Annotated in this window: 54 protein-coding genes and 1 pseudogene (1 of these 55 running past the window's edge); 28 read left to right on the forward strand and 27 right to left on the reverse strand. The window is 71.4% G+C overall.

Annotated features, from left to right (window positions below):
- Positions 1–37: 37 nt before the first annotated feature.
- Positions 38–442 carry a CBS domain-containing protein gene (locus HUG12_RS20525; RefSeq protein WP_179270762.1) on the reverse strand — a complete coding sequence of 135 codons (405 nt, stop codon included), beginning with the start codon at positions 440–442 and terminating at the stop codon, positions 38–40.
- A gap of 305 nt (positions 443–747) precedes the next feature.
- Between HUG12_RS20525 and HUG12_RS20530 the strand changes: the two genes are divergently transcribed.
- The 5 genes from HUG12_RS20530 (at position 748) to mobA (ending at position 6,899) form a co-directional block, all read left to right on the forward strand.
- Positions 748–2,514 carry a nitrite/sulfite reductase gene (locus tag HUG12_RS20530; protein WP_179270763.1) on the forward strand — a complete coding sequence of 589 codons (1,767 nt, stop codon included), beginning with the start codon at positions 748–750 and terminating at the stop codon, positions 2,512–2,514.
- A gap of 153 nt (positions 2,515–2,667) precedes the next feature.
- Positions 2,668–4,794: an assimilatory nitrate reductase NasA gene (nasA, locus tag HUG12_RS20535; protein WP_179270764.1), complete on the forward strand. Its 2,127-nt coding sequence runs from the start codon at positions 2,668–2,670 to the stop codon at positions 4,792–4,794.
- Positions 4,787–6,115, forward strand: a complete 1,329-nt coding sequence (locus HUG12_RS20540) for an MFS transporter (protein ID WP_179270765.1) — start codon at positions 4,787–4,789, stop codon at positions 6,113–6,115. Before nasA ends, HUG12_RS20540 begins: the two co-directional genes overlap by 8 nt.
- On the forward strand, positions 6,115–6,285 hold the full coding sequence (locus tag HUG12_RS20545; RefSeq protein ID WP_179270766.1) for a hypothetical protein: 171 nt from the start codon (positions 6,115–6,117) through the stop codon (positions 6,283–6,285). Before HUG12_RS20540 ends, HUG12_RS20545 begins: the two co-directional genes overlap by 1 nt.
- A complete protein-coding gene (mobA, locus tag HUG12_RS20550; protein ID WP_179270767.1) occupies positions 6,282–6,899 on the forward strand; it encodes a molybdenum cofactor guanylyltransferase in 618 nt (205 codons plus the stop codon). Before HUG12_RS20545 ends, mobA begins: the two co-directional genes overlap by 4 nt.
- Before the next feature lie 79 nt (positions 6,900–6,978).
- Here the strand turns inward: mobA and HUG12_RS20555 are convergent, their stop codons facing one another.
- Positions 6,979–7,410, reverse strand: coding sequence for a Rieske (2Fe-2S) protein (locus HUG12_RS20555; protein ID WP_179270768.1), 432 nt, complete (start codon positions 7,408–7,410; stop codon positions 6,979–6,981).
- An 87-nt stretch (positions 7,411–7,497) separates the two neighbouring features.
- Here HUG12_RS20555 and HUG12_RS20560 point away from each other — a divergent pair, with 87 nt between their 5' ends.
- The 3 genes from HUG12_RS20560 (at position 7,498) to HUG12_RS20570 (ending at position 10,009) form a co-directional block, all read left to right on the forward strand.
- On the forward strand, positions 7,498–8,430 hold the full coding sequence (locus tag HUG12_RS20560; protein WP_179270769.1) for a substrate-binding domain-containing protein: 933 nt from the start codon (positions 7,498–7,500) through the stop codon (positions 8,428–8,430).
- Positions 8,431–8,525: 95 nt separating this feature from the next.
- Positions 8,526–9,245 (forward strand): ABC transporter permease, encoded by a 720-nt coding sequence (locus HUG12_RS20565; protein ID WP_179270917.1) that lies wholly within the window; start codon positions 8,526–8,528, stop codon positions 9,243–9,245.
- On the forward strand, positions 9,242–10,009 hold the full coding sequence (locus tag HUG12_RS20570; RefSeq protein WP_179270770.1) for an amino acid ABC transporter ATP-binding protein: 768 nt from the start codon (positions 9,242–9,244) through the stop codon (positions 10,007–10,009). The genes HUG12_RS20565 and HUG12_RS20570 overlap by 4 nt, the downstream gene beginning before the upstream one ends.
- A gap of 140 nt (positions 10,010–10,149) precedes the next feature.
- Here HUG12_RS20570 and HUG12_RS20575 read toward each other — a convergent pair whose 3' ends face one another.
- From HUG12_RS20575 to HUG12_RS20585, 3 genes are all read right to left on the reverse strand, one after another.
- On the reverse strand, positions 10,150–12,000 hold the full coding sequence (locus HUG12_RS20575; RefSeq protein WP_246308227.1) for a PQQ-dependent sugar dehydrogenase: 1,851 nt from the start codon (positions 11,998–12,000) through the stop codon (positions 10,150–10,152).
- Positions 11,990–12,484: a high-potential iron-sulfur protein gene (locus tag HUG12_RS20580; protein WP_179270771.1), complete on the reverse strand. Its 495-nt coding sequence runs from the start codon at positions 12,482–12,484 to the stop codon at positions 11,990–11,992. The genes HUG12_RS20575 and HUG12_RS20580 overlap by 11 nt, the downstream gene beginning before the upstream one ends.
- Before the next feature lie 125 nt (positions 12,485–12,609).
- Positions 12,610–12,939, reverse strand: a complete 330-nt coding sequence (locus tag HUG12_RS20585; RefSeq protein WP_179270772.1) for a DUF5789 family protein — start codon at positions 12,937–12,939, stop codon at positions 12,610–12,612.
- A 117-nt stretch (positions 12,940–13,056) separates the two neighbouring features.
- On the opposite strand from HUG12_RS20585, the gene HUG12_RS20590 reads away from it, so the two are divergent.
- Positions 13,057–14,265 (forward strand): AI-2E family transporter, encoded by a 1,209-nt coding sequence (locus HUG12_RS20590; protein WP_179270773.1) that lies wholly within the window; start codon positions 13,057–13,059, stop codon positions 14,263–14,265.
- 57 nt (positions 14,266–14,322) lie between these two features.
- Here HUG12_RS20590 and HUG12_RS20595 read toward each other — a convergent pair whose 3' ends face one another.
- Positions 14,323–16,164: a PQQ-dependent sugar dehydrogenase gene (locus HUG12_RS20595; RefSeq protein ID WP_179270774.1), complete on the reverse strand. Its 1,842-nt coding sequence runs from the start codon at positions 16,162–16,164 to the stop codon at positions 14,323–14,325.
- A 483-nt stretch (positions 16,165–16,647) separates the two neighbouring features.
- On the opposite strand from HUG12_RS20595, the gene HUG12_RS20600 reads away from it, so the two are divergent.
- Positions 16,648–17,274 carry a cupredoxin domain-containing protein gene (locus HUG12_RS20600; protein WP_179270775.1) on the forward strand — a complete coding sequence of 209 codons (627 nt, stop codon included), beginning with the start codon at positions 16,648–16,650 and terminating at the stop codon, positions 17,272–17,274.
- A gap of 165 nt (positions 17,275–17,439) precedes the next feature.
- Entirely contained in the window at positions 17,440–18,396 is a 957-nt protein-coding gene (locus HUG12_RS20605; RefSeq protein WP_179270776.1) for a TIGR03557 family F420-dependent LLM class oxidoreductase, read from the forward strand.
- 42 nt (positions 18,397–18,438) lie between these two features.
- Here HUG12_RS20605 and fdhF read toward each other — a convergent pair whose 3' ends face one another.
- Entirely contained in the window at positions 18,439–20,547 is a 2,109-nt protein-coding gene (fdhF, locus tag HUG12_RS20610) for a formate dehydrogenase subunit alpha (protein WP_179270777.1), read from the reverse strand.
- A gap of 169 nt (positions 20,548–20,716) precedes the next feature.
- Between fdhF and HUG12_RS20615 the strand changes: the two genes are divergently transcribed.
- Both HUG12_RS20615 and fmdA read left to right on the forward strand, forming a co-directional pair.
- Positions 20,717–21,277 carry a hypothetical protein gene (locus HUG12_RS20615; RefSeq protein WP_179270778.1) on the forward strand — a complete coding sequence of 187 codons (561 nt, stop codon included), beginning with the start codon at positions 20,717–20,719 and terminating at the stop codon, positions 21,275–21,277.
- A gap of 488 nt (positions 21,278–21,765) precedes the next feature.
- Positions 21,766–23,037 carry a formamidase gene (fmdA, locus tag HUG12_RS20620; RefSeq protein ID WP_179270779.1) on the forward strand — a complete coding sequence of 424 codons (1,272 nt, stop codon included), beginning with the start codon at positions 21,766–21,768 and terminating at the stop codon, positions 23,035–23,037.
- Between the two features lie 95 nt (positions 23,038–23,132).
- On the opposite strand, the gene HUG12_RS20625 is transcribed toward fmdA, so the two are convergent.
- The 10 genes from HUG12_RS20625 to HUG12_RS20670 form a co-directional block, all read right to left on the reverse strand.
- Positions 23,133–23,474, reverse strand: coding sequence for a hypothetical protein (locus HUG12_RS20625; protein ID WP_179270780.1), 342 nt, complete (start codon positions 23,472–23,474; stop codon positions 23,133–23,135).
- Positions 23,475–23,711: 237 nt separating this feature from the next.
- On the reverse strand, positions 23,712–23,981 hold the full coding sequence (locus tag HUG12_RS20630; protein ID WP_179270781.1) for a PRC-barrel domain containing protein: 270 nt from the start codon (positions 23,979–23,981) through the stop codon (positions 23,712–23,714).
- A gap of 124 nt (positions 23,982–24,105) precedes the next feature.
- Positions 24,106–24,495 carry a DUF7344 domain-containing protein gene (locus tag HUG12_RS20635; RefSeq protein WP_179270782.1) on the reverse strand — a complete coding sequence of 130 codons (390 nt, stop codon included), beginning with the start codon at positions 24,493–24,495 and terminating at the stop codon, positions 24,106–24,108.
- A gap of 105 nt (positions 24,496–24,600) precedes the next feature.
- A complete protein-coding gene (locus HUG12_RS20640; RefSeq protein ID WP_179270783.1) occupies positions 24,601–25,845 on the reverse strand; it encodes a bacterio-opsin activator domain-containing protein in 1,245 nt (414 codons plus the stop codon).
- Positions 25,846–25,978: 133 nt separating this feature from the next.
- Positions 25,979–26,851 (reverse strand): trehalose-phosphatase, encoded by an 873-nt coding sequence (otsB, locus tag HUG12_RS20645; RefSeq protein ID WP_179270784.1) that lies wholly within the window; start codon positions 26,849–26,851, stop codon positions 25,979–25,981.
- A gap of 1 nt (position 26,852) precedes the next feature.
- Positions 26,853–28,370 carry an alpha,alpha-trehalose-phosphate synthase (UDP-forming) gene (locus HUG12_RS20650; RefSeq protein WP_179270785.1) on the reverse strand — a complete coding sequence of 506 codons (1,518 nt, stop codon included), beginning with the start codon at positions 28,368–28,370 and terminating at the stop codon, positions 26,853–26,855.
- Between the two features lie 131 nt (positions 28,371–28,501).
- The gene (locus tag HUG12_RS20655) at positions 28,502–29,350 is read right to left on the reverse strand and encodes a sugar phosphate isomerase/epimerase family protein (protein ID WP_179270786.1); all 849 of its coding nucleotides are present in this window, start codon (positions 29,348–29,350) and stop codon (positions 28,502–28,504) included.
- Between the two features lie 88 nt (positions 29,351–29,438).
- Positions 29,439–30,410 carry a UbiA family prenyltransferase gene (locus tag HUG12_RS20660; protein ID WP_246308228.1) on the reverse strand — a complete coding sequence of 324 codons (972 nt, stop codon included), beginning with the start codon at positions 30,408–30,410 and terminating at the stop codon, positions 29,439–29,441.
- 2 nt (positions 30,411–30,412) lie between these two features.
- Positions 30,413–31,288 (reverse strand): sugar phosphate isomerase/epimerase family protein, encoded by an 876-nt coding sequence (locus tag HUG12_RS20665; RefSeq protein ID WP_179270920.1) that lies wholly within the window; start codon positions 31,286–31,288, stop codon positions 30,413–30,415.
- Between the two features lie 2 nt (positions 31,289–31,290).
- The gene (locus HUG12_RS20670; protein ID WP_179270787.1) at positions 31,291–32,091 is read right to left on the reverse strand and encodes a TatD family hydrolase; all 801 of its coding nucleotides are present in this window, start codon (positions 32,089–32,091) and stop codon (positions 31,291–31,293) included.
- Between the two features lie 299 nt (positions 32,092–32,390).
- Here HUG12_RS20670 and HUG12_RS20675 point away from each other — a divergent pair, with 299 nt between their 5' ends.
- From HUG12_RS20675 to HUG12_RS20685, 3 genes are all read left to right on the forward strand, one after another.
- Positions 32,391–33,590 carry an inositol-3-phosphate synthase gene (locus HUG12_RS20675; RefSeq protein WP_179270788.1) on the forward strand — a complete coding sequence of 400 codons (1,200 nt, stop codon included), beginning with the start codon at positions 32,391–32,393 and terminating at the stop codon, positions 33,588–33,590.
- A complete protein-coding gene (locus tag HUG12_RS20680; protein ID WP_179270789.1) occupies positions 33,583–35,052 on the forward strand; it encodes an alkaline phosphatase family protein in 1,470 nt (489 codons plus the stop codon). The genes HUG12_RS20675 and HUG12_RS20680 overlap by 8 nt, the downstream gene beginning before the upstream one ends.
- A 70-nt stretch (positions 35,053–35,122) precedes the next feature.
- Positions 35,123–36,448, forward strand: coding sequence for a DUF389 domain-containing protein (locus tag HUG12_RS20685; protein ID WP_179270790.1), 1,326 nt, complete (start codon positions 35,123–35,125; stop codon positions 36,446–36,448).
- 162 nt (positions 36,449–36,610) lie between these two features.
- Here HUG12_RS20685 and HUG12_RS20690 read toward each other — a convergent pair whose 3' ends face one another.
- Positions 36,611–37,039 (reverse strand): DUF2267 domain-containing protein, encoded by a 429-nt coding sequence (locus HUG12_RS20690; RefSeq protein ID WP_179270791.1) that lies wholly within the window; start codon positions 37,037–37,039, stop codon positions 36,611–36,613.
- Between the two features lie 113 nt (positions 37,040–37,152).
- Here HUG12_RS20690 and HUG12_RS20695 point away from each other — a divergent pair, with 113 nt between their 5' ends.
- Entirely contained in the window at positions 37,153–38,007 is an 855-nt protein-coding gene (locus HUG12_RS20695; RefSeq protein WP_179270792.1) for a GNAT family N-acetyltransferase, read from the forward strand.
- 69 nt (positions 38,008–38,076) lie between these two features.
- Positions 38,077–38,493 carry a hypothetical protein gene (locus HUG12_RS20700; RefSeq protein ID WP_179270793.1) on the forward strand — a complete coding sequence of 139 codons (417 nt, stop codon included), beginning with the start codon at positions 38,077–38,079 and terminating at the stop codon, positions 38,491–38,493.
- A 25-nt stretch (positions 38,494–38,518) separates the two neighbouring features.
- Here the strand turns inward: HUG12_RS20700 and HUG12_RS20705 are convergent, their stop codons facing one another.
- The 3 genes from HUG12_RS20705 to HUG12_RS20715 form a co-directional block, all read right to left on the reverse strand.
- Positions 38,519–39,346, reverse strand: coding sequence for a YihY/virulence factor BrkB family protein (locus HUG12_RS20705; RefSeq protein ID WP_179270794.1), 828 nt, complete (start codon positions 39,344–39,346; stop codon positions 38,519–38,521).
- A 95-nt stretch (positions 39,347–39,441) separates the two neighbouring features.
- On the reverse strand, positions 39,442–39,747 hold the full coding sequence (locus HUG12_RS20710; protein ID WP_179270795.1) for a DUF7553 family protein: 306 nt from the start codon (positions 39,745–39,747) through the stop codon (positions 39,442–39,444).
- 54 nt (positions 39,748–39,801) lie between these two features.
- A complete protein-coding gene (locus tag HUG12_RS20715; RefSeq protein WP_179270796.1) occupies positions 39,802–40,317 on the reverse strand; it encodes a hypothetical protein in 516 nt (171 codons plus the stop codon).
- 420 nt (positions 40,318–40,737) lie between these two features.
- Between HUG12_RS20715 and HUG12_RS20720 the strand changes: the two genes are divergently transcribed.
- The 5 genes from HUG12_RS20720 to HUG12_RS20740 all read left to right on the forward strand — a co-directional run bounded on the left by HUG12_RS20720 (position 40,738) and on the right by HUG12_RS20740 (position 46,196).
- The gene (locus HUG12_RS20720; RefSeq protein WP_246308229.1) at positions 40,738–41,691 is read left to right on the forward strand and encodes an endonuclease/exonuclease/phosphatase family protein; all 954 of its coding nucleotides are present in this window, start codon (positions 40,738–40,740) and stop codon (positions 41,689–41,691) included.
- Positions 41,692–41,921: 230 nt separating this feature from the next.
- Positions 41,922–42,908 (forward strand): CDP-glycerol glycerophosphotransferase family protein, encoded by a 987-nt coding sequence (locus tag HUG12_RS20725; protein WP_179270797.1) that lies wholly within the window; start codon positions 41,922–41,924, stop codon positions 42,906–42,908.
- A complete protein-coding gene (locus HUG12_RS20730; protein WP_179270798.1) occupies positions 42,896–43,558 on the forward strand; it encodes an NTP transferase domain-containing protein in 663 nt (220 codons plus the stop codon). The genes HUG12_RS20725 and HUG12_RS20730 overlap by 13 nt, the downstream gene beginning before the upstream one ends.
- A gap of 72 nt (positions 43,559–43,630) precedes the next feature.
- A complete protein-coding gene (locus HUG12_RS20735; RefSeq protein ID WP_179270799.1) occupies positions 43,631–44,860 on the forward strand; it encodes a CBS domain-containing protein in 1,230 nt (409 codons plus the stop codon).
- Positions 44,861–44,894: 34 nt separating this feature from the next.
- Positions 44,895–46,196 (forward strand): cation:proton antiporter, encoded by a 1,302-nt coding sequence (locus HUG12_RS20740; RefSeq protein ID WP_179270800.1) that lies wholly within the window; start codon positions 44,895–44,897, stop codon positions 46,194–46,196.
- A gap of 854 nt (positions 46,197–47,050) precedes the next feature.
- Here the strand turns inward: HUG12_RS20740 and HUG12_RS20745 are convergent.
- The gene (locus tag HUG12_RS20745; protein ID WP_218836501.1) at positions 47,051–48,058 is read right to left on the reverse strand and encodes a hypothetical protein; all 1,008 of its coding nucleotides are present in this window, start codon (positions 48,056–48,058) and stop codon (positions 47,051–47,053) included.
- A 241-nt stretch (positions 48,059–48,299) separates the two neighbouring features.
- On the opposite strand from HUG12_RS20745, the gene HUG12_RS20750 reads away from it, so the two are divergent.
- A complete protein-coding gene (locus HUG12_RS20750; RefSeq protein WP_246308230.1) occupies positions 48,300–48,584 on the forward strand; it encodes a hypothetical protein in 285 nt (94 codons plus the stop codon).
- 60 nt (positions 48,585–48,644) lie between these two features.
- Here the strand turns inward: HUG12_RS20750 and HUG12_RS21805 are convergent, their stop codons facing one another.
- A complete protein-coding gene (locus tag HUG12_RS21805) occupies positions 48,645–49,640 on the reverse strand; it encodes a CBS domain-containing protein (RefSeq protein WP_246308231.1) in 996 nt (331 codons plus the stop codon).
- 190 nt (positions 49,641–49,830) lie between these two features.
- Here HUG12_RS21805 and HUG12_RS20760 point away from each other — a divergent pair, with 190 nt between their 5' ends.
- Positions 49,831–50,190 carry a hypothetical protein gene (locus tag HUG12_RS20760; protein WP_179270802.1) on the forward strand — a complete coding sequence of 120 codons (360 nt, stop codon included), beginning with the start codon at positions 49,831–49,833 and terminating at the stop codon, positions 50,188–50,190.
- 1 nt (position 50,191) lies between these two features.
- On the opposite strand, the gene HUG12_RS20765 is transcribed toward HUG12_RS20760, so the two are convergent.
- The 4 genes and pseudogenes from HUG12_RS20765 to HUG12_RS20780 form a co-directional block, all read right to left on the reverse strand.
- A complete protein-coding gene (locus HUG12_RS20765) occupies positions 50,192–50,539 on the reverse strand; it encodes a HalOD1 output domain-containing protein (RefSeq protein WP_246308232.1) in 348 nt (115 codons plus the stop codon).
- Positions 50,540–50,654: 115 nt separating this feature from the next.
- A pseudogene (locus tag HUG12_RS20770) lies at positions 50,655–51,521 on the reverse strand (helix-turn-helix domain-containing protein); the annotation flags it as partial.
- Between the two features lie 131 nt (positions 51,522–51,652).
- Entirely contained in the window at positions 51,653–52,411 is a 759-nt protein-coding gene (locus HUG12_RS20775; RefSeq protein ID WP_179270804.1) for a mechanosensitive ion channel family protein, read from the reverse strand.
- Positions 52,412–52,625: 214 nt separating this feature from the next.
- Positions 52,626–53,051, reverse strand: coding sequence for a DUF5789 family protein (locus HUG12_RS20780; RefSeq protein ID WP_179270805.1), 426 nt, complete (start codon positions 53,049–53,051; stop codon positions 52,626–52,628).
- A gap of 198 nt (positions 53,052–53,249) precedes the next feature.
- On the opposite strand from HUG12_RS20780, the gene HUG12_RS20785 reads away from it, so the two are divergent.
- The 3 genes from HUG12_RS20785 to HUG12_RS20795 form a co-directional block, all read left to right on the forward strand.
- Positions 53,250–53,585, forward strand: coding sequence for a DUF7130 family rubredoxin-like protein (locus HUG12_RS20785; RefSeq protein WP_179270806.1), 336 nt, complete (start codon positions 53,250–53,252; stop codon positions 53,583–53,585).
- Positions 53,586–53,703: 118 nt separating this feature from the next.
- Positions 53,704–55,428, forward strand: a complete 1,725-nt coding sequence (locus HUG12_RS20790) for an NADH-quinone oxidoreductase subunit D (RefSeq protein WP_179270807.1) — start codon at positions 53,704–53,706, stop codon at positions 55,426–55,428.
- 390 nt (positions 55,429–55,818) lie between these two features.
- Positions 55,819–56,050: the beginning of a uracil-DNA glycosylase gene (locus HUG12_RS20795; RefSeq protein WP_179270808.1), read on the forward strand. It continues 314 nt past the right edge of the window; 232 of the gene's 546 nt are visible here — the first part of the coding sequence; it begins with the start codon at positions 55,819–55,821; its stop codon lies off the right edge, out of view.

Genomic DNA, 56,050 nt, shown 5'->3' on the forward strand with positions numbered 1-56,050 from the left:
CGGGACCGTCCGGGTCGCCGTGGGGTGCGGTCCGGATTCAGGTGGGACTCGGCGCCCGCGAGCGCGAGACGTACGCCGCGAGGTCGGTCGTCGTCACGATGCCGATGACGCCCTCGGTCTCGGAGACGACGGGGATGTGGTGGACGCCGTGTTCGAGCATCGCGTCGGCGACGTCGTGGACGGGGTCCTGGGCGCTCGCCGTCACGACGCCGGTGCTCATGTACGATGAGACGGGCGTCTCGTCCTTCGGCCGCCGCTCCGCGACGATCCGGACGAAGTCGGTCGTGGTGAGGATGCCGGCGAGGTCGCCGTCCCCGTCGGTGACGACGACCGAGCCGATGTCGTTCTCGAGCATCGTCGCGGCGGCGTCCTCGACGAGCGTGTCGGCGGTCACCGTGATCGGGTCGGGGGACATGATCCGTGCGACGAAGATGTCGTCCATGCGCCACAGTTCGGCGGTCGAGTGATAAGGGTTGTCGTACGTTCAGCGGTACCTCCCGGAACGTCGACGATCGTCACGAAACGCCCGTTCCCGGACGACGTAATTGACCGTTCATTGTTGATACACCATTTAGGAGTGAGAGATTTCCCCCTATACCCACAATTAGGGAAAATTCTTCCAGTAATTATCCCACTGTTAGGACGATTCAGGAACAGCCTTTTGCCCACGACCATGCACCGATTGGACCGAAACGGCTGGCATTTGGGCACGATTCGGCCCAGGAATCACCCGTTCACCCACGGACAATGGTACACGAAAAGGAGGAGTGGAAGGACGAGTCGTACGGCGACGAACTCAGGGAACGGATCGAGTCGTTCGCGGCGGAGGGGTGGGAGTCCATCCCCGAGGACGAGCGCGAGGAGTGGTTCTCCCGGTTCAAGTTCTGGGGCGTCTTCCACCAGCGGAGCGGCCAGGAGAGCTACTTCATGCTCCGGCTGACGAACTGCGGCGGCGTCCTCGAACCGGGACAGCTCCGGGCCATCGGCGAGGTGGCCCGGGAGTACGCCGGCGGGCCGGTGGAGAACCCCGAGTTCGGCGACGCCTGGATCGACCTCACGACCCGCCAGTCGGTGCAGCTCCACTGGCTCAAGCTCGAGGACGTCCCGGCGGTGTGGGAGAAACTGGAGGCCGTCGGCGTCTCATCGCGCTCGGCGGGCGGGGACGCGATGCGGAACGTCTCCGGCTGCCCGGTCGCGGGCAAGGACGAACACGAGCACGTCGAGACGCGCTCGCTCCTGGACCGCATCCAGCGCGAACTCCGCGGGGACGACGCGCTCTCGAACATGCCCCGAAAGTTCAACATCTCCGTCACCGGCTGCCGGGAGGGCTGCGCGCAGGACTCCATCAACGACGTCGCGCTCGAGCCCGCCCGGAAGCTCGCAGGGGGCGAGGAGGTCAGGGGGTTCAACGTCCGCGCCGGCGGCGGCCTCGGGGGACGCGAACCCCGCCGCGCCCGGTCGGTCGACGCGTTCGTGACGCCCGAGCACGCCTACGAGGTGGTGCGGGCGTTCGTCGAACTGTACCACGAGGAGGGCGACCGGACCAACCGGAGTAGGAACCGCGCGCGCTTCTTCGTCGACGACTGGGGGACGGGGGCGATCCGCGAGGAACTCGCCGACAGGGTCGACTTCGAACTCCAGCACGCCGGAACGAGCTTCCGGACGGAGTACACCTACAACGCCGGCCGAAAGCCCGAACGCGGGAAGCACGACCACGTCGGCGTCCACGAGCAGCCCGACGGGCGCCACTACGTGGGGCTTAGCGTCCCCGTCGGTCGAATGGGCGCCGAGGAGGCGATCGAACTGGCCGACCTCGCGGACGAGTACGGGGGCGGCGAGGTGCGGCTCACCCGCCGGCAGAACCCGATCCTGATGGACGTGCCCGAGGGGAACCTCGACGACCTGCTCGCGGAGCCGCTCCTGGAGACGCACACGCCGGAGCCGGGCGCGTTCGGCCGGGGCGCGATCGCCTGCACCGGGACGGAGTTCTGCTCGCTCGCGCTGACCGAGACGAAGGCCCGGACGGCCGCGATGCTGCGCTGGTTCCGGCGCAACGTCGAGGTGCCCGACGACGTCTCGCAGCTGAAGCTCCACTTCTCGGGCTGTACCGCCGACTGCGGGCAGGCGATGACCGCGGACATCGGGTTGCAGGGGATGCGCGCCCGCAAGGACGGCGAGATGGTCGAGGCGATGGACGTCGGCGTCGGCGGCGGCGTCGGCGCGGAGCCGTCGTTCATCGAGTGGACGCGCCAGCGCGTCCCGGCCGACGAGGTGCCGGGGATGATACGGAACCTCGTGGAGGCGTTCGCCGCGCTCCGCGAGGACGGACAGACGTTCCGCGAGTGGGTCGACGCGACGGGCCACGAGACGCTCATCGAACTGGCGGAGCCGGAGGAGACCTCCTACGAGGACCCCTGCCTCCACGACGCCAAGCAGTCGTGGTACCCCTTCGCCGACGGCGAGAGCCCGGCCCCGACCGACGCGACCGGCGAACCCCTCCCGAGCGATGACTGAAGGGGACCGCCCGCGGTCGGCCGGCGATCCGAACGCCCCGATGGACGCCGCGCCGGAGCTGTTCCCGGCAGATTCCGGGGTGGCTCCGGCCGGGGCGCTTCCGGCCACCGGATCCGACCCCGACCCGACGCCGTCACCGGAGGTGTGCGACCGGTGACCGACCCGGTCCCGACGACCTGCATGCGGTGTGCCGTCGGCTGTGGCCACCTCCAGGGTCGGGTCGACACCGGCTACGGCATCGCCTCGGTGCGCGGCGACGTCTCCCACCCGGTGAACCGGGGGCTCGCCTGCCAGCGCGGCATCCGGGAGACGGCCGACCCGGCGGGCGAGTGGCTCACCCGCCCGCTGATCCGCGAGGGGGACGAACTCCTCCCGACGACGTGGGACGTCGCGCTCGATCGGGTCGTCGAGGCGTTCTCGACGGCCGTCGACGGGAACCGCGACGGCGTGGCCGTGCTCGGCAGCGGCCAGCAGACCAACGAGGCCGCCTACGCGCTCGGGAAACTCGCCCGCGGCGGCTTCGGCACCCGGTACTACGACGCCAACACGACGCTGTGCATGGCCAGCGCGGTGACGGCCTACTACGACGCGTTCGGCAGCGACGCCCCGCCGTGCACGTACGACGACGTCGACGACGCGCGGACGCACGTCGTCTGGGGCGCGAACCCGGCCGTCGCCCATCCCGTGATGTTCCGCTGGATCGAGGAGAGCGCCCGCGGGGACGGGAGTCGGCTCGTCGTCGTCGACCCCGTCGAGACGAAGACCGCGAGCGTCGCCGACGATCACGTCGCCCTCGACCCGGGAACGGACCTCGCGCTCGCCCGCGCCGTGCTCGCGCGACTCGTCGAGCGCGACGACCTCGACCGGGAATTCGTCGCCGAGTCGACGACGGGGTTCGACGACCTGGAGGCCGCCCTCCCGGCGGTCGAGGCGGCCGCCGGGACCGCCGGCGTCGACCCGGAGACCGTCGACGCGCTCGCGGCGGCGTTCGCCGACCCCACCCTGGTCTACTGGGGGATGGGCGTGAACCAGAGCACGCAGGGGACGAACACCGCGGCGGCGCTGGTCGACCTCTGTCTCGCGACGGGGAACCTCGGCCCCGGAACCGGCCCGTTCTCGCTGACCGGCCAGGCGAACTCCATGGGAACGCGCGTCGTCTCCTCGAAGGGGTCCTGGCCGGGCCAGCGCCCGTTCGAGGATCCGGACGAGCGCCGGATCGTCGCCGAGGCGTGGTCGGTCCCCCTCGACCGCCTCCCCGACGACGCCGGCCCCGGCCCGGTCGGAACCGTGGAGGCCGTCGAGGACGGCCCCGTGGAGGCCGTGTGGGCCGTCGCGACGAACCCCGTCGCCGGCATGCCCGACGGGTCGACCGTCCGCGAGCGTCTCGAGGACGCGTTCCTCGTCGTGCAGGACGCCTTCCGGACCGAGACGGTCGAGGTCGCCGACGTGGTGCTCCCGGCGGCGACGTGGGGCGAGTCCGACGGCACGACGACGAACATGGAGCGCCGGGTGTCGCGCGTCCGGCCGGCGATGGACCTCCCGCCGGGGATCCGGACGGATCTGGACGTGATTACGACGATCGGGAACCGCGTCGCTCCTGGACTGTTCGACCGCACCGAGCCCGAACCCGTGTTCGAGGAACTCGCCGCGCTCACGGCCGGGACGCCCGCGGACCTCTCGGGGATCAGCTACGGCCGGCTCGACGCGGAGGGCGCGGTCCGCTGGCCCGCGCCCGACGCCGTCTCGGAGGGCGGCTACCGCTACCTCGCCGACGGCGAGTGGGCGTTCGAGACGCCCTCCGGTCGGGCGCGCTTTTCGACGGCCCGCCACGAGGGAGTGCCCGAACCGGTCGACGACGACTACCCGCTGACGCTGACGACCGGCCGCGAGGTCGACGGCTACAACACCGGGGTCCGCTCGCGCGACGCGGGGACGCCGGACGCGCCGCTCGCCCGCGTCCACCCGGCGACGATCGACGGGACGGATCTCGGGTTCGAGTCGGCCCCGGCGAAACTCGGGACGGATGAGGACGGTTCCGCCGACGCGGCGATCGAATCGCGCCGCGGGGCTGTCCCGGTCCGCGTCGAGGCCGACCCGGCGGTCCCCGAGGGGCTCGTCTGGCTCCCCATCCACCACCCGCGGACGAACGAGCTCACGCTGCCGGAGACCGACCCGCGCTCGGACGAGCCGAACTTCAAGCAGTGCGCGGTCCGGCTGTGCCCGGCGGACGCGAACCGGGCTGACCCCGTCGCCGACGCGGAGGTGATCCGCGGTGACTAACAAGGTCGAGCAGCTCTGTCTCGCGACGCTCGGGTTCTTCTGGGCGTTCCTGATGTGGTTCTCGACGGCCGCGTTCAGCCCGAGCATCGGCGCCGCGTTCGACCTCACGACGGGCGAACTCGCGCTGCTGGCGAGTTCGGCCATCTGGCTCGCCCCGCCGGGTCGCGTGCTGGCCGGCTGGGCCGCCGACCGCGTCGGCGCCCACACCACCTTCACGGTCATCCTCGCCGTGACGGGGCTGGTGAGCATCGCCTCCTCGTTCGCCTCGAGCTACGAGGTGCTGTTCCTCGAACGGCTGATCGTCGCCTCCGCCGGCATCAGTTTCGTCGTCGGCATCCAGCACGTCGCCCAGTGGTTCGACGAGCACGAGATGGGCACCGCCGAGGGGCTGTACGCCGGCACCGGCAACGTCGGCGCCGGCGTCGGCGCGCTGGTGCTGCCCCGGGTGTATGGCGTGAACTTCGGCGACGCGTTCCTCCACCTCGGCGTCGGGGCGGTGCTGGTCGCCGGCCTCTACTGGTGGCGCGGCGTCCCGGCGAAGGACGCCGCGTCGGCGGAGGTCGCCCGCTCGAACGCCTCGCTGAAGGACACCCTGTTCGTCTGGACGCGCTACTCGGCCATCGCGCTCATGCTGGCGTACGCGATGTCGTTCGGCCTCGAGATCGCGATGAACTCGTGGCTCCCGAGCTACTACGCGACGGGGTTCGCGGGCGACATCGAGGCGCTCGGCTTCGAGGGCGTCGCCGCCGTCCAGACGGCCGCCGGGACGTTCGCGGCCGTCCAGTCGTTCAACGCCTCGCTGTGGCGGCCGTTCTCGGGGTACATGTCCGACCTCTGGCAGCGCAAGGGGTGGACGCCGTACCCGATGCTCGCGGACGACCGGCCGTACTCGCCGCGGGTCCACTGGCTGCTGACTGCGCTCGTCTGCATCACGGTCCTGATGGTCGCGCTCACCGTCGTCGGGATGCTGGGGCTCCTGCCCGCCTCCGTCGTCGTCCTGGCGGCGTTCGGCGTCGCCGTCAGCTTCGGCACCGGCGGCGTGTTCGCCATCGTCCCCGTCCTGTTCCCCGACCGTCCGGGCACCGCCTCGGGGTTCGTCGGGGGGGTCTCCACGGCCGGCGGCATCGTCTACCCGGTCATCTACGGCGGCGTCCCGAACATCCACGCCGGCTACGCCGTCGTCGCGATCGGTTGCTTCGTTCCGATCATCGGCTTCTTCCTGTGGGTGATGGGGCGCGAGGACGGCGTCGCGGACCGCGGGGTCGGCAGCAGGGAACGCTGGCTCGGCGGAAACCGGACCGTCACGGGGGGTGACGACTGATGCCGGGGAGCGGGGCGACGCCGGACGTGGAGCGCGACGACGTCCCCGGACCCGGCGGCTGGTACCGCTGGGGACGGGCGGTCCTCTACGCCGAGATGGCGCTCGCGGTGCTCGTCACCGCGTTCTCGCTGTACATGGCGTTCACGGGCCGGGCGGGGTTCCTGACGTGACGCGCTCTCTGGTCGTCCTCGCCGGCGGTCGCTCGACGCGCTTCGGCGCGACCGACAAGGCGCTCGCGGACGTCGCCGGCCGCCCGATGCTCGCGTGGAGCCTCGATCGACTCGAACCCGTCGTCGACGACCTCGTGGTCAACTGTCGGGCGAACCAGCGGCGGTCGCTCGCGGCCGCGCTCGGCGATCGCCCCGTCCGGTTCGCCGTCGACCCGGTTCCGGACCGCGGACCCGTCGCCGGAACGTGTGCCGGCCTGGCCGTCGCGGACGACGGCCCGACCCTCGTCGTGGGCTGTGACATGCCGTTCTTCGACGCCGCCACCGCGGGACGGCTGTTTCGACGGGCGGCGGAGGAGGCGGACGCGGACGTGGCCCCCGACGCGGCGGTACCGGTCGCGGACGGGCGACGACAGCCGCTCGGCGCCGTGTACCGCGTCGAATCGGCGCGGGCGGCCTGCGAGCGGGTCGGGGCGAACGGGCGACTCGTCGACGTGCTCGACCGACTCGACGCACGCGAAGTCCGGGTTCCGGCGGCCGCGTGTCGGAGCCTCGACACCCCCGGGGCCGTGACGGGGGCCGAACCCGAACTCGCCGGGCGGGCGGCTACCCGCTAGGGGGCCGGATACCCGCTAGTCGGTCCCCCTCCACCGAGCACGTCGGCGTCGCGGCGCGTGGAGCGACCGCTGGACGGACTCAAAAGCCGATGTGCGAGGTCGAACTCGGCCCGCCGTCGCCCTCGTCGTCACCGTCGCCCGCGTCGAGACCGCCCTCCCGGCGGAAGGTGTACGAGCGGTCCGCGAGGTAGACGGTCCCGCCCTCGACGGCCACGTCCACCGGGACCAGCGTCGTGTCAGCTGCCTCGCCGTTGTCGCAGTAGCCCGAACAGGCGTCGAACATCGATCCGTGCTTCGGACAGATCACCTGCCCGTCGCGGATCGCGGCGCCGAACCCCCGGTCGAGCCGCTGTGCCTCGTGGGTGCAGCGGTTCACCCACGCCTCGACGCCGTCCGCACAGGGGACGAGGATTACCTCCTCGTCGTTCCCGTTCGCGTCCGTGGCGGTGAATAGCCACGACCCCTCGTCGTGGACCGTCCCGACCGTGGCGAGTTCCGTTCGGCCGGTCATACGCCGGGGTGGTCCGCCCCCACGTAATGGGTTTCGGTTCCGAACCTCGTCGAAACAGTTATGATGTAACGTTCGGTCGATGTTCCCATGGCGATACATCGGCGGGAACTGCTCGCGACGCTGGGCGCCGGGGCGGCGGCGGGCCTCGCCGGCTGTTCGGCCGCGGGTCAGTTCGGCGGCTCGGACGAGGCGCCGGGCGTCGTCGGCGAGACGCTCACGCTCACGACGACGACCAGCACGCACGACACCGGCCTGCTCGACGAACTGAACGCCCCCTTCGAGGACATGTACGGCGTCACCGTCGACGCGGTCGCGCAGGGGACCGGCCAGGCCCTGGAGACGGCGCGGAACGGCGACTCGGACGTCGTGATGGTCCACGCGCGCTCGCTCGAGGACGAGTTCATGACCGAGGGGTACGGCGTGAACCGGCGGGACCTCATGTTCAACGACTTCGTCGTCGTCGGCGCCGAGGACGACCCGGCCGGAATCGGCGGGTCGGGTTCGGCGACCGAGGCGTTCTCCGCCATCGCCGACCGGGGGGCGACGTTCGTCTCCCGGGGCGACAACTCCGGCACGCACACGAAGGAACTGGCCATCTGGGAGGAGGCGGGCGTCGAGCCGTCCGGCGACTGGTACATGGAGACCGGCCAGGGGATGGGCGAGGTGCTCAACGTCGCCAACGAGCAGGGCGGCTACACCCTCGCCGACCGGGGGACGTACCTCTCCCAGCGCTCCGTGGTCGACCTGGTCATCCACGTCCAGGGTCCCATCGAGGGCGGGCCGGAGCTGCTCGCGAACCCCTACGGCATCCTCGCGGTGAACCCCGCCGTCCACGGGGACGTCAACTACGACCTGGCGATGGCGTACATCGGCTACGTCACGAGCCCCGAGGGGCAGCGGCGCATCGAGGAGTACACGGCGAACGGGGAACAGCTGTTCTACCCGGAGGCGCTCTCGGAGGACCCCGACTTCCAGCAGTACGTACCGGAAGGCTGGAGTGGGAACTCCACGGAAGGCTGACCGTGACCCCCGTGGCACCCGACCCCGTCACGCCGTCCGCGGGCCCGTCGCTCGCCGGAGCCGTTCCGTCGCCCGCCGGAACCGTCTCGTCGCTGATCGAGGCCGTTCCGGCCCTCGCCGGGGCCGCCCCGCTGCTCGTCGAGTTCCCGTTCGAGCCGGTGTACGTGGAGAGCATCGTCGCCGTCTCGCTGTACGTGAGCGTGCTCGCCGTCCTCCTGAGCACGTTCGTCAGCGTGCCCGTCGCGCTCGCCGTCGGGTTCACCGACTTCCCCGGCAAGCGGCTCGTGACCTCGCTCATCAACACCGGGATGGGGTTCCCGAGCGTCGTCGTCGGGCTGGCGGTCCTCTTCCTCGTCTCGAACCAGGGTCCGCTGGGGAGCCTGAACCTCGTGTTCACCCGGGAGGCGATGATCGCGTCCCAGTTCGTGCTGGCGACCCCCGCCATCACGGGCATCAGCCTCGCGGCGGTGACGAGCGTCGACCGGAACGTCCGGGACGCCGCCTACTCGCTCGGGGGAACTCGCCTCGACGTGGCGCTCGTCACGGTGAAGGAGGCCCGCTACGGCATCGCGACGGCCGTGCTCGCGGGCTTCGGCCGGGCGATAAGCGAGGTCGGCTCGGTGCTCATCGTCGGCGGCAACATCGCCGGACCCGACGGGGTCTCGCGGACGAGGACGATGACGACGGCCATCCAGCTCGAGGCCCGGCAGGGCCGCTACGGGACCGCGATGGCGCTCGGGGCCGTCCTGCTCGCCATCGTGCTGCTCGTCAACGCGGTCGTCGTCCGCCTCGGCGACGGGGGGACCCTGCGGTGACGCTCCGGGCCGACGCCGTCGGGCACGCCTTCGACGGCGAGCCGGTGTTCTCGAACGTCTCGCTCGCGGTGGACCCCGGCGAGGTCGTCGCCGTCATCGGGCCGTCGGGCGCCGGCAAGACGACGCTGCTCCGCTTTCTCGCGCTGTTCGAGCGCCCGGACGAGGGGACGGTGTCGTTCGACGGGACGGACGTCTGGGACGCCCCCGAGTCCGACAGGCTGGGGCTCCGCCGGCGCGTCGGGATTGTGTTCCAGGAGGCGGGCCTGTTCGACGCGGACGTCGCCCGAAACGTCGAGTACGGCCTCCGCGTCCGCCGGCCCTGGAGCGAGCGACTCGGGGACGAACTCGCCGGCCTCCTGGGTCGGAACGGGACGAACGGGGCCGTGAGGGAGGCGCTCGACCTGGTCGGCCTCGCGGACGACGCGGACCGGTCCGCCGCCTCGCTGTCGGGCGGGGAGGCCCAGCGCGTCTCCTTCGCCCGCGCGGTCGCGTACGAGCCGGACGTGCTCCTGCTCGACGAACCCACCTCGGACCTCGACCCGCGCAACACCGCGGTCATCGAGGACGCGGTCGACCGGGCGTGCGACCGGGGCATCGGCGCCGTCCTCGCGACCCACGACATGAACCAGGCGCGCCGGGTCGCCGACCGCGTCGCCGTTCTGCTCGACGGCGGCGTCATCGAGGTCGGCCCCGCGGAGCGGGTGTTCGGCTCCCCGGACGACGAGCGCGCGCGGAAGTTCGTCGCCGGCGAACTGGTGTACTGATCCCCCGTCGGTCCCGCATCCGGGAGTACGGAGCCACACGGCACGTCATCTCGGACGAGTTATGCTTCCGTCGATTGGTAAGAACCTAGACCGTCGAATCGCGTGGGCCCGTTCCCGACCTGGCCGGGCGTCCGACGGGGTCACCCCCGCGGGACGACGCGGAGCACCTCGCCCGTCTCGCCCTTCGGCACGTGCGTCTCGCTGGTGCAGACGTATAGTTCGCCGTCCGGGGCGCGGCCGAACGAGAGGACGTTCCGGTTCGGGCGGCCGTTCCGCGTGTCCGAGACGACCAGTTCCTCGAGTTCCCACCCCTCGCCGGAGGGACGGGCCGCGAACAGCCGTCCGGAGGGCCGGTCCTGGGTCGTGGCCCAGTCGCCGAACACGTACGCGCCCTCGAGTTCCGGGAGCGCCGACCCCTCGTAGACGTGGCCGCCGACGACCGCGCTCCCGACGACGGCGTCGCCGCGGACGTGCGGGTACTCGACGATGGGGTCGAGCAGCGGTTCGCCGCGTGCGGACTCGTCGGGGCAGTCGTCCGGCGGGTCGGCGGGGCTGTCCGGGTCGAAGCAGTGGGACCCCTCCTTCAGGTTCCAGCCGTAGTTGCCGCCGTTCTCGACGACGTTCACCTCCTCGTACAGCGCCTGCCCGACGTCGGCGACGAACAGTCGGCCCTCCGAGTCGAACGACACCCGCCAGGGGTTGCGGAGCCCCCACGCGTAGTACTCGTCCAGCCCCTCCTCGCCGACGAGGGGGTTGTCGTCGGGGATCCCGTACCCCCGCTCGCCCTCGGAATCGACGTTGATCCGGAGGATCCCACCGAGCAGGTTCTCGGTCACGTCCTGCCCGTTCCCGCCCGCGACGTGCCCGGGGGCCCGGTCGCCCTCCCCGCCGCCGTCGCCCATCGCGACGTAGAGGTAGCCGTCCGGCCCGAACGCGAGGTCGCCCGCGTTGTGGTTGAACTGCGGGGAGGGGATCTCGAGCAGGGTCGACTCGGTCCCGGGGTCGACCGGCGAGCGGTCGCCGTCGACGGCGAACTCCGCGAGCACCTCGGTGTGGTCGTACGACTCGGGCGTCCCGTCGCGGCGGGTCGCGCTGTACCTGACGAACAGTCGCCCGTTGTCGGCGAACTCGGGGTGGAGCGCCAGTCCGAGCAGCCCGCGCTCGTCGTACTGCGTGCGCAGTTCGACCATGTGGTCGGTGACGTCGAGCAACGGCTCCTCGCGCAGGCCGCCGTCGTCGTGTACGTACACCTGGCCGCTCTGGTCGGCGACGAACCGCCGGGAGGGCTCCGCCGGGTCGTGACACACCGCCACGGGCGCCGACAGCCCCGTCGCCACGCGTTCGAGCCCGATCCGCGTCCCGGCGGGGACGTGCGCGTCGCCCACGTCGCGCTCGCTCGTGTACCGGCTGGCGCGCGTCCGTCGGCGTCCGCGCGCGGCCGTTCCGCCCCCGCCCGTCCCGGCCGCCGACCGCGACGGGTGGTACTCGCCGCGGACGAGGTCGGCGCCCGTCGGCGAGAGCTGTTCGGAGACCCATTCGAACGGCGGTTCCCCGGCCGGCGGCATGAAGAGCCCGCAGCCCGCCTCCTCGTGGATCGCCTTCCCGCCGAGGTAGTCGCCCTCGCGGCCGACGATCATGCACTCGCCGGGCTCGCCCGGGCCGTGGTCGACCCAGAAGCGGCAGTGTCCGCACTTGTGTCGCCAGTCCGCCGGGGGGAGCGGGACGAACGGGACGTACGCGGCCTGCCGCTTGCCGAACTTCCCGCCGGGCTGGGCGGCGGCTTTCACCCGGAGCGCCTCCTCGACGTCCGCGAGGCCGTCCTCGCCCCGGCGCGCGTAGGCGGCGAGCATCCGGGGGTAGTGGGTGAGCCACAGGCGGGGCGGGTCGGGGAGGTCGGCAGCCGAGACGCGCGACCCGTCGCCGGCCTCCGTCGGAACGCGCGGCGACGTCCTCCCCTCCGGGTCCGCCGCGTCGCCCGGGTCACCCGTCATCGTCGGGACCCGTGACGGGGATGGTGCGTTCGCGCCGGGGCGACGGCTCCCCGCCCGCCGACTCGTTCCGGACCGACGGGTGGTACTCGCCGCGGACGCTGGAGGCGCCGTCCGGGATGAGGCGCTCGCGGACCCAGGCGAACGCCGGTTCGTCGCTCGGCGGCGTGAACAGCGCGCACCATCCCCGGGGGTGGATGGCCTCGCCGCCGAACCCGTCGTCGGGTCGGCCGACGACGTGGCACCGTCCGGACTCCCCGGGCCCGCCCTCCTCCCAGAACTGACACCGTCCACACTGGGGGCGCCACAGCAGCGGCGGGAACGGCGACTGCGGCAGGTAGCGAGCGCTTCGCTTGTCGAACTTCCCGTTCGGCAGGTCGTGGGCCGCGTCGTGGACCCGCTCCGCGACGGCGTCCACGCCGCGGTCGCCGTAGCGGAGGTAGTTCCACAGGAGCGCCGACGCGTGCGAGAGGGTCGAAGGTTGCATCTCCGCTCCCCTGGACGGCGGCGCCGGCCAAGTACCTGCGGCCGTCCATTGCAGGGGGCCGTGGCCGTCCGTCGCGGGGTCGACGCCCCCGCCGTCGGGCCGGCCGGAGACGCGCGGCCGGACGCCTAAAACGACTCCTGGTCCGACTCCTGCCCCTCGCCGTCACCGCCGCGGTCGGAGTAGCCCTCGCGCCCGACCGCCTCCTCGCCGACCATGTTCAGCACCGCCTGCCTGACGGCGTCGGCCGACTCGTAGTCCCGCTCGCCGAGGTCGGAGAGCACCTCCCGCAGCGTCCTCGTGCCGCTCGAGATCTCCAGTTCCCGGTCGCCGTAGCGGTCGAGAAGCGTCCCGTGGGAGAGCGGGTACTCCTCGTCCTCCAGGTCCCCGCGCAGGTCGCCGAAGTCGACGCCCATCTCGCGCCCGTCCGTCGCTTCGGTGTCGGTGTCGTCGCTCATCGTGATCCGGTCCGACGTACGCCGCGGGCGCTGAAACCTTTTTGGGCACCCCGTGGCGGGTGCCGCGCGGGCGACGGCCACAACCGTTTCGGGGACGGAACCCGTCCGACGACGGGTATGAACGACGAGGGAGGCGGACGGGCGGTCGCGGGCCACCGCGTCGGCTGGTGGGCGTTCGTCCTCGCGCTCGGGGCCGTCGCGGCGTACATCGCCCACTCGCTGATCGGCCTGCTGGTGCTGGGCGTCTTCGGTTACTACGCCACCCGGCCGATCTGTCGACGCCTCGCAGGGGTCGTCGACTCGGACGCGCTCGCGGCCGGCGCGACCGTGCTGCTCGTCCTGGTTCCGATCCTGTTCGTCGGCTTCTACGCAGGGTTCCAGATCGTCCAGCAGGCCGGGCAGTTCCTCGGCGGAACCCCGGCCTCGCTCCCGCTCCCCGGGGGGATCGACCTCGACGCGATCCCCGCAGACAGCCGACGGGCCGCCGAGTCCGCGATCCGGAACCCCGGGCAGTTCCTCTCGAACCCGCGGGAGACGACGCGGTCGGTGGTCGAACTCGGCCTCGCCGCGCTCTCGGCGCTCGTCGGGGCACTCCTGCTCGCCTCGCTCGCGGTCACGCTCTCGTACTTCCTGCTGGCGAACGACGACGCGCTCGCGGAGGGGCTCCGCCGGCTGTTCGGCGGACGGGACACCGCGGCCTACGCCTACGCGACGGCGGTCGACGAGGACCTGGAGTCGGTCTTCTTCGGCAACCTCCTGTTCGTCCTCGCCATGACCCTCGTAGCGGCGGCGACCTACTGGGGGACGAACCTCGTCGCGCCGGAGGGGCTCCGGGTTCCGATGCCGTTCGTCCTGGCGTTCCTCACCGGCGTCGCCAGCCTCGTCCCCCTCGTCGTCGGCAAGGTCGTCTACGTCCCGGTCGTCGCCTACCTGGGGGTCCGGGCGTACCTGCTCGACGGGAGTCAGGCCGTCTTCGTCGGCGGCCTGCTCGTCGTCTACTTCCTCCTGCTGGACGTCCTCCCGCAGACGTTCCTGCAGCCGGTCATCACGGGTCGGACGATCGACAAGATGCTGCTGCTGTTCGCGTACCTGCTCGGGCCGGTGCTGTTCGGCTGGTACGGCTTCTTCCTCCTCCCGATCCTGTTCGTCCTGATGCTCGAGACGGTTCGCATCGTCCTGCCCGAACTCGTCCACGGCGAACCGCTCACGCCGACGGCGTCGATGGGCGAGTCCGCCGGGGCCGACCCCGAACCGCCGGAGCGGTCGGAGCCTCCGGACGGCGCCGACGGGGCGGCCGAGGACGGGGCCGAGCCCGATTCCGAGTAGCGGCGGGCCGGACGGGGAGCGTCCCGTCGGGTCGCGTAGGTTCCCCTGCCCCCCGTCTCACTCCTCGGGCGTCTCGGTTTCCGTCTCGGTCTCGGTTTCCGTCTCCGTCCCGTCCTCCTCGGGGGTCCCGGCCGGGGTCCCGTCGCCGCTCGGCGTCCCGCCCTCCCCGGGCGGGACGAGCCTGACGACGCGGCCGGTGTCGCCCTGCGGGACGCCCTCCTCGTTGACGAGGACGTACAGCTCCCCGTCGTTGTCGCGGCCGAACATGCGGACGAAGTACTCGAAGTCCTCCGGGAGCACGAGCTCCTCCATCTCCCACAGTCGCTCGCGCGGCACTTCGCCCTCGTCGGCGCTCCCGGGGGTTCTGGTCACGTCGCCGCCGGGGGTGGTCTTGCCCGGCGGCGTCTCCGTCCCGTCGCCGGGCGTGGCGCCCATGCCGTCCTCCGGGGTGCCGTCCATCCCGGCGCCGCCGGTCGGCGTGCCGGGCGTCGCGTCACCGCCCCCGGGCGTCGTCGCGGCGCCACCCTCGCCGAAGTCCTCGGGGGGCGTCGCGGCGAGGACGCGACCCTGGGGCTCGCTCCGCCGGGGGTCCCTCGTCCACTCGCCGAACACGTACTTCCCCTCGAGGTCCGGGATCGTGTCGTTCTCGTACCGGTGGCCGCCGACGATGACGATGCCCTCGAACTCGCCCTGGTAGACGTGCGGGTACTCGACGATCGGGTCCCGCAACGGGGCGCCGTCGTACGGCGGCTCGTCGGGCGCCGTGTCGGGGCACTGGGCGTTGGGGTCGACCTGGCTCGGGTTCTCCGTGCTGAAACAGTGGGTGCCCTCCTTCACGTTCCAGCCGTAGTTGCCGCCCGCCTCGACGACGTTCGCCTCCTCCCAGAGGTCCTGGCCGGCGTCGGCGACGAACAGGTTCCCCTCGCCGTCGAAGGAGATGCCGAAGGGGTTGCGGAACCCGTACGCGTAGATCTCGTCCAGCCCGGGGTTGTCCGCCCCGGCGAACGGGTTGTCCTCCGGGATGCCGTAGTTCGCCCCGCCGTCCCCGTCGCCGCCGTCGACGTCGATGCGGACGACGTCGCCGAGCAGGTTCGACTCGACGTCCTGGCCGTTGCCGCCCCCGTTGGCGTCGTACCAGTCGTCGACGTGGCCGAGCATGTCGTCGTTGGCGCCGCCGCCGTCGCCCATCGGGATGTAGAGGTAGCCGTCCGGCCCGAACGCGATCGGACCGGCGTCGTGGTTGTACTGCGGAGACGGGAAGGTGATGATCTGGGTCTCGCTCTCCGGGTCCCCGCTCCCGAGGTCGTCGTCCGCCTGGAACTCCGAGACGACCTCGATGTGGTCCCAGTTCATCTCCTGCAGTTCGTCGCTCGGCGGCGCGCTGTAGTGGAGGTAGAAGCGGCCGTTCTCCTGGAAGTCTGGGTGGAACTCAACGCCGAGCAGGCCACGCTCGTCGTAGTCGCCGCTCCGGTCGGCGTACTGCCCGAAGAACTCCCCCAGGGTGATCATCCGGTCGCTCACGTCGATGAACGGCTCCTCCTGGCGTCCCTCGTCGGGGGTGACGACCCACAGTTCCCCCGTCTGGTCCGCCACGAAGTACCGCTCCTCGTCCTCGTCGGCCACCGCGAAGTCGGTCGGCGCCGTCATCCCCTCGGCGACGACCTCGTAGCCGACTTCGGCGCCCGGTTCGAAGAAGCCCGTCCCCTGCTGTGCCGACGCGCTCGCCCCCCCGAACGGCGCCAGGTCGCCCGACGACGCGATGCCGGCGCCGACCCCGGTCGCCGCCGCCGCGCCGAGCACGCGTCGCCGCGACGTCGTCCACCTCCCGCCGTCGTCCTCGTCCGTGTACTCGTCCGCCCGTTCCTCGGACCGGTCGCTGGGTTGGCTGTCACTTGGCATGACGGCATCGTGGGTCGTCCACGCCTGGTTTAAAAAATACACACGTTCGTTCAGTTTTCATCGGTATGGCGTAACGAAGCGTTTCAAATCGCGCTAGTAACGAAACGACCCCTTACGCACCGCCCGGTCGGCCTCGCCGCCCTGTCAGCCGGGGTTCGCTTACTCGCTCGAGTGGCCGGACCTACTCCCGCTAGCGCTGGAGTACGTCCACGAACGTCGCCCGTCACGGCGGCGAACCGCCGAAACGGGCCCGTCCGGAGCGCGCCACGCGACTACACGACGACGGGGCCAGCCGCGCCCGCCGGCCGTCTCGGCTCGAACGCGCCGGCCCCTCGTCGCTCCCCGCGTCGGTCGCTACGGCGGAAGCCGAATCGTGCGGCCGGGGGTCGTCCCCCGATTCCGGTGGAAACCGACATACGACGCGCCTAGTCCGGCATATTCAACCCGAGTTATCTTCCCCCCACTCGTCGAATCCTGTCGCGTATGAACCGACGAACCCTGTTACGACGGACCAGCGTGGCCGGAATCGGCATCGCGGCGCTCGCCGGCTGCTCCTCACCGGACGGCGGCGACGGGACGGAGCCCGCAGTGGATACTGAGACGGAAGAGGAGGAGGACGGCGAGGAGACGGAGACGGAGATGGGCGAGGAGACGGAAGCCGGAGCGGGTGAGGGGACCGAGACGGAGATGGGCGAGGAGACGGAAGCCGGAGCGGGTGAGGGGACCGAGACGGAGATGGGCGAGGAGACCGGAACGGCGGAAGGAACGGACGCGGCAGGCGGCGCCGGCGGGGGCGGCAACGCGTACGAGTTCAACGGCGTGACCGAGGCGTGGATGGGCGTCTCCCCGTCCGAGATCGAGGGCGAGGAGAACCCGACGCTCCAGCTCACGGCGGGCGAGGAGTACGAGGTGACCTGGACGAACGGGGACGGGGTGGCCCACGACTTCACCATCCAGGACTCGGACGGGAACAACCTGGAACAGACCGACCTGATCTCCGAGGAGGGCCAGTCGGCGACGCTCACGTTCACCGCCTCCGAGGAGATGACCACGTACATCTGTACGGTCCACCCGAACACGATGGTCGGCGACCTCGAAGTGAGTGCGTAGGCACCCGAACTCGGTTTTCCACGGTCGCACCTCGCCGTCCCGTGCGTTACGGCCGGAGTCGGCGACCGTCACGCCCCGGCGTGTGCCCGCGAGGAACGCTAAGTCCACGGCGGCCGAACCGACGGCCGTGATGGTAACCGAACGACCCCGACGGAGGACGCCCCGATGACCGCGCTCGGCTACTCGCTGATCGGCGAGGAGCACGGCCCCGACGAACTCGTCGAGACGGCCGCGCGCGCCGAGGACGTCGGCTTCGAGTTCGCGCTCGTCTCGGACCACTTCCACCCGTGGCTCGAGAGCCAGGGGCACAGCCCGTTCGTCTGGAGCACGATCGGCGGCATCGCGCGCGAGACGACGGACCTGGAGGTCGGCACGGGGGTGACGTGCCCCCTGTTCCGGATCCACCCGGCCATCGTCGCGCAGGCGGCGGCGACGGTCGCGACGATGCTCCCGGACCGCTTCTTCCTCGGCGTCGGGACGGGCGAGAACCTGAACGAGCACGTGCTCGGCGACCGGTTCCCGCCGCACGACGTTCGGCTCGAGCGGCTGGCGGAGGCCGTCGAGGTCATCCGCGGGCTCTGGACGGGCGAGGAGTACTCCCACCGCGGCGACGGCTACACCGTCGAGAACGCGAAGCTGTACACGGTCCCCGACGACCCGCCGCCGATACACGTGGCCGCCTCCGGTCCGGGGACGGCGAGCGCCGCGGGCGAGTTCGGCGACGGCTTCATCGGCACGTCCCCGGACCCGGACCTGCTCGCGGAGTTCCGCGAGGCGGGATCGGGCGACCGCCCGGCGTACGGGCAGGTCACGGTCTGCTGGGACGAGTCGACGGACGAGGCGCGGCGGGTCGCACACGAGCGGTGGCGAAACGCCGCGCTCCCCGGCGAACTCGGGCAGGTACTCCCGACGCCCGCCCACTTCGAGCAGGCGACTGAACTGGTCGAACCGGACGACGTCGCCGAGTCGGTCGTCTGCGGCCCCGACGCGGACGACCACGTCGAACGGATCGGGGCGTTCGTCGACGCGGGGTACGATCACGTCTCGGTCCATCAGGTCGGACCTCGCCAGGAGGAGTGCCTGGAGTTCTACGAGTCGGAGGTGCTCCCCTCGTTCGGGTGAGACGGGCGGCCGGCAGGACGGCCGGCCGACCGGGGACGCGGCTCAGTCGTCGGCAGGCGTCTCGGGGTCCGCCGGCTCGACGCCGACCTCTATCTCCGCGGCGGCGGCCTTGTACTCGGGGATCTTCGCCCGCTCGTCGAGCACGTCGTTCGTCAGGCGGTTGGCCGAGGCGGCGGCGAAGTGGGGCGTCGTCCAGATCGACCCCTCCTTGATTGCCTCGGTGACGTTCGCGCGCACCGTGATCTCGCCGCGCCGCGACCGGATCGTGACGTCCTCGCCGTCCGAGACGCCGTAGCGTTCGGCGTCGTTGGGGTGGATGTCGACGAAGTTCTCCGGGTGCTGCCGGTTCAGCGTCGGCGAGCGCCGGCTCATCGTCCCGGTGTTGTAGTGCTCCTCCAGGCGCGCGGTCGTGAGGATCATCGGGTACTCCTCGTCGGGCGTCTCCCTGGGCGGCTGGTGGCGCACGCCCTCGATGTGCCCGAGCCCGCTCTCGGTGTCGAACGACTCCTCGTAGAGGTACGGGTCGCCCTCGTCCCCCGGCTCGTAACACGGCCAGTGGATCCCCTCCTCGCCCAGCAGGTCGTAGGTCATCCCGTGGTAGCTCGGACAGACCTGCCGTAGCTCCTCGAAGACGTCCTCGGGGTCCTCGAAGTCGAACCCCTCGCCGAACAGTCGGGTCCCGACCTCCGAGACGATCTCGAGGTCGTGTTTCGTGTTCCCGTGGACCTTCCGGACGGGCCGCATCCGCTGGACCCGCCGGTCGGTGTTCGTGACGGTGCCGCCGCGCTCGGCCCAGGTCGTCGCCGGGAGGATGACGTCGGCGTACTTGGCCGTCTCGGTCATGAAGATGTCCTGGGCGACGATGAACTCCAGTTCCCGAAGGCGCTCCTCGACCCGGTTACCGTCGGGTTCGGACATCACGGGGTTCTCGCCCATGATGTACAGTCCGGCGACGGTGTCGCCTGCCGCGCGGGTGATCTCGACGTTCGTCAGGCCGGGTTCGGGCGGCACCTCGAACCCCCAGACGGCCTCGACCGACTTTCGGGCCTCGTCGTCGTCGACGGGCTGGTAGCCGGGGAGAACGTTCGGCATTGCGCCGACGTCGCAGGTTCCCTGGACGTTGTTCTGGCCGCGCAGCGGGTTCACGCCGGTGCCGGGCCGCCCGACGTTGCCGGTGACGAGCGCGAGGTTGATCTCGTTCTGGACGTTGTCGACTCCGCAGGTGTGCTGGCTCATCCCCATCCCCGTGAAGATGGCCGCGTTGTTGGCCATGGCGTACTTCTCGGCCGCGAGCTCGATGTCCTCTAGCGGAACGCCGCACTGCTCTGCGGCCTCCTCCCTGTCGAAGTCCGCGAGCGTCTCCTCCAGGTGCTCGAACCCCTCGGTGCGCTCGGCGACGAACTCCTCGTCGATCCAGCCGTTCTCCAGCACCGTCTTGATCACGACGTTCAACAGCGGGATGTCGGTCCCGGGGTTCAACTGGAGGTGCATGTGGCGGTCGGTCTCCTCGATCTGGAACGACCGCGTGGTCTTGTTCGCGTGCGGATCGACCTGGATGACGGTCGCCCCCTCCAGGACGGCCTGCCGGAAGTACTGGCTGTTGGCGATGGGGTGCTGCTCGCCGGGGTTGGCACCCTGGATCCAGAAGACGTCCGCGGCCTCCTCCAGATCCGCCATGCTGTTGGTCATCGCGCCCGCGCCGAGGCTGGTCCGGAGGGCCCAGACCGTCGAGGCGTGACACATCCTGGTACAGTTGTCGACGTTGTTGGTGCCGTACCGGCGGGCGAGCTTCTGGAGGAGGTAGTTCTCCTCGTTCATCGTCTTCGAGGACCCGAAAAAGCCCATCGCGTCCGGCCCGTGTTCCTCGCGGATGCGCTCTAGCTCCCCCACGACGCGATCGAAGGCCTCCCCCCAGGACGCCTCGCGGAACTCGCCGTCCTCCTTGACGAGCGGGTCCGTCAGCCGGTCCTCGTGGTCGACGACCTCGGTCGCCGCGCCGCCCTTGATGCAGATGCGGCCCTCGTTGACCGGGGCGTCACCCCACGGCACGAAGCGCATGTCGCCGGGCTTCGCTCCGGGCTGTACCTTGATTCCACAGCCCACGCCACAGTACGGGCAGATGGTCTTGACGGCCTCCTGTTCTTCCGTCATTTTAAATACACCCTGACTACGTGTGTGTCGTCAGCGAACTACAAAAAACCTCCCGCCGAGAACGCGGTACGAGCGTTCGATGCCGACCCGCCTTCCGGTCGTGGGGGGGAAGGGCCGTCGTCGTTCGGCGAGGGAACGTTGACCATCGTGTGTCGCCATGGTACGGACGATGGAGCTCACCCGTCCGGTCGTGACGAGGAAAGCCGAGGAGTACCGTCAGGAGGAACCCCTCTACGCCGTCGAGCAGGAGCAGGTCGAAACGCTCCCGGGGGCGTTCGCGGCGGGCGAGTTCGGCTGGCGGGACGCCGAGTGGGTCGTCAGGTGGTACTACCGCCGGTTCCTCGGCGAGTTCCCCGATTCGGAACGCCGGGAGGTCGAAGACGGGTTCCGCGGAAACGACGACGAATCCGTTCGGGGGGCCATCGGGGACGCCGTCGCGGCGGACGGCGTCGCCGCGATGCTCGAACCGCTGACGGGATTGGAGAGCGTCGACGTGCCGGTCGGGTCGGCGTTCCTGTTGTTCGTCGACCCCGAGTCGTACATCGTCGTCGGGGAGCGCGAGTGGAGCGTCCTCCGCGACGCCGGCGCGCTGGAGGACCCCTACCCCGGATCGCCGTCGGTCGGCGACTACGAGACGTACCTCGGGGCCTGCCAGGCGCTTTGTGACGACCTCGGCTGTGACATGTGGACGCTTTACCGGGCGCTCTGGCGGCTCTGGAAGGGGGAGTAGGATCCGTCGTCCGTCTCGCGGCCGGCCGACGGGAACCCTCTGCCTCGTTCCCATAGTCGCGAATCGTTCGCTCGGTACGGCTTCCGTTCCCGATCGAGGACGTGGCTGGGATCCCCCTGAAGAACCGACGTTCGTGACACTCAGGGATCAATACGCCATCCGACCCGCATACGTATCCGTATGTCGTCATATGGGTCCCGGGTGGGGACACGAGTCGACCCGACGACGGGGCTTCCCGGCGGTTCGACTGGAGTCGGCGAGCGAGCGACCGGCGGTCCGTGTGGCCGAAAGGCGGCGTCGGCTACGCTTCGAGACCGCGTGGTCCCCACGGACTCCCGTCCCCGTCCGGTCCACGGACTCGGGGAGAGTCGGGACGGTCGATCGTGGGGGCTGATCGACGGAGGCGACCGAGATATAATGTTACATACATAATGCTTAAACGTTATTAACCTGAATCATTTCCTTGGGCGATCGTCCCGGAAGTACCCATGCCAGAAGTGCAATTCGAGGTCGACACGACGAAAGCACCCGACGAACAGCCGGGGGCGAACCCGTTCAATCGATGGCACCCCGAGATCGAGTCCGTCGTTCGCGCCGAACCCGGCGACACGGTCCGTCTCGAATGTCTCGACTGGACCGGGGGACAGATCACCGACGACGACGATCCGAACGAGGTCCGCGACGTGGACCTCAATCAGGTCCACTATCTCAGCGGACCCGTCGAAGTCGCGGGCGCCGAACCCGGCGACCTGCTCAAGGTAACGCTGCTCGATATCGGACCGCTGAACGACCGTTCCGAGTTCGGGTTCACCGGTATCTTCTCCCAGCAGAACGGCGGCGGATTCCTGACCGACCACTTCCCGGACGCCGCCAAGGCGATCTGGGACCTCGACGGGACGTACGTCTCCTCCCGACACGTTCCGGACGTGTACTACGAGGGGAAGATACATCCCGGTCTGATCGGAACCGCGCCCTCCCGGGAACTGCTCGAGGAGTGGGTCGACCGGGAAGCGAAACTGATCGAGCAGCACGACGAGGACCCGTCGTCGATCCCGAACCACCCGACCGGCGAGTCCCAACCGCCGGTCGCGAATCCGCCCACGCCGGACGGGGCCCTGCCCGGGGAGGCGGAGGGGGACGTCGCCGACCGCATCGCGGAGGAGGGCGCCCGGACCGTCCCGCCGCGGGAACACGGCGGCAACTGCGACATCAAGGACCTCTCCCTCGGATCGACGATCTACTTCCCGGTGTTCGTCGAGGGCGGGAAGTTCGGCATCGGCGACATACACGCCTCGCAAGGCGACGGCGAGATCACCTTCTGTGGCGCCATCGAGATGGCCGGCTACGTCGACGTCAAGTTCGAACTCGTCGAGGACGGGATGGAGAAACACGGCATCAGCCACCCGATATTCGAACCGGGGCACCGCGGCCCGGACTTCTCGGAGTACGTCGTGTTCGAGGGCTACTCCGTCGACGAGGACGGGGAGCAGCACTACATGGATCCGCACGTCGCCTACCGCCAAGCCTGTCTCGAGGCCATCGAGTACCTGAAGAAGTTCGGCTACACGGGCGAACAGGCGCTGATGATCCTGGGAACGGTGCCGGTCGAGGGCAGACACAGCGGCGTCGTCGACATCCCCAACGCGTGCTCCACGCTCGCGCTCCCGAAGGACGTCTTCGAGTTCGACGTCAGTCCGGACGAACTCGGGGGGGCCGAGGATCGCGGGCAGGTCCCCATCACGGACGACCCGCTCGGGTGACCCCCCGGGACCGATCCCCTACCGGGGGTTCCGGTGACCGGCAGTCCGACCCCGGACCGGATGCTCCCGCCGTCGAACCCGGAGCCGTTCGACTCCTACTCGGACGCCCCGTCCGGGAGGTCGGGCGCGTGTTCGTCGTCGACGACGCTGCTGAGCACGCCCGTCAGCGGAACGAGTTGGTCCCGGTCGATCGCTTCGAGGTCTCCGCTCCCCTTCGTGGCCAACGAGTGGTACCGGCCGGCAGCGAGTAGCGCGAGTCGCATGACGTCGTCCGTGGTGACCACCCGGCTTCCGGCGACGTCGTTCAACTCGTCCCGGACGGCACTCACGTCGTCGCGGGTGTCGATGGACATCGTCAACGACACCTGGAACCGGTGCGGGACGTCCTCGTGGAACCGTGCCATCGCGTCCACGACGTCAGATCGCGTTTCTGTCATCGGTCAAATGTAGGTGGGATCGGCAGGTAAGATTTTGGACGTCGTGCCGTCGGTCAGAGCCCTCCCCTTGATTACCGGCACGGAACGCCGAGTGGCGTCGCGAGGGAACCGCGTCCGCACCCGTGTGAGGAACCGGACATCGTCCTGCGCGCTGCCGTCCGAGGGACGGCCGTGTCCGCTCGACCGCGAAGAAAACCCGCACGGTTCCGGCCGCTTCGATCCGACCGTCGATCCCGGCTACAGGTTGGTCCGTAGCCGGATCGAGTCGTCGGTGACCCGATCTATCGCCTCCTCCTGAAGCGGGTACGCCCCCTCCTCCCCGTCCGCGTCCGCCCAGCCGAGCTTCGCCGATATCGTCTCGACGATTCCCGGATCGGGATCGACGTACGCCGTTCCGTGGCGGATGTCCACGACACGGCCGACCGTGTCGTCCCCGTACTCCACCGGCTTTCCGACGTCGTCCTCGGTGATGCGCTGGTCGGTCGAATCGGTTGGGTCGGTTGCCATCGCGAGAGTCGATTGGCCGGGTCCACGGATAACTCGGCTGCCCGTATTTGCAAGCCGGGGCGGGGACGGGCCCTGCTCCGCGACCTCGCCCGTCCGTCACCCCATCCCGACCCGTCCGGTCGACTCACCCGGCCAGGGACGACTCCTCGACCGCCGTCTGCAGTCGCCCGAGCAGCTCCCACTTCGGGTGGTCGACGGCCCGGACCGTCCCGTCGCCGTAGTCACACCGGACGACGTCCGCGTCCTCCAGCTTCGGCAGGTGGTTGTGGAACAGCACGAGCCGGATCTGCTCGTGCCGGCCGTCCGCGAGGGGGAGCCCCCGTTCGACCCGCTCCCGCTCGGCGACCGCGTCCACCAGTTCGTCGAACCCGAGCTCGTCCTCCGTGGACAGCGCGGCGAGCAGGTAGCGTCGCCGTGCGTTCCGGAGGAGGTCGAACACCTCGTCGACCTCCCTCGGTCCCGGTTCCCCTCTCCGCCCGGACGAACTCGGCCGTGACGTTCTGGTGTACGTCATGCCCGGTACGTACGTCCCACCACACATAGCCGTATAGCCTCAACACTTAGGGAACTGCGACGGCGGTCGGACGGAACCGCGGGACGTGGCGCCCTCACGGCGGCGTCAACCGGAGAGGGGAGCGTCACGAAGGAGGTGTTCGAGGAGCGCCCGTTCGGCCTTGCGCACGTGCTGGTGGAAGGTGGGCGCGGAGACCTCGAGCGACTCCGCGACCTCCTCGCCGGTGGCCTCCCGCGGCCACTCGAAGAAGCCCGCGTAGTAGGCCGCCTCGATGGCGGTGCGCTGGCGTTGCGTCAGCCCCTCGAAGGCGGATCGCTCGGCCGACCGGGTGGACGGCGGCGATTCGCCGACCTGCCGCTGTGAGACGAACTCGATCCCGGGGTACCGCTCCCGGACGGCCTCGACGATCGGCCTGACCGCGACGCCCTGGGGGATCCGGGCGCTCAGGTAGAACTCGCCGCCCTCGAGCACGAAGTCGGTCAGCCACGCACCCCAACCGGCGACGATCGAACTCAGCGGTCGGGTCGAACGGTGCGCCTCGAACGCGAGGCCGTCCCCCTCCCCGTCCCTGACGCGCATCCGGTCCCACCGGGGAAGCCGGTTCGGGACCGCCTCCAGCGTGGCGCGCATGTCCGGGGTCGCGCTCCCGTACTCGATGTACGTCCCGCCCCCGGCCGGGATCGAACGCTCGAAGCGGACGGTGCCGTCGCCCGGCGGCAGGTCGTAGGCGTCGAACACGTTCCGGCAGCGGAACTCCACCTCGACGACCTCGTTCGTGAGGAGCGCGCGCTTCCACCCGACCGCGGCGATGGCGTAGCCGAGCAGTTCCGCGAGCGAGGTCACGGAGTCGCGTACGCGCCCCGTGAACCCGCGTTCGCGGGTGAAGTGGACGTTCAGGACGCCGAACAGCGTCCCCTCGTGTTCGACGGGGACGGCCGCCGAGGACCGGAAGCCGTACTCGGCGGCCCGCTCGCGCCACGGCCCGTACTCCCGGTCGGAGCGGACGTCGTCGACGACCTGTATCCGGCCGGTGCTCACGGCCCGGCCGGTCGGCCCGCCCCCCAGTTCCCCGCCGAGATCGACCTCGATGTCGTCGAGGTACGCCTCGACGCCCGCCTCGGCCCGCAGGCGCACCCGATCGTCGGGGACGTCGACGGCGCCGATCCACGCGAACTCGACGCCCTCAAGGTCGGCCAGGTGCTCGCAGACGATCCGCTCGATCCCCTCGCGCGTCGACTGGTCCGCGAGCGCCGTCACGATTCCGCGCAGGGCCGCCTCGAGTTCGGGTTCGTCGCTCCTGAGGTCGCCACCGCCGGTGTCGGGTTCCGACGGTCCGTGACGGTCGGACATTCGATTCGGCAGAGCCGACCGCCCGCAATAAAACGAGTGGTACCATCTAGGTTTGCGCCTCGCTGACGTGGTTTTACGACGGTTTCGACCGGATGGGGACGGTACGGTTACCGTTCGTTCGGGTAGCCGGGCCCTACCCCGACGCGGCGCCTTCGTCACCGCCGACCGGAACGCCGGCGAGCCAGCGGAGGAGCCGTACGACCGCTTCGGGATCGTGGACGCGAACCGAGGCGGCCGTGTCGGCCCGGTCGCCGACGAGGACCGCGACCCCCGTCGGCCGGAGTTCGTCGAAGGCGTCCTCGTCGGTGACGTCGTCGCCGACGAACAGCGTGCGGTACGCCGGGTGTCGGTCCCGGAGCAGACGCACCGCCCTGTCCTTCCCGCCCTCGACGTCGGGCCGGAGCTCGAACACGCGCTTGCCCCGGGTGAGTCGGAGCCCGTCGGCCGCCGCGACGGCGGCCGTCACCGCCTCCTCGACCGTCCCGACGTGCTCCTCGGGCGTTCGCCGGTAGTGGACCGACGCGGTGAGCCCCTTGTCCTCCACGAGGCTGCCCGGGACGTCGGCCAGCTCCGAGCGGAGCTCCGTGACCGCCGCCGCGACCGCCGGACGGATCCCCTCCACCTCCGGGTCGACCGCCCCCGTTCGATCGGCCGCGCCGGCCTCCTCCCCTCCGGCCTCGCACTCCTCCCCGCCCACGACGTCGAGTTCGAGCCCGTGGTTCCCGGCGAGGTGGACGCCGGGGACGTCGACGCGCTCGCGGAGGTCGGCGAGCGACCGCCCGCTCACGACCGCGACCTCGACCGAGGGACGGTCGACGAGCCGCACGAGCGCGTCGCGAGCCCCGGAGGACAGCTCCGCGGCCGCCGGGTCCTCCACGATGGGCGCGAGCGTCCCGTCGAAGTCGAGACAGACGAGCAGGCCCGGCGCGCCGGCTACCCGGTCGCGGAGCGCCGGGAACGGCTCCTCGAGCAGCGGCGGGGGGTCGCGGTCCGACTCCCCCGACATCTCAGGGGGCCTCGCGGCGCGTCTCGCGGACGGTTCCGGCCGTCTCCAACACGTCGTCGAGCCAGTGGGCCAGGTCCCCGTCGTGGACCCGGTGGCGGAGCGCCCGCATCCGGGAGCGGCGCTCCCACTCGTCCATCGCGAGCGCCCGCTCGATGGCCTCGGCCCCGGCGACGGGGTCGTACGGGTCGAGTTCGACCGCGCCCTCGCCCAGCTCCTCGTAGGCGCCTGCCAGGCGGCTGAGCAGGAGCACGCCGTCGTCCTCGACCTGGGCGGCGACGTACTCCTTGGCGACGAGGTTCATCCCGTCGCGCAGGGGGCTGACGAGCCCCAGGTCGCTGTGCCGGTAGAGCGAGCAGAGGTCCGGGTAGTCGAACATCTCGGTCGTGTACACGACCGGCTGCCAGTCGTCGGTCCCGTACCGCTCGTTGAGGCGGTCGACGGCGTCCTCGACCTCCGCCCGGAGCTCCTGGTAGGCGGGGATCCGCTCGCGCGTCTCGCTGGCCTTCTGGACGTAGGTGAACTCCCCCCGGAGGTCGGGGCGGCGCTCGAAGAGGTGTTCGAGCATCTCCAGCCGCGGGGGAATCCCCTTCGTGTAGTCGAGCCGGTCGACGCCGAGCGCGACCGTGACGTCCTCGTCGATGCCGTGAGCGTGGCGGAAGCGGGTCCAGAACACCCCGTCGTCCTCGGCGTGCTGCCGGATCTCGTCGGCGTCGACGCCGAGCGGGAACGCGCGGACCGTCGTGACCCCGCCGTCGTAGTGGACCTCGCCGCCCGTCCAGTCGACGGTCGCGCCGTCGAGGTGTTCGTCCACGCACTCCATGAACCGGGCGCCGTACCGCGGGAGGTGGAACCCCAACAGGTCGTTGCCGAGCAGCCCCTCGAGGAGCGCCGACCGCTGCGGGCAGATGGCGAACACGTCCGGGGCGGGCCAGGGGATGTGGTAGAACTGCATCAGGAACGCGTCGGGTTCGCGGGCCCGCACCAGTCGCGGGGCGAGCGCGAAGTGGTAGTCCTGAAACCAGACGGTCCCCCCCGACTCGGCGTGGTCGACGACGGCGTCGGCGAACCGCTCGTTCACCTCGCGGTAGCGCTCCCAGTGCTCCGCCTCGAACCGCACCCGGCAGGTGTCCGTGTGACAGAGCGGCCACAGCGCCTGGTTCGCGTAGCCGTCGTAGTAGCCCCGGACCTGCGACTCCGAGAGCGACACGCGCTGGAGGGTGTACTCGGGGTCCTCGGGCGGGACCGTGACGCGGTCGTCCTCGTCCGCGACCGCGAAGTCGGCGTCCCCGTCCCCCCACGCGACCCACGTCCCGTCGAGCCGCTGCATCACCGGGTCCAGCCCCGCGGTGAGCCCCCCCGTCGGACAGTCGACGGCGATCTCCTCCCGGTCCCCCCCGTCGTCGCGCTCGTACCGGTGCCGGTAGGGCTGCCGGTTCGAGACGAGGACGAGGTCCTCGCCCACCCCGTACTCCGCCGGTCGCTGTTCGTCGGACGACCCCGATTCCGAGTTCGCTGTCATTGACGCGTTCTCACGTTTCCCGCCAGCGGCCCTATCGACACGGCCGGCATATTCACCCCCTAGACACCCCGTCCCGTCAGCCACATTCGGAGACAGCTCCCGCCGCCGAGCGAACGGCGGGAACGACCGCCTCAGACGTACTCGGAGAGCGCCTCGTGGGCCTCCCGGGCCGCCCGGTCCGGCTCGTCGGGATACGTGTACAGCTCCAGGGTGGCGAACCCGTCGTAGCCGACGTCGTCCAGCGCGTCGAAGACGGCCGCGAAGTCGAGGTCGCCCTCCCCGGGGATTCGGTGGTAGTGTTTCCCCCGGCGGCCGCCGACGATGTCCTCCAGGTGGACGCCCGTGACGTGCCCGCCACAGCGCCGGATCGCCTCGGCGGGATCCTCGCCGTACACCGCCGCGTGCCCGACGTCGAGGTTGACGCCCAGCGAGTCGCGGCCCACGTCGTCGATCAGCGCCAGCACCTCGTCGGTGCACTCGACCAGCAGTTCGGGTTCGTACTCGATGCCGACGTCCACGCCGGCGTCCTCGGCGTAGTCGAGGATCTCGCCGAGCGACTCCCGGAGGTACTCGCGTGCCCGCTCGGGCGGGTTCCCGGGGAGCGGGCGTCCCGTCGCGAGACAGACCGCCGGCGCGTCGGTCGCGGCCGCGAGGTCGACGGCGCGCTTCGTGTACTCGACGCGCCACGCCCGGTCGTCCGCGTCGGCGGTGATCACGCTCGGGTCGAAGAACGACGACGGCGGCGCGTCGTCGTAGTAGCCCGTCGCCGTGTTCGCGTTGACGTTCGAGACGGAGAGGCCCGTCTCGCGGAGCGCCTCCAGCGCGTCGTTCCGGTCGCTCTCGTCGAACCACGGGAAGAAGGCGTGGGGCACGTCCCCGAGCAGTTCGACGCCGGCGTAGCCGTGGCGCGCGACGCGGCGGATCGCCTCGGGGAGCGGGAACTCGGTGTACGCGTTGGTGGAGAACGCCAGTTTCGTCATGTCACCACCTTCGGGGGCCGTCGCCAAGAAACCCGGACCGGACGGCGGCGGAGGGTCCGGCCCGCCGGCGCGAACTGTGGTTCCGGCGTCACGTCACGTCGAACACCCGCGAGAGGCCCACCGCCGGGACCAGGAAGCCGAGCGTCACGAGCGCCCAGCCGACCCCCGCGGTCGCCGCGAAGGCGGCGTCGAGGACGACCAGCCCCAGGACGCAACTCCCGACCGCGGGGCCGACGGTCCCCGGAACCGGGTCGGCGTACGCCCGGCGCAGCGGCCGCCCGACGGCCACGAGGAAGGCGGCGGCGAGCAGCGCCGCGAGGCCGGTTCGAGCGGCCGGGGCTCCGGCGGCGACGGCGACGAGGAGCGCGGCCGTCGCCGCCAGCGCCGCACCCGTCGCGGCGACCGCCACGAGTCGGCGATCCCCCCCGACCGTCTCCGTCTCGGCCATCGCGGTCACGCCGGCGATGTACAGCGCGACGGCGACGGGAGCGGCGACGAGCGGCGCCGGGAGGCCGGCGACCGCTGGGGTCGCGCCGGCCGCGCCGAACTCCGAGGCGGCTCCGGGGACCCCGACCGCCGCCGCGCCCAGCGCGACGTTGAGCCCCCGCGCCGCGCCCATGGTCGGCGGGCCGGCCGACCCGTCCTTCAGCGCGCCGTCGTACGACAGGACGACCGCGACGAGCAGGCCCGCGACGACCGCCGCGGCGACGCCCGCGAGCAGGGCGACGAGCACCCCGGCCGCTAGCGAGGCCATGCCGAGCCCGAACGCCGTGGAGCGCTCGACCCGACCGGACGGGATGGGGCGCTCGGGGCGCTCGACGGCGTCCCGCGGCGCGTCGAAGTAGTCGTTGAGCGCCGTCCCCGCGGCGTAGACGAACGTCGAGGCGACGGCCGCCGCGGCGACGTCCGCGAGCGTCCCCGACGCGGGTCCCCCGGTCGCCCCCGCCGCGACGGCCAGCGCCGCGCCGGCCAGCACGTCCGGCGGGGCGGTGAAGACGTTCGGCACCCGGACCAGCGCCGCGTAGTCCGCGGGCGAACCGGTCAGCCGGGCCGTCGCCACGCTCAGGCCCACCCGCGTTCGCGCAGGTACGCCATCGCCTCCCGGGCCGTCTCGGGGGCCGTGTCGCCGTACGGGTACAGTTCGACGGTGACGAACCCGTCGTAGCCGCTGTCCTCGACGGCCGTCAGGAACCCCTCGATGTCCATCCCGCCCTCCCCGAGCTGGGTGTGCTCGTGGGTCCGGTCGGCCGGGATGTCCTCCAGGTGGTAGTGGCGGGTGTGGGGTTCGAGCGTCTCGACCAGCTCCGCGGGGTCCTCGCCCACGCAGAAGAAGTGGCCGGCGTCGAAGTTGCAGCCGACCCGCGGGGAGTCGACGCGCTCCATCAGGTCGAGGAACTCGGCGGAGCTCTCGACCAGCAGGTCGGGCTCCGGTTCGACGAGCACGTCGACGCCGACGGCCTCGGCCCGCTCGGCGACCGTCCTGAGCCCCTCGACGAACTGGTCGGTCGCCTCCTCGTCGGACGTGCCGACGGGAACGGGCCCCCCCGGAGGCACCGAGACGTGCGGCGCGCCGAGCGCCGCCGCCGTCTCCAGGGCGGCCTCGGTGTGCTCAACCCGCGTCCGGCGGTCGGCCGCGTCGGGTTCGACGAACGAGGGGTGGTGGAACGCCTCCGTCTCGCGGCCGTACTCCGCGTCCCTGCTCCGCTCGCCCGGCTCCACGGCGCTGAGCATGAACGCGTTACAGTTGCTGACCGCGAGGCCGCGCTCGTCGAGCAGGCCCAGCACGTGCTCGACGGCCGCCTCGTCCGCCTCGGCCGGGTAGAGGTGCGGGTCGTCGAGCAGTATCTCGATGCCGTCGTAGCCGGCGTCCGCGACGGCGTCGATCGCCTCCGCGAGCGCGTGCTCCCGGAACGCGTTGCTGGAGAAGCCGAACCGCATCGTCACGGCTCGTACGCGAAGTTCGGCGACTGGCTGAAGAACTCGTAGGGGTTCTCGAACACGACCTTCCGCACCTCCTCGCGGTCCCAGCCCCGGTCGAGCATCCGGTCGCGCGCCTTCGGCACCGCGAGCGGGTCCGAGGGGTCCCAGTCGGCCGCGCTGTTGAACAGCATCCGGTCGGTGCCGTACTCCTCCAGCAGGTCGATGGCCGCCGACGCCTCGATCTTCCCGGGGTAGAGCGTGAAGCCGATCCAGCAGTCCGTCTCGACGGACGTGTCGATGGTGTTCTCCGTGTTGTGGTCGATGACGATGCGCTCCTGGGTGACGCCCTCGTCCTCGATCATCTCGACGATGCGCTCGGTCCCCGCGGGCTTGTTCGTGTGGGGCGTGTGGACGATGACGGGGAGTTCGCGCTCCTCGGCCATGTTCAGCTGGCGCCGGAAGGCGTCGCGCTCGTCCTGGGTGTCCTGGTCGAGGCCGATCTCGCCGACGCCGACGACGTTCTCGCGGTCCAGATACTCGGGCAGGCGGTCCATGACCTCCTCGGCCATCTCGGGGTAGTTCGCCTCCTTCGGCTCGAGGCCGAGGGTGACGTAGTGGTCGACGCCGGCGGTCCGCTCGGCGCGCTCGGTCTCGAAGTCGGTGATCTGCTCGAAGTAGTCGAAGAACGACCCGGCGTGCCGTTTGTCCGTCCCGCTCCAGAACGCAGGCTCGATGCAGCACTCGATGCCGGCGCGCCGGGCCCGCTCGTAGTCGTCGCTCGAACGGGAGACCATGTGCATGTGAGGGTCGATGATCCGCATGGGTTCACTATCGACCACGGACGGTATGTCCCCTCGCCCGAGCGTCGAAAGGATTTGAAAAGCTACCTGACGCGACCCGCTCCGCGAATCGCGCGGCGGTGGCCCCGTCGCGCCGGCGACACCTGAATATGCAAGGCGAAACCACATCTCGCCCGGTTCACATATCACGACGTCAGGATGTACCCGAACGCCGGTAGCACGGACTCGCGGCGGGGGGCCGAGCGCCCCGCCGCGAGTCCACCGAGTCGCGACGCCAGCCGGGACGCGGGCCGGCCAGTAGACCGCCACACGCCGCCGACATGATCGGCGTCTGGCTCGTCGGCGCGTACGGCAACGTTGCGACGACGGCGGTCGTCGGCGCCCGCGCGGTCGCTCGCGGTCTCGCGGACACGACCGGGATGGTGACCGCCCGGCGGCCGTGCACCCGCCTCGACCTCCCGGCGGTCGGGGACCTCGCGTTCGCCGGCCACGACGTGCGGGACACCTCCCTCCTCGAGACGGCCCACGAACTGTCGGCCGGCGGGGTCCCATCGGCCGACGTGGTCGACGCGGTCGCCGACGACCTCGAGCGGATCGACGACGGGGTCCGCGTCGGCACCGCGGTCAACTGCGGGCGGGCGGTGGCCGACCTCGCTGACGAGACGCTCTCGGCCCCCGAGATCGGCGACGTCGTGGCGGGGATCCGCGACGACTACCGGTCGTTCGTCGACGGGCGGGACCTCGACCGACTCGTCGTCGTCAACGTCGCCTCGACGGAGCCGGGGGTCGAGCGCCCCGAGCGGTACGACACGCTCGACGCGTTCGAGCGGGCCGTCGAGACGAACGACCGGGACCTCCCGGCGAGCTCCCTCTACGCCTACGCCGCGCTCCGCGAGGGGCACCCGTACGTCAACTTCACGCCGAGCACGGGGGCGGCGCTGGGCGGGCTGTGCGAACTCGCCGAGCGGAAGGACCTCCCCAACGTCGGCCGGGACGCGAAGACCGGCGAGACGCTGCTGAAGTCCGCGCTCGCGCCGATGTTCGCCCGCCGGAACCTGCGGGTGCGCTCGTGGGAGGGGCACAACATCCTCGGCAACGACGACGGGCTGGTGCTGGAGGAGGAGGAGAACAAGGCCGGGAAGCTGGCGAGCAAGGGCGGCGTGCTGGAGGGCATCCTCCCCGACATCGAGCACAACCGCGTCCGCATCGACTACGCCCCGCCGCTGGGCGACTGGAAGACCGCCTGGGACGACGTCCGGTTCGACGGCTTCCTCGACACGCGGATGAAGCTCCAGTTCACCTGGGAGGGGTCGGACTCGGCGCTGGCGGCGCCGCTCGTGCTCGACCTCGTCCGGCTGGTCTCCCACGCCGACGAGTACGGCGAGGGCGGGTTCCAGCCCCAGCTCGCGTCGTTCTTCAAGGCCCCGCTGGGCGTCGACGAGCACGACTTCTCGCGGCAGTTCGACCTGCTCGAGCGCTACGTGGACCACCACGCGGGGGAGGTCGCCGGCGATGGCTGAGCCGCCGGGGGCGGCCGGGGGACCCGGTTCGTCGGAGACGTCCGAACCGACGGCCGGCCGCGTCGTCGTCCTCGACGTCGTGGGGCTCCAGCCGGAGCACGTCTCCGCCGACCGGACGCCGGAACTCGACGCGGCGCTCGAGGAGGTGATCCCGTCCGAACCGGCGTTCCCGGCGCTGACCGTGCCCGCGCAGACGACGCTCGCGACCGGCCGGTCCCCCGCCGAGCACGGCGACGTCTCGAGCGGCGAGTACGACCGCGAGCGCGACGCGGCGGCGTTCTGGGAGCGCGACCGTGGCGGCCGCGACCGGATCTGGGAGACCGCCCGAGAGGCCGGGCTGACCACGGGCGCCCTGTTCTTCCAGCACCTGATCGGCACGGACGCCGACGTCGCGGTGACGCCCTCGCCGATCGAGGACGAGGACAACAACATGCTGGAGATGAACTGCTGGACCAACCCGGACGGCCTCTACGACGACCTCCGGGCGGAGTACGGCCACTTCCCGCTGCACAACTACTGGGGCCCGACCGCGAACGAGGAGAGCAGCCGCTGGATCCTCTCGGCCGCGAGCGAGGCGGTCGAGCGGTTCGACCCCGACCTGCTCTGGGTGTACGTCCCCCACCTCGACTACGCCGGCCTGCGGCACGGCCCCGGCCCCGAACTGGAGGCGGAACTCCCGGTCGTCGACGAACTCGTCGGCGGGTTCCTCGCGACGCTCCGGGGCGACGACCGCTGGGACGAGACGGCCGTCGCGGTCGTCGGCGAGTACGGCTTCCACGGGGTCGACACGCCCGTCCTGCCGAACGTGGCCCTGCGCGAGGCGGGGCTCCTGGAAACGGAGTCGGCGGACGGCGGGTCCGCGGGGAGCACCGAGGTCGACCTCCCCGGCTCGGACGCCTTCGCGATGGTCGACCACCAGGTGGCCCACGTCTACGCCGACGGCGACGCCGTCGAGGAGGCCCGCGAACTCCTCGCGTCGCTCGACGGGGTGGACGTCGTGCTCGACGGGGGCGGGTCCGGCGGCCCCGACAAGGCGGCGTACGGGGTCGACCACCCGAACGCCGGCGACCTCGTGCTCGTCGCGGAGCCGTCGGCGTGGTTCGCCTACTACTGGTGGACCGACCGCGCGGAGGCGCCGCCGTACGCGGCGGAGATGGACATCCACGCCAAGCCGGGGTTCGACCCCTGCGAACTGTTCCTCGGCGAGGAGGGGCTCGTGTCGCTGGACCCGTCGAAGGTGGGCGGCTCGCACGGGCGGACCGACCCGGGGACGTACCCCGCGTTCGGCCTCGGCGGGCCGGCGGTCTCGGGGGTCGAGCTCGGCGAGGGGACGGGATCGGAGGGGGCGGTCGACGCCCGCGCCATCGCGCCGACGATCGCCGCCCTGCTCGGCGTCGCGGACGCCGTCGACGCCGAGGTGCCGCCGCTCGTGGGCGACGAGACGGAGGGGTCGCGCGGGTGACCGTCAGCCCCGTCGAGAACCCGTCATACTCCGGCTAAACCTTTTTTCCGTCGTTCGTCGTGTGGTCGGTGTGCGACAGATCCAACTGGCCGTCACCGACGACCGGCGGGAGGCGGTCGTCGAGTTCCTCGAGGGGGAGGACATCGACTTCATCACCACGAGGGGGACCGGCCCGACGGCCGAGTCGTGGATCGTCGAGTTCCCGCTGCCGACGGACGCCGTCGGCGACGTGCTCGAGGAGCTCGAGGGCGCCGGGATCGACGAGGACGACTACGTCGTCGTCGGGACGGTCGAGGCCGCGATGACGCCCCACAGCGAGGAGCTGATGGAGCGGTACGCGAGCAACTTCGACCCGATCGCGCGGCCGGAGCTCCGGTCGAAGTCGCGCGATCTCACGTACGATCCCCGGTCGTACTACGCGATGATAACCATCAGCGCCGTCATCGCGGCGGTCGGACTGCTCACGGACTCGCCGGCGGTCATCGTCGGCTCGATGGTCATCGCCCCCGTCGTCGGACCCATCCTCACCACCGGCGTCGGCGCCGTCACCGACGACCGGACCATGGTCACCGACAGCCTCGTGATGCAGGCGGGCGGGCTCGCGGTCACGATGCTGGTCGCGGCCGCCGTGGGGTACGCGTTCAGGGCCGCGTTCCTCGTCCCGCCCATGCTCGACGTGACGTCCGTCGAGTCCGTCTCCGTGCGGATGGCGCCGGACGTCGTCTCGGTCCTCGTCGGCCTCGTCGCCGGCGCGGCGGCCGCCTACTCGCTCGCGACGAAGGGGCCGACGGCGCTCATCGGCGTGATGATCGCCGCCGCGCTCATCCCGACCGCGGCGGCCGTCGGGATCGGCGTCGTCTGGGGTTACCCGCTCGCCGCCCTCGGCGCGCTGGTGCTGCTCGTCGCGACGACGGTCGCCATCAACGTCGGCGTCCTCGGGATACTGTGGTCGTTCGGTTACCGACCCTCGTCCGACGCGGAGTCCCTGGCCGGTCTCGTCCCGTCCCGGGTCATCGTCGCCTCGCTGCTCGTCCTGTTCGTGGCGGTCGGCGGGACCGTCGCCCTGGCGACCGCCGACCACGGGGCGTTCGAGCGGTCGACGAACCGGGCGGTCCACGACGTGCTGGAGGAGCCGCGGTACTCGGGGCTCACTCTCGCCGGGACGACCATCCAGTACGGCGGCCCCTCCCCCCTCACGGAGCCGCGATCGGTCACGGTCGTCCTCGGCCGCTCACCCGGGGCGTCGTACCCCGACCTGGCCGCCGACGTCGCCGATCGGATACGCGCGGAGTCAGGGGAGGACGTCTCCGTCAGGGTCCAGTTCGTGACGTACCAGCAGTCGACTCGGGCCGACGGGAACGCCACCAGCCGGGTTCGCGGACACCCGGTCGGGTAGCGCGGAAGCCCGGGTGCCGTGTCCGGGGCGCCGCTTCAGCAGTGCTGCTGGATGGCGGCGGCGAGTTCGCCGAGCTGATCGCCCGCGCCGATCACGCCCTCGATGTCCGCCACGACGGCGCGGTTCACGAAGAGCCCGAATGCGAGATCGTCCGGCCCCGGCTCACCCTTCGAGGTCGTCGGCCGCGTCGACCCCCTCCGCGTCCGACAGGTCGGCCGTGTCGAACAGCGCTCCGTACTCGGGCGGGAGCTGGGACCGGGCCTCCGCGAGCTCGTTCCTGGCGCCGGCGTCGGCGAACGTCGCCAGCACCGCCTCGATGGGGCGTTCCGGGTCGTCCGGGTCGCCCGCGCGCTCCCGCACCCGCTCGACGAACGCGTCGACGGGGAAGCTCTCGGGCGACTCGTCGCTCTCCCGCAGGAGGTGGTCGTCGAGGGGCGTCGGGAGGAGTTCCGCGAGCTCCTCGGCCTCCCCGCGGCTGATTCGCCTGCCGAGCGTCAGGAGGGTGACCTCGGTGATGCGCTCGGCCTCCTCGGGCGGCAGGTCGGCGAGCCGTGCGACGCGGTCGTGGAACTCGTCGGCGGACGCGGACATGGGTTCTCCCGTTCGACTCGGACCGCCGGCCGCGTCAATCTGACGGCCGTCGGGCGCGGCCGGGTCCCGCCGACGCGGCCGGTTTTATTGTCCGGGGTGGCGAACGACGGGGCATGGAGTTCGTCCCGTTCGAGGTTGACCGCGACGGAGCGGAGGTCGCCAACGTCGTCTCGCGCTCGATGCAGGCCTCGTACGCCCTGAGCCCCGAACAGATCGAAGCCGCCGTCAGGGAGGAGTTCAGCGAGGACGCGCTGGCCAGGAAGGCGGACGAGGAGGACGTCGTCCTGCTCGTCGCCCGCGAGGAGTGGGAGGCCGGCGGCAGGGGCCACGGGGAGGCGGACGAGACGGGTGACGGCACGGAGATCGTCGAGGAGGGCGAGGCGAGCGCCGTCCAGGGGGTCGCGGAGGGGACCGTCGACGAGGACGGCGCCGAGATCCGCTGGCTTCAGGTCGACCCCGAGACCCGCGGGAAGGGGATCGGGACGGGGCTGTTCGAGCGGCTCGCGGACGCCTTCGAGGAGCGGGGCGCCGACGAGATCCGCTCGAACGTGCTCTCCGAGGACATGGAGGGCGGGACGTTCTGCGAGCGGTTCGGCTTCGTCCGCGTCGACGGGGTCGAGGTCGAGTTCGGCGACGAGACGTTCGTCGCGGAGGTGTACGCCAGCCCGAACGCCGTCGACCCCGAGTCGGCCGAGCAGTTCGACCCGCTCGGGGAGGACGAGGAGCCGCCCGAGCGGGCCGAGGCGCCCGACGGGACCGAGGCGTTCCTCGACCCCGACGACCCGCTCTCGGGCACCATCGGCCCGTTCTTCGAGGCGTACGCGACCCCCGACTTCGAGGACCGCTACGGCTACTTCTGTGGCGCCTGTCGGACCGTCACGACCGAGGTCGACGGGCAGGACCGGATCGTCTGTCCGGAGTGCGGGAACCGGCACCGGCCGGCCGACTGGGACGGGTCGTACCTCTGAGGGCCGGGTTGCACCTGCAGCCCGGGTTCCTATCGTTTTCACCGGATAACTGGCTGTCAGGTGAGATCCGTGGCACATCAGACGCCCGGCCGAACGTGGACGAGACGGGCCCTCCGCGACGTCCAGCGACTGACCGCCGTGGTCCTTGGAGCGGCGTTGACGCTCGTCGGCGTCGCGGGACTCGTCGGGGCCGGCGGTGGACTGCCGGTGCTGGGCGCGGGCCCGCTGGCGAGCGGCGCGTACCTGCTCACGGGCGTGCTGGGGCTGGGCGTCGGCCTCGTCGGCGGTTCCTACGCGGGCGGGTACAACCAGTCGATGGCGGTGCTCTACGGCGCCCTCGCGCTGCTCCGGTTCAGATACCCCGACGTCGTCCCCGGGGTCGCCGACGTGGGCGCCGCCGACGCGTGGTTCCACCTCGCGCTCGCGGCCGCCTTCGGCGCCGTCGGCTTCTTCGGGGCGATGGCCGGCTACCGGCTCCGGGGGTGACCCGGTTCGCGGCGGCGCGCCCGAACTACCCCGCCCCGGAGCCGTCGCGGGGCGGGAGCCGACCCCCGAGGACAACGTTCACCGCCGCCCCGGTCAGCAGCAGCATCCCCGCGACGTAGAGCCACACGAGCACCAGCAGGACGGCCCCGATGGCGCCGTACACCTCGTACTGCCCGGCGACGGACGCGTAGAACTGGAAGGCCTGCACGAGCCCCGCCCAGCCGAGGGCGGCGACGAGCACGCCCGGCGCGACCTCCCGGACGGTGACGTCCGCGTCCGGGAATACGTAGTAGAGGGGGAGGAACGCGAGCGCCAGCCCCGCGACCAGCACCCCGGGCGCCGTCAGCGGGCCGAGCGGATCGCCCGGGACGAACGCCACGAGCACGCTCACGCCGGCCGTGACGGCGAGCGCGGCCGTCAGCGCGACCAGGACGACGAACCCGTCGCGGAGGCTGCCGAGGAACCCGGTCCGGTGGACCGTGCCGTACAGCAGCGAGAACGCGACGTCGAGCCCGCGGAACACCCGGAGCGCGCCCCACAGCAGGAGTCCGAGGCTCAGCAGGGAGGCGCCGGTCCGACCCGACGGGTTCGTCAGCGACTCGGCCAGCACCCCCTGCGCCGTTCGGGTGAGGTACGGGTCCGCCCCCTCGACGGCCCGGCCCACGAGGTCGGGGCCCCCGAGCACGGCGGTGACCGCGACCGCCAGCGCGAGCAGCGGGAAGATCGAGACGAAGGCGCTGAAGGCGACGTTCCCCGCGACGACCGGCGCGTAGTTGTTCCGGAGCAGCGCCGCCACCGCGCGACCGGCCGACAGCGACCGCGCCACGACGCCGGGTTCGACGTTCGCGCACATGCGGAAACGGACGACCGCTTCGGGCAAAGTCCCGGCGACGGGTCGGCGGGGGACCCCCGGTCGTGAACCGGGTCGAACGGCGACCCGCGGCCCGGTCACTCCTCGGCGAGTTCCCCCCGGTAGCCGGCGACGAGCGCCTCGGCGGTCGCGACGTGGCGGTGGACGTCGCCGTCGGTCTCGTCGCCGAGGCCCGCGAGCTTCTCCTCGAGCCCCGCGAGCCTGTCCGGGTGCGACGGGGCGTCCCTCGTCTTGTCGCCCCCGAGGATCTCGTCGAGACCCTCCTCGATCGAGCGGAGCTGCTCGCGCACGTCGCGGTCGGCCCCCTCGGTCGCGCGTTCGAGCTCCTCACGGACGCGTTCGGATCGGTCCGCCGTCGGCGGCTCGGAGCCGTCGTCTACCATGGGCGATGGGTGGCGGAGGCGCGGCAAAAGGCTGCGGCAGGAAGCTGCCGGGCCTCAGTCCCGCGACCCGAACCATGTGCCGAGCGTCAGCCCGTACACCAGGTGGCTGACGTGGAACACGAACCGCTCGTCCGGCTCCAGCTCCAGCCCGAGCAGGCGGTCGAGGACGACGGAGACGCCGAACGCCGAGAGCGTCGCGCCGTAGGCGGCCCCCAGCAACGTCGCCCGCCGCTCCCGAGTCGCCTCCGGGCCCGTGATGAAGGGGCCGACGAGCAGGCCGAAGACGCCGCCGCCGAGCGTCCCGTACAGCAGGTGGAGGAGGAGCCCCCGACCGACGTAGTCGGCCGGCTCGCCCCCGGCGACGAACTCCGCCCAGAACCACGCGGTCGGCGGCGGCGACCGGGCGATGGGGATCCGGAACGCGGACATGACCGCCGTCGCGACGGCGCCGCCGACGAGGCCCACGGCCAGCCCGTGCAGGCGTTCGTGCCGCCCGTCGGCGTCGTTCGTCCGTCCGGTTCCGTCGCCGTCGGTGGCCGGGTCGGCTCCCGGCCGCGGGGTCGTCGTCATCGTCGTTCGTCCTCCCGACTTCGAGGTCGGGCGCCGCGACGAAAAGCGTTGGCCGGGTCGGGACGGCGGCGGCGGTTCGTCCGGTCCCGGCGGGACCCTCCCGACGGAACGGCGTCGCGCCCGGGGGCCGCCGCAGTAGGGTGATCCGAACGGACGCTGCGCGCCGGGGCGTGACCGGTCGGCGACCCGAGCGGTATCGCCCCGGTAACGGGGAGCGGTTACGCCCGGCGGATCGGCGGGTAGGGCGACGTTTCGCGGGACGCGTCCGGGGTCGGTAGGGAGACACAAGACATATTACTGGGCTGGCTACCAAACGGGTTATGAGGCTCGACGGCCTACGACCGGGCAAGGATGGGGGCGGAATCGACGGGGGAGCGGCCCAGTGACGTCGACTACCGTGGTAAGGAGCGTGAAACGACAGTGAGCGACGCCGGGGACCCGGTTGCGGGCGGGGAGGCGCTCACCCGACTCTCGGTGATGTCGTACAACGTGCGGTTCGACAACCCGGAGGTCGACCCGTACACGTGGCGCGAACGGCGCGACGACGTGGCGAGCGTCATCAGGTTCCACCGGCCCGACGTCGTCGGGCTTCAGGAGGCGCTCCACGGGCAACTCGAGGACCTGCGCGAGCGGTTGCCCTCATACGAGTGGCTGAGCGCCGGTCGCGCCGAGGCGCGGAACGCCGGCGAGTACGCCGCGGTGGGCTACGACGCCGACCGGTTCGAACTCGTCGAGGAGTCCGCGTTCTGGCTCTCGGAGTCGCCCGACGAACGGGGCAGCGTCGGCTGGGACGCGCGGTTCCCGCGGCTGGTCCGCTGGGTGCGGCTCCGCGAGCGGGCGACCGACGCCGAACTGGTCCACTTCAACACCCACTTCGACCACGAGGGCGAGACGGCCCGACTACGGAGCGCGGACCTGCTCGCGGACCGGATCCGGGAGACCGCCCCCGAGGCGGCGGTCGTCGTGACGGGCGACCTCAACTGCGTCGAGTCCGACGCGCCGTACCGTCGGCTCGTGGGGGACCGGGCGGACGGACCGGAGGGGAGCGGCGGTCCCGGTGACGGGGTCGCCGACGGGCGGTCGCTGTGTGACGGGCTGTACGCGTCCGACACCCCCCACCACGGGCCGGTCACGACGACGACCGAGTTCGACGCGCTGGTCCCGGACAGGAAGATCGACCACGTGCTGATCTCCTCGGACGTCGAGGTGACGGGCCACGCCGTCTGCGCGGACACGACGGGAGAGGGGCTGTACCCGTCCGACCACCTGCCGATACTCGCTGACCTCGCGGTTCCGATCCCGGCGGCCGAGCGCGCGACCGCCGCGGCAGCGGGGAGCGGAACGGCCGACGCCGAGCACCCGACGGTCGAGTAGCGTCGTCCGGGGCGGTCGGTCTACGGTCGACCGGGCGGAAACCGTGGAACCCCACCGGTCGCCCTTCCGGCGGTTCGTCCTCCCTACCCGGGGCCGGGACCGGGGCCGCCGTGTCGTCTGCCAGCCGTACATTTATGGACGCCACGGTAGAACTACGTACGTCACACGGGTCGGAGCGGTGGGTACGAGCGCGTACCCGTCCGCTCCGACGGAAACACAGACGTGATACGATGGTATCCATCCTATACACCTTCGACAGGGCGTTCATGCGGAAGACGTTCGAGGCGATCGACCGCCACGTGGACGTCGAGTCGGCGTACCTCGCGCTCGGTCCCGGGGCCGAGGGGTCCTCGGAGACGTTGCGCGAGATCGAGCGCGGGCCCGACGAGTCGATCGACGACGCGGTCGACCGGATCGACCCCGACGTCGTGGTCCGCAACCACCGGCTCCGGCCGGGCGAGTTCGACTTCGACGGAGACCGGCGGGTCGTCCACGTCCGCCACGGCGCCTCGGTGGGCCGCGGCGAGGTGGACGTGACGCTGCGGCACTTGGGCGACGTCGTCGACGTCGCGCTGGCGCCGGGCGAGCGGTGGGCGCGGCGCTACCGCGAGGGGTTCCCCGACGACGTCGAGGTCGCGGTCGTCGGCGTGCCGGAGGCCGACGAACTGGTCGAGCGCGACCCCCCGCGGGGACGACGGGTGCTCTACGCCCCGACGAACCACAACTACGGCGGGGGGAGCTACCTCCACACCGCCGAACACGTCCTCGACACGTTCGCGGACACGGAGTACGAACTCCTCTTTCGACCGCACCCGATGGACCGGGTCGAGGAGCCCGGGAAGTCGGTCACCGAGCGCTGTCGCGAGCGGATAGGGACGCTGCCGAACGTCACCTTCGACGAGGCCGAGACGCCCGGCGAGAGCCTGCTCGCGGCGGACCTGCTCGTCTCCGACTACTCGGGGATCGTCACCGAGTGGCTCCACACCGACCGCCCGCTGGTCCAGCTCACGGCGCTCGACGCGGACGGGCGGGAGGTGCCCGAGGCCGGCTACCGCACCGACCGGCTCGACCTGGAGACGGTGGACGACCTGTACGCGCACGGTCCGCCCGACGACGTCCGGGAGCGGCGGGACGCGTTCCGGGCGGAACTGGGCGTGCCGATGGACGGACGCGCCGGCGAACGCGCCGCGGCGGAGGTGACCGCATGCACGCAGTGATCCTCGCGGCCGGGGAAGGGAGCCGGATGGGCGAGTACACCGAGGAGGTCCCCAAGGCGTTCATGGAGATCAGCGGCCGGACGCTGTACGACTACCAGCGCGAGGCGATCGACCCCCACATCGACGCGGTGACGGTCGCGCTCGGCTACCGCCACGAGAACGTCCTCGACAGGCTGCGGACCGCCGAGCACGTCGTCGTCGAGGCCTGGGACGAGTACGACAACGCGGAGTCGCTCTACCGCGCGCTCGAGGTCATCGACGACGACGTGCTGGTGCTCAACGGCGACGTCGTCGTCACGCCGGCCGCCGTCGAGCGCGTCCGCCGACGGTACCGCGCGCTCGACGGCGAGAGCGTCGTGGTCCACCTCCCCGAGGTCCAGAACGAGCACACCGCCATCCAGCTCGACGACGACGGCCGCGTCGTCGACTACGGGGAGATCACCGGCTACCGCCACGCCGGGATGGGGATTCTCGACCGCGACCACATCGACGACGCGGCCGCCCACCTCAGGCGCAACCGGGCCGACTGGTACCCGTCGATGTACATCGACGTCCCCACGAGGGGCGTCGCCATCCCCGAGACCGACCACGTCGAGATCAACCGCCCGCGGGACAGGCGTGCCGCGAAGGGCCGACTGCCGCTGAGCTGAGCCGCGCCGGACCGCTCGACTGCCGGGCCAACGTTGAAAGCGGCCGGGACCGTACGCCAGCCACTGGTCCACATGGACATCAGCGACGCCCGTAGCCACGAGTTCGAGTCGATCGAGCCCGAAACGACGCTCTCGAAGGTCCGCGGCGCGTTCACCACCAACGAGCGGGCGCGGGTCGCCGTCGTCGAGGACGACGGCGAGTTCGCGGGCGTCGTCACGCGGAAACAGCTGCTCGCGTCCAGGCACTCGCCCGACGCGAAGGCGCGGACCGTCATGCAGGACCCGCCGCGGGTCGACCGCACCGAGGACGTGCGGGAGACGGCGCGGCTGATGGTCGAGAGCGGGCTCGATCTCCTGCCCGTGTTCGAGGGGTCCCGGCTCCAAGGGGTCGTCACCGCGCACGACCTGCTCGCGCACGTGCAGTCGTATCTGGACGCCCTCTCGGTCGAGGACGTCGCCACGCGCGACCTCATCACCGCGACCCCCGACACGACGCTGGGCGAGGTCATCAACAGCATCCGCGAGTACGGCATCTCCCGGCTCCCGGTCGTCGACGACGACGACCCGGTCGGACTGGTCAGCGTCTACGACCTAGTGGAGTTCACGGTCCGCGAGATGCAGCGTCAACAGGGCGGCTCGCTGGACGGGTTCGACGAGCACGGCGGACGGGGGACGCGGGACGACTACAACGCGACGGGCGGCCACGGCGAGCGGGCCGGCTTCGCCGCCCGGATGCTCGATCTCCCGGTCAGCAACCTGATGAGCACGCCCGCCCGCACCGTCGAGGCGGACGTGCTGCTCGACGATGCGGTCGAGCGGATGCTCGCGGACGACGTCTCCTCGCTGGTCGTCGTCGACGGCGACGGCCGGCCGACCGGAATCGTGACGAAGACCGACGTGCTCCGCTCGCTGACGTGGACCGAGGAGCGTCGCATGCCCGTCCGGGTGTTCGGCGTCGACCTCATGGACGTGCTCACGCGCGAGGAGATCGCCGACCGCGTCGAGGCCATCGAGGGGAAGTACGACGGGATGTCCGTCATCGAGGCGCACGTCGCCTTCCAGAAGCACCGCGAGAGCAACCGGGGGATGCCGCTCGTACGGGCGACCGTCCGGCTGTTCACCGACCGCGGCACCCACGCCGGGACCGGCGAGGAGTACGGCACCGAGGCGGCGTTCGACGCCGCCTGCGACGTGCTCGAGCGGAACGTCCTCGACGAGAAGGAGAAGAACCGCGTCGATCGGAAGCCCGAGGACGTCCGCGAGCGGAACGCCAGCCTGCTCGAGTGGTGGCTCGAACCCTGATGGCGCGGCCGTCGGCCGGGCTACGGTAACCCGTATGGTCGAGACAGTCGAGACGTACGAACTCGTCCTCGTCGTCGTCGGGATCGCCGTCTTCGGCGCCGCGGTCCTCCCGCGGCTGCTCGCCCACCGACCGCTCTCGATGCCGATCGTCTTCGTCGCGGGCGGCTTCCTCCTGTTCTCGATCCCGCACGGCATCGCGATGCCGAACCCCATCGAGCAGTCGGCGTCGGTGGAGCGGCTGACGGAACTGGTAGTCGTCGTCGCGCTGATGGGGGCGGGGCTCAAGATCGACAGGCCGTTCTCGCTCGCGCGCTGGCGGTCGACCTGGCGGCTGCTCGGCGTGACGATGCCGCTCACCATCGCCGTCACGGCGCTGCTCGGCTGGCTGGCGCTCGGGCTCCACCCCGCGACCGCGGTCCTGCTCGGCGCGGCGCTGGCCCCGACGGACCCCGTCCTCGCGTCGGACGTCGAGGCGGGCCCGCCGCTCACGGAGCTCGAGGCCGAGGCGGTCGCCGGGCGGGCGGGCACCGTCCGGTTCACGCTTACCTCGGAGGCCGGCCTCAACGACGGGCTCGCGTTCCCGTTCACGAACCTCGCCGTCGCCCTCGCGGGGGCCGCCGGCGCGGCCACGCTCCTCCCGACGCTCGGCGAGTGGCTGCTCGTGGACGTCGCGTACAAGATCGCCGTGGGCGTCGTCGCCGGGTACGTCCTCGGCGAGGCGCTCGCGCGGGCCGTCTTCCGGCTCCCGGTCGGGTCGGGCGTCGCGGACGAACTGGCGGGCGCCGAGGTGCTCGCGGGCACGCTGCTGATATACGGGCTCGCCGAGATGGCGAACGGGTACGGGTTCATCGCCGTGTTCGTCGGGTCGCTCACGCTCCGCCACTTCGAGTGGGAGCACGACTACTATCGGACCCTCCACGAGTTCGCGGTGATCGTCGAACGGCTGCTGTTGACCGTCGTCCTCGTCGGCTTCGGCGGCGCGCTCGCGGCCGGGCTGCTCGCGCCGCTCACGCCGGTCGACGCGGCGTTCGGCCTCGCGTTCCTCCTCGTCGTCAGGCCGGTGACCGGGCTCGTCGGCCTGCTCGGGCTCGACGTCGAGTGGCCCGAACGGGCGGCGATCGCCGGGTTCGGCGTCCGGGGCGTCGGCTCCTTCTACTACCTCTCGCACGCGCTCGCCGAGTCGTCGTTCATCGAGCTGGAGCTCCTCGTCGCGGCCGACAGGCTCTGGGCGCTCGTCGGCTTCGTCGTCCTCGCGTCGACGGTCCTCCACGGCGTCACGGCCAGCGCCGTGATGGACGTCGTCGACCGCCGGCAGGAGGCGATCGCCGCCGAGTAGCCGGGGGCGCTGACCGGCCGGGGTCACCCGTCGTGCGACGGCGTCGTGCGCCGCGCCACTGGCGATGGTCCGGCCGTCCCGACTTCCCGCCCGAAGATGGGAGAGTTGTTACAATAATAGTACTGTAATAGGTTCCCCCGTCGGGGGTGCCGACGGCCGCCGACCTCACGGCGAAGTAGGCCCGGCCTGGCGACGAGTAACCGGGCGAACCCGCGGCGGGCGCGCGGTCCGGGAGCGCGACGGCGGTTCGAGTAACGCCGGGTTGTGAGGAGTCCGTCATGCGGTAACGTAGCCCATTACCCGGTTCAGATCAGCAGTGGCGGGCGGCGGCGCGGGGCGCGCCCGGGTGCGGAACGCCGCTTCGGGCGCTGCTGACGGCCGGGAAACCGGTCCCTCGTCGGGGCGGACGGCGGCGCGTCGACGCCCGCCACAACGACTTTACGCGATTCCGTGGAACGTCCAGGCGGGATCAGCGGAGGTGGTCCCGAGACACCCGACGAACCGAACGGCTCGCCAGCGCGGGCCACGCGACACGTCGAGCGGTACGGGGCGAACGGTCAGAGCTAGATCAGGAGACACGTGAGACACCAGAACGGTTCCAAGCGACGGCCGCAGTCGCGTCGGAGCACGAACGTCGGCCTGGGGCGCACGGAGACGAACCGCGGACGGCAGTTCGGCGAGAGCACGCGCACCCGGGGCAGCGCGCCGGTGAGGCAGTTCGACCGGCAGTCCCCCCACGACCGGCGGAGGGGCCGCGAGCAGCGGTCCGAGCATCGGCGGGACGAGCGCGGGCGGGGCCGACGCCGGTCCGGCATCGGTCGGGAGCGCCGCCGGAGCGTCGGCACCCATCCGTTTCAGCGGAACCGCTGAACCGCCCGGCCGGGCGTCGAGGGGCGTCGACGCCCACGGGAGCGGGCGCACGGGCGGCGGACGCGGACGACCGACGCGGCGGCGGGGTACCCGCCGTCCCGCCTCGAACGACCGAGATCAAAGCCATGAACGACGACAACCGACACAGCGAGCACGGGCGAGAACAGGGGCGTAACCGATCCGAGCAATCGTACCGGGGACAGCAGGGTCAACAGCACGGCCAGCCGTCCCAGCAGTACGGGGAGCAAGGCGGCCGACAGCGACAGGGCGGTTACCAGCAGGGAGGACGACGGCAGGCGGGTCACCAGCGACAGGGCGGTCACCGGCAGAGCGGTGGCCAGCAGGGTGGTCGCCAGCACGAACGGGGGTTCGGCCAGACGCCGGGCATGTCCCAGCAAGGCCAGCAGGGTCAGCAAGGCCAGCAGGGTCCGCAAGGCCAACACGGTCAGCAAGGGATGCGAGGCCAGCAACACACCGGTCAACAGGGCCAGCACGGGCAGCGAGGGATGCAGGGGATGGGAGGACAGTCCGAGTTCGGACGGCAGGGCCAGTCCGGTTTCGGCCAGCAAGGCAACGAACGGCGACAGGAGGGACACCAGCAGGGACAGCAACAGCACCAACAGGGACAACAGCACGGGCAGGAACAGCAGCAGCATGAGCAGGGAGGCCAGCACGGCCGTCGATCCCAGCAGCAGCACGCTGGCCAGCAAGGACGGCAGGGAATGCAGGGCCAACAGGCCCGGCAGGAGCACCAGCGTCAGCAACGGCGCGGTCGACAGTCCGAGTTCGGACGGCAGGGCCAGCCCAACGTCGGCCAGCAGGGCGGACGGGGAGGCCAGGGAAGCCACGGCAGTGCGGGTCAGCAGGGCGGCTACCAGCGACAGCAGCGTGGTGAGGGACGCCAGCCCGGTCAGGGCAACCGCCGCTACAACCAGCGCCGCCGCGGCGGCGGCCGGGACGTCGGGTCGACCCAGCAGGGCGGCCGACAGCACGAGCGGGGGAGCCAGCGTGGCGGGGACCGCGGGGACGAGCGCCGCCGCGACTAGGCGAGCGGACGTTCGGCTCAGGTAAGCGACCCCGAGGAACGGCGACACCCCGCATTCGGCCCTTTTTCGGCGGACCCGGCTCGACCTCCGGCCAGCCGACGACCCCGCCGTCGTCGTGGAGTACGGTCGGCCTGTCGAGGCTGGCCGCTCGGCTAACAAAGTGGTTGGCGACGCGAGTGACGAGGGCATGGATTCGACCAGACAGAAAGAGGAAGGCATGAAGGCGGCCAGACAGACGGGGATGGATCCGGCGATCCTCGCCTCGGCCGGGTCGGTGGCCCTCTCGTGGTACTACTTCTTCGCCAGGGGTGACCGGATGCGCGGCCTGTTCGTCGGCCTCTGGGCGCCGACCATCCTCGCGTTCGCGAGCTACTACAAACAGACGCGGATGCACGACAGGATGCAGCGGGCGATGGGCAAGAGCGGCATCACGAACAAGGTCCAGCGGATGGTCGAGGGCGTCAACCAGTAGACCCGAACGGACCGGAAAAGATCGGCCGACCGCCGCGACCGTCGGGGTCCCGTACCCCGATCAGGACCGCGGCATCTGCGACTCGATCACTTCCGCGGCGTCGCCGAGTTCCGAGCAGAGCAGCACGACGACGTCGTCGAGCGTCACGATCCCCTCGAGGTCGCCCTCCTCGCCGACGACCGGGAGTCGGCGGATCCCGGCCTCCCGCATGGTGTCGACGGCGTCGAAGACGCTCGCGTCGGTCGTCGCCGTGACGAGGTCCTCAGGGACGAGGTCCTCCACCTGCTTCTCCGCGACGTCCGGCGTCCCGTGGAGCGCGAGCGCGACCGTCCGGTCGGTCACGATGCCGACCGGCCGGCCCTCCTCGACGACGACGACGCTCCCGACGTTCTCCTCGGCCATCCGTGCGACCACGTCCGAGACCCGCTCGTCCGGGTCGGCGGTGACGACGTCGGTCCGGACGACGTCCTCGAGGGTGACCGGCTGCAACCCCATCCCGGAGCGGCCCCCCTGCCGTCCTCCCATCGACTGCGGCGGCTGCATCCGGGGTGAGGCCTGGGACTGCTGCTGGTACTGCTGGGATTGTTGCTCCGGCTGATGATACTGCTGTGGTTGCTGGGACTGGTAGTACTGCTGTGGCTGCCGTTGCTGGGGCTGCTGGCTCCGTCCCTCCTGGCCGTAGCCCTGCTGGTCGTAGCCGTGCTGGGCGTGTCCCTGCTGGCCCTGCATGCCCTGCTGACTCCGTGGACCCTGCATGCCCTGCTGGCTCCGTGGACCCTGCTGGCCCTGCATCCCCCGATGACCCTGCTGGTCGTATCCGCCCTGGGACTGGTGGATCCCCTGCGGACCCGTGTGCTGCCGTCCCCCGGGTTGTGCCGACTGGGGGGAACGGCCCCGTTCCCCCTGCTGGGGTTGCTGGCCGAACTCCCGGCCTTCCTGCCCGTACTCGCCACGGGCGGACTCCTGCTGACGCTGTTCCGACAGGTGTCGGGGGGGCTGTTGCTGGTGTGACTCGCTCGAACGGTCGTAGGGGTCGCCCTCCGGGTTTCCGTACATGGTGGTACCTGCTAGCCGTTACCGTCCGCGCTAGCGTCGGAGTGGTACGCACGACGGCGTGATAAAGGCGGGGGCGACGGGGAACTCGGGGACGACGTCGGCGCCCGTTTCGATCGGAGCCGCCCGGTCGATTTCGGCCGATGCTTCATAATCCACTTATAACAAAGGCGACACCGGACCCGGTGGTGGTATGGCACTCATCGATTCGCTGATCGTGTTCGTCGTCAGCCTCCTCATCGGGGCGCTGGGGATCTACGTCGGCGCGCGGGTCATCACCGGCACCGACGACTACACGTACGCGATCGTGACCGCGCTCATCGGGGCGATCGTCTGGGCAGTCGTCGGGTTCGTGTTCGGCTGGATACCGTTCCTCGGTCCGCTGCTCGTGTTGATCGCGTATCTCGCGGTCATCAACTGGCGCTACCCCGGCGGGTGGCTCGACGCCGTCGGCATCACCCTCGTCGCGTGGGTGTCGGTGTTCGTCGTCCTCTACGTCCTGGCGCTGTTGAACGTCGCGACCTTCGAGGCGCTGGGCGTCCCCGGTACCTAGCCTAGCCGCAGGGGGAGGTCCGGGGCGGCGTGATGGCGATGTCGCCGCCGCTGTACACCGTGACCCGATACCCCTCGACGCTGAACGCGACGTGTCCCGGTGGCCTCGGGGTGCCGTCGTCCCTCGGAGCGAAGAGGCGGTCGAGCGCCTCGGGGTCGACGCTGTCGTGGAGGGAGAACTCGATTCCGGTGACGTCCGTCCCCATCGCGTCCGCCAGCGCGTGGACGACAGTCGTCGTGACGTCGGCCGCTCCTGCCGGGTCGTGGCGGACGTGGTACGTGTTCGGGGTTCGGGCCTGTCGTCCGTCCGCGGGAGGAGCGGAACTGTTCGGGGGGTGACTGTCGATCACGGTCCGTCTCGACCGAGGAGGAGGGGTTCGCGTACTTCCGTCTTTCGGGCGGCGGGAACGCCGCGGGGGCGTTCCGTCGGGCGACGCGTCGGGGCGGCGAACCGGATCCGCCGAATCAGGGCTCGGGGCGGCGGCGCTCCCGGGACGTGACGCGGCCGATCCGCTGCCGGTACCGCCACACTCCTCCCGGACCGTAGGTCACGCCGGGTAACCGGCGGAACGCGTCGCGGACGAGGCCGTCCCACCACGCCTCGGGCGTCGGATGGCCCGCCGGGTGGGCGGGGTACGTCGCCGCCGCGATGTCGGGTTCGGAGGCCGCGCCGCGGCGGCGGAGCACGCCGAACGCGGCGCGGACGGCCTCGCGCTCGGCGGGAGCGAGCGGGAGCGACTCCAGCGCGTGTTTGACGCTCCCGTACGGCTGCCGGCCCGGGCGGGCCAGCCGTCGGGTGCCGTCCGCGCCCGGCGTCGCGGCCTCCGGGGCGCCGACGTAGCGCCACGACGCCGTCGGCTCCGACGGCGGCCGGACGTCGGGGAGCGCCGAGAGCGGCTCCCGGACGCACCCGGTCCACCACTCGTCGCCGGACGCGTACCCGGCGGGGTCCTCGCCGTAGATGGCGTCGACGAGTTCGTCCGGGGTCGCACGCCCCCAGTAGCGGAGGAACGCGTACACGCCGCGGACGGCCTCCGCCTCGTCCGGCCCGAGGTCGAACGCCGCGAGCGTGCGCTCGACCGCCGGCGTGGTGTCGATCCGGTTGTCGGTCGCGCCCGAGGACGTGGCGAGGACGCGCCGCCCGCTGTCGGTCCGCCGGTACCGCCCCTCGCCGAGGTCGGCGACCAGCCCGTTGTCCGCGAGTTCGCGGAGCCGGTCGTCGAGCTCGTCCGGCGGAACGTCGAGTTCGTCGGCGAGCGCGTCGACGGGGCGCGGTTCGGCGCCGAGCGCCGCCAGGACCGTCCGGTCGTCGGCGTCGAGCTTCATCGGTGTGCGGACGGACGGGCGCGGACGCCTTGAAGGTGAAGCCGTCGCCGGGCGCCCGCGGACCGGGAACGCCGGGGGTCGGACGGCCCGTCTCCCCCGGTTGCCGGCCGACCGCCGCCCCGTTCACGACCCGTCGTTCAGTCGTCGTCGGAGGCGTCACCGCCATCGGGGCGGGCCGCGCCGCTGGGGCTGGGCGTCCCCGAGGAGGCCCGCTGCATCCAGCGGTCGATGTTCTCCTGGACGTAGGTGTGTCCGCCCCAGCCGAACGCGAGGCCGGCCCCGAGCGCGATGGCGGCCGCGAGCCCCCACGCGGCCGCGTTGGCGAACGTGTAGAGGATGCTGACGTCGATCCCCATCGTGTCCAGACCGATGACGATGGCGACGAAGTACAGGAACATCCGGGTTCCCGACGCGAACCACGACGTGTACGCCGTCTGGGTCGCCGCACGGGTCCGCGTGATCATGTCCCCGACGAAGTCGGCGACGACGAACCCGATGAGGATGACCAGCAGGCCGGCGATGAACGCCGGGAGGTACGAGACGGCCGTCCCGATCCACTGTGAGAGCAGCGGGATCGCCAGCACGTTCGCGGCCGCCAGCACCGCGAGTGCGACGACGAACCACTTCGTCACCGCTCCGAACGTCCGGGACACGGCCGACTCCGTCCCGCCCATCATCCGTCCGAGCGGCGTGTTGAGGACCATCCGATCGAACTCGACGCCGTCGGCGACGCGTCTCACGACCTTCCCCGCGGCGACGCCGAGTAGCCACCCCACGGCGAGGATGACAAGCGCGCCGACCAGTCGCGGCAGGAAGGTGACGATCTGGGCCACCGTCTCTCGAAGGTACTCGGGGATCTGTACTTGTAGCGTCGCTGGCGCTGAATTTAGCAGCATCTGTATGCCTCATCCATTTTTAAGTTACAGATGACAGTAAGGTGTGACCTTGCAAGCTCCGGTGGTTCAAACGGCGAAACGCGACCTCGTTACGGGTTTTACTCGTCACCACAGGGGTTTTCGTCGTCGCTGCGACAGTGACCGACCCCGCCGGATCGCGCGACGGGTCCCGGTTGTTAGGGACGTCGTGGGACGGCCCTGGCGCCGGCCGGACTCAGCGCTCCGGCCCGGCTTCGTCCTCCCGCTCGGGGGCGTCTTCCCCCGGACCCGTCGCCCGCCCCTCGTCCCACGTCGGGTTCTCCCCGCCGGGGTCGTCGTCGCGCCCCTCGAGTCGGCCCTCCTCGAACTCCGAGACCAGCGCCTCGTACGCCTCGTCCGGGTCCTCGAAGCTCCGGTCGAGCCGGCCGAACGCGCTGCCGAGCGACTCGGTCTCGTTCGGGAGGTCGGTCGGGTCGTCGGCGTAGTAGGCCGCCAGGTCCTCGCTGTTGACGGGGTACTGGTGGGTCCCGAGGTCCGCCCGCACCGCCTCGAGCGTGTCCTCGACGGACTCGGCGCGCTGGCTCTGGCGCCGCTCGGCCGCGTCCTGGACGCCGTCACGCTTCTCCCGGGCCTCGCGCTCGTCGACGTCGTCGGGTGCCATGGCTCGTCGTTCGGCGCCGCGACGCAAAGTATCCACGGCCGAGGCCCCCTGGCATCCGCGACCGGGCGTCCGCGTGTTCGCGCCGACCCGCCCGAAGTCGCCCCGCGTGCAGTTCTCGTGAGCGGTACCGAGGACGAGCACGGCGCCGGAGGGGGGGCCACGGATAGACCTTTGGGGGCAGCGGCCGAACCTCGTCGCATGAGTGGACGCGGCGAGACCCCTGAGGAGGAGCACGAGGACGTCGAACCGGAGGGCCACGAACTCGCGTTCGGCCAGACGCTGTACACCGAGGACGGCGAGCCGGTCGGGACGATACGCGGGATCGAGGAGGGCGGGCTGTTCCTCAGCACGCGTGACGGCGTGGAGTCGCTCAGCATCGAACACGCCCGGTCCGGGCAGGCGTTCGGCGAGGCGGAACTGATGTGGCGCTGCATGAACTGCGGCGAGATGGGCGAGATCGACGACGGACTCCCCGACGGCTGTCCCAACTGCGGCATCGAGCGCGAGTCGCTCATGTACTGGACCGAGGACTGAGCCCGCCCCTTGCACGCGACGGCCGCGCCCTTTCACGGCCCGGTGTGTCACCTCCTCCCATGAGACGTTCGACCGACGACCACGACCCGCGCCGTCGGACCGCCGGCGGGGGGGAACGATGAGCACCGACGACCCCGAGCGGGCGGGGGCGGACGTCGCGGAGTCGGCCGAGAGCGCCGAGCGGGGCGGGGCGACGGCCGGCGGCGTCGACTACGACGAACTGGCGGGCCTGCTCGGCGACCTCGCCGTCGGCCGCGAGGAGCACGTGAACGCCGAGGCGTTCGTCGTCCGGCCCGACGAGGTGCAGGACGCGCTCTCCAGACTGAAGGAGGAGGCCGGCTTCGACCACCTCTCGTGTCTCACCGCCCAGGAGTACGAGGACCGCTACGAGTCGATCTACCACCTGACGTCGTTCGACGACCGCACCCGCGAGGTGGGCGTCGTCGTGCCGGCCGCGAAGGACGACCCCGTGAGCGAGACGGCGGTTCCGGTGTACGAGACGGCGAACTGGCACGAGCGGGAGGCGTACGACCTCGTCGGCATCGAGTACGACGACCACCCCGACCTCTACCGCATCCTCCTGCCCGAGACGTGGCAGGGCCACCCGCTCTCGCTCGACTACGACCAGGACCGCCCGCAGGTCGTCGCCCTCCGGGAACACGCCAACCCGCTGGCGGACGCGACGCGCGAGGAGGGAACGGGACAGGAGACGGGCGGGACCGACACGATGTACATCAACATCGGGCCCCACCACCCGGCGACCCACGGCGTGCTCCACCTCAAGACGACGCTCGACGGCGAGCAGGTCGCCGACGTCGAACCGGACGTCGGCTACCTCCACCGCTGCGAGGAGCAGATGGCCCAGCAGGGGACGTACCGTCACCAGATAATCCCCTACTCGAACCGGTGGGACTACACGGCGAACCTCCCGAACGAGTGGGCGGTCGCGCGGGCCATCGAGGACCTGGTCGACATTGAGGTGCCCGAGTACGCCGAGGTGCTCCGGACGATGTCGGTCGAACTCGGCCGGATGCTCGGCCACTTCCTCGCGGTCGGCACGTTCGCGCTGGACGTGTACGGCGACTTCACGGCCATCTTCATGTACGCCATCCGCGACCGCGAACTGGTCCAGAACATCCTCGAGGACCTCACGGGCCAGCGGATGATGTTCTACTACTTCCGCGTCGGCGGGGTCGCGTGGGACGTCCCCGAACCCCGCGAGGAGTTCTTCGAGAAGACCCGCGACTTCCTCGAGGGGCTCCCCGAGGCGATAGAGGAGTACTACGACCTGACGACGAACAACGAGATCCTCCAGATGCGGACCGTCGACACGGGCTACCTGTCGCCCGAGAAGGCGAAGGCGTACGGCTGTACCGGCCCGGTCGGCCGGGCCTCGGGCGTCGACTACGACCTGCGGCGGGACGACCCGTACGGCCACTACCCGAACCTCGACTGGAACGTCGTCACCGAGGATGGCGGCGACAACTACGCGCGCCTGCTCGTCCGCCTCCGCGAGGTCGAGGAGTCCGCCCGCATCGTCGAGCAGTGTCTCGACCTGCTGGAGGACTGGCCCGAGGAGGACCGGACGCTCCAGGCGAACGTCCCCCGGACGCTGAAGCCGCCGGACGGCGCCGAGATCTACCGGGCGGTCGAGTCCGCGAAGGGCGAACTCGGCGTCTACATCCGGTCGGACGGCACCGACAGCCCCCGGCGGTTCAAAATCCGGAGCCCGTGTTTCCACAACCTCTCGGCGCTGCCCGAGATGTCCGAGGGCGAGTACGTGCCCGACCTCGTCGCCGCCCTCGGCAGCCTCGACATCGTGCTCGGGAGCGTCGACAGGTGAGCGGCGCGGCCGCCCGCGGCCACAGGCCGACGTTACTTCGTCCGTTCGAACCCTCGCTCCGGCGGTTCCCGCCGGGGGCGGCGGAAACGCCGCCCTACTCCGTCCCCCGCGTGCCGGCGGTTCGGAGTAGCCCAGGATTTGTTCGTCGAGGACGCGTACACGGGGTGTATACCTAACCGGGCCGGCGGACAAGCGGGGGAGCGTGCCATCGCTCCTGCCGACCCGAGAACGGCGCACACCGCACGCGCATCGCCGGCGACCCGCGGGCGCCTCCGGTCGCCGAGGACGCATCCCGTGGCGACTGTCGCCCCGACGCGACGCCGGCGGGCGCGACAGCGTCGGTCCGACGACCCGCCACGCGGGGACGTCCGACTGGGACGGTCGAGGGTGATGGCCGCGAGCGAGTTCGAGGACCGGTTCGCCGACGAACTGGACGAGGTTCCGACCGAACAGTTCGACCGGTCGCGCTTCGTCCCGGGGGTCGGCTCCCTCGACGCCGACGTCGCCTTCGTGGGCGAGGCACCCGGCGCCACGGAGGTCGAGGAGGGCGAACCGTTCGTCGGCCGGGCCGGCGCGGAGCTGGACGAGGTGCTCTCGGAGCTCGGCGTGGACCGGTCGTCGG

Origin of the sequence: Halorarum salinum (assembly GCF_013402875.1) — an archaeon.
GTDB lineage: Archaea > Halobacteriota > Halobacteria > Halobacteriales > Haloferacaceae > Halorarum > Halorarum salinum.

Coding starts and splice junctions, on each gene's coding strand:
- HUG12_RS20675 (WP_179270788.1), top strand. CDS start 32,391: ATGATCGGCGTCTGGCTCGTCGGCGCGTACGGCAACGTTGCGACGACG.
- HUG12_RS20575 (WP_246308227.1), bottom strand. CDS start 12,000: ATGACGGGTGACCCGGGCGACGCGGCGGACCCGGAGGGGAGGACGTCG.
- HUG12_RS20760 (WP_179270802.1), top strand. CDS start 49,831: ATGGCACTCATCGATTCGCTGATCGTGTTCGTCGTCAGCCTCCTCATC.
- HUG12_RS20635 (WP_179270782.1), bottom strand. CDS start 24,495: ATGACGTACACCAGAACGTCACGGCCGAGTTCGTCCGGGCGGAGAGGG.
- HUG12_RS20690 (WP_179270791.1), bottom strand. CDS start 37,039: ATGTCCGCGTCCGCCGACGAGTTCCACGACCGCGTCGCACGGCTCGCC.
- HUG12_RS20530 (WP_179270763.1), top strand. CDS start 748: ATGGTACACGAAAAGGAGGAGTGGAAGGACGAGTCGTACGGCGACGAA.
- HUG12_RS20730 (WP_179270798.1), top strand. CDS start 42,896: ATGCACGCAGTGATCCTCGCGGCCGGGGAAGGGAGCCGGATGGGCGAG.
- HUG12_RS20560 (WP_179270769.1), top strand. CDS start 7,498: ATGGCGATACATCGGCGGGAACTGCTCGCGACGCTGGGCGCCGGGGCG.
- HUG12_RS20595 (WP_179270774.1), bottom strand. CDS start 16,164: ATGCCAAGTGACAGCCAACCCAGCGACCGGTCCGAGGAACGGGCGGAC.
- HUG12_RS20630 (WP_179270781.1), bottom strand. CDS start 23,981: ATGGCAACCGACCCAACCGATTCGACCGACCAGCGCATCACCGAGGAC.
- HUG12_RS20780 (WP_179270805.1), bottom strand. CDS start 53,051: ATGGCACCCGACGACGTCGACGAGCGCGAGGCCCGGGAGAAGCGTGAC.
- HUG12_RS20605 (WP_179270776.1), top strand. CDS start 17,440: ATGACCGCGCTCGGCTACTCGCTGATCGGCGAGGAGCACGGCCCCGAC.
- HUG12_RS20670 (WP_179270787.1), bottom strand. CDS start 32,091: ATGCGGATCATCGACCCTCACATGCACATGGTCTCCCGTTCGAGCGAC.
- HUG12_RS21805 (WP_246308231.1), bottom strand. CDS start 49,640: ATGTACGGAAACCCGGAGGGCGACCCCTACGACCGTTCGAGCGAGTCA.
- HUG12_RS20555 (WP_179270768.1), bottom strand. CDS start 7,410: ATGACCGGCCGAACGGAACTCGCCACGGTCGGGACGGTCCACGACGAG.
- HUG12_RS20725 (WP_179270797.1), top strand. CDS start 41,922: ATGGTATCCATCCTATACACCTTCGACAGGGCGTTCATGCGGAAGACG.
- HUG12_RS20695 (WP_179270792.1), top strand. CDS start 37,153: ATGGAGTTCGTCCCGTTCGAGGTTGACCGCGACGGAGCGGAGGTCGCC.
- HUG12_RS20585 (WP_179270772.1), bottom strand. CDS start 12,939: ATGAGCGACGACACCGACACCGAAGCGACGGACGGGCGCGAGATGGGC.
- fmdA (WP_179270779.1), top strand. CDS start 21,766: ATGCCAGAAGTGCAATTCGAGGTCGACACGACGAAAGCACCCGACGAA.
- HUG12_RS20740 (WP_179270800.1), top strand. CDS start 44,895: ATGGTCGAGACAGTCGAGACGTACGAACTCGTCCTCGTCGTCGTCGGG.
- HUG12_RS20545 (WP_179270766.1), top strand. CDS start 6,115: ATGCCGGGGAGCGGGGCGACGCCGGACGTGGAGCGCGACGACGTCCCC.
- HUG12_RS20735 (WP_179270799.1), top strand. CDS start 43,631: ATGGACATCAGCGACGCCCGTAGCCACGAGTTCGAGTCGATCGAGCCC.
- HUG12_RS20600 (WP_179270775.1), top strand. CDS start 16,648: ATGAACCGACGAACCCTGTTACGACGGACCAGCGTGGCCGGAATCGGC.
- fdhF (WP_179270777.1), bottom strand. CDS start 20,547: ATGACGGAAGAACAGGAGGCCGTCAAGACCATCTGCCCGTACTGTGGC.
- HUG12_RS20705 (WP_179270794.1), bottom strand. CDS start 39,346: ATGTGCGCGAACGTCGAACCCGGCGTCGTGGCGCGGTCGCTGTCGGCC.
- HUG12_RS20650 (WP_179270785.1), bottom strand. CDS start 28,370: ATGACAGCGAACTCGGAATCGGGGTCGTCCGACGAACAGCGACCGGCG.
- HUG12_RS20580 (WP_179270771.1), bottom strand. CDS start 12,484: ATGCAACCTTCGACCCTCTCGCACGCGTCGGCGCTCCTGTGGAACTAC.
- HUG12_RS20640 (WP_179270783.1), bottom strand. CDS start 25,845: ATGTCCGACCGTCACGGACCGTCGGAACCCGACACCGGCGGTGGCGAC.
- HUG12_RS20680 (WP_179270789.1), top strand. CDS start 33,583: ATGGCTGAGCCGCCGGGGGCGGCCGGGGGACCCGGTTCGTCGGAGACG.
- HUG12_RS20655 (WP_179270786.1), bottom strand. CDS start 29,350: ATGACGAAACTGGCGTTCTCCACCAACGCGTACACCGAGTTCCCGCTC.
- HUG12_RS20785 (WP_179270806.1), top strand. CDS start 53,250: ATGAGTGGACGCGGCGAGACCCCTGAGGAGGAGCACGAGGACGTCGAA.
- HUG12_RS20710 (WP_179270795.1), bottom strand. CDS start 39,747: ATGGTAGACGACGGCTCCGAGCCGCCGACGGCGGACCGATCCGAACGC.
- HUG12_RS20525 (WP_179270762.1), bottom strand. CDS start 442: ATGGACGACATCTTCGTCGCACGGATCATGTCCCCCGACCCGATCACG.
- HUG12_RS20590 (WP_179270773.1), top strand. CDS start 13,057: ATGAACGACGAGGGAGGCGGACGGGCGGTCGCGGGCCACCGCGTCGGC.
- otsB (WP_179270784.1), bottom strand. CDS start 26,851: ATGTCGGGGGAGTCGGACCGCGACCCCCCGCCGCTGCTCGAGGAGCCG.
- HUG12_RS20750 (WP_246308230.1), top strand. CDS start 48,300: ATGGATTCGACCAGACAGAAAGAGGAAGGCATGAAGGCGGCCAGACAG.
- HUG12_RS20615 (WP_179270778.1), top strand. CDS start 20,717: ATGGAGCTCACCCGTCCGGTCGTGACGAGGAAAGCCGAGGAGTACCGT.
- HUG12_RS20625 (WP_179270780.1), bottom strand. CDS start 23,474: ATGACAGAAACGCGATCTGACGTCGTGGACGCGATGGCACGGTTCCAC.
- HUG12_RS20715 (WP_179270796.1), bottom strand. CDS start 40,317: ATGACGACGACCCCGCGGCCGGGAGCCGACCCGGCCACCGACGGCGAC.
- HUG12_RS20665 (WP_179270920.1), bottom strand. CDS start 31,288: ATGCGGTTCGGCTTCTCCAGCAACGCGTTCCGGGAGCACGCGCTCGCG.
- HUG12_RS20790 (WP_179270807.1), top strand. CDS start 53,704: ATGAGCACCGACGACCCCGAGCGGGCGGGGGCGGACGTCGCGGAGTCG.
- HUG12_RS20775 (WP_179270804.1), bottom strand. CDS start 52,411: ATGCTGCTAAATTCAGCGCCAGCGACGCTACAAGTACAGATCCCCGAG.